This is a genomic window from Stenotrophomonas maltophilia group sp. msm4, from assembly GCF_032025605.1.
GTDB classification, from domain to species: Bacteria; Pseudomonadota; Gammaproteobacteria; order Xanthomonadales; family Xanthomonadaceae; genus Stenotrophomonas; species Stenotrophomonas sepilia.
Genome location: NZ_JAVSKK010000003.1, coordinates 250,001 through 307,671, shown reverse-complemented (window position 1 = coordinate 307,671; position 57,671 = coordinate 250,001). Strand labels below are relative to the sequence as shown.

The 57,671-nt window shown below is 67.2% G+C and carries 45 protein-coding genes, 2 rRNA genes and 1 riboswitch (2 of these 48 running past the window's edge); of the genes, 15 read left to right on the top strand and 32 right to left on the bottom strand.

Annotated elements, in window-relative coordinates; genetic code table 11:
* The 4 genes from cls to rpmB all read right to left on the bottom strand — a co-directional run.
* A protein-coding gene (cls, locus tag ROV93_RS15650; protein ID WP_014648869.1) for a cardiolipin synthase crosses the window boundary here: on the bottom strand, nucleotides 1-540 show its 5' end (the start). The gene continues 879 nt to the left of window position 1, outside the view; only the first 540 of its 1,419 coding nucleotides appear in the window; the start codon lies at nucleotides 538-540; its stop codon lies beyond the left edge, outside the window.
* A 128-nt stretch (nucleotides 541-668) separates the two neighbouring features.
* Nucleotides 669-917: a hypothetical protein gene (locus ROV93_RS15645; protein WP_072167795.1), complete on the bottom strand. Its 249-nt coding sequence runs from the start codon at nucleotides 915-917 to the stop codon at nucleotides 669-671.
* A 500-nt stretch (nucleotides 918-1,417) separates the two neighbouring features.
* Nucleotides 1,418-1,585 (bottom strand): 50S ribosomal protein L33, encoded by a 168-nt coding sequence (rpmG, locus tag ROV93_RS15640; RefSeq protein ID WP_169411268.1) that lies wholly within the window; start codon nucleotides 1,583-1,585, stop codon nucleotides 1,418-1,420.
* Nucleotides 1,586-1,595: 10 nt separating this feature from the next.
* On the bottom strand, nucleotides 1,596-1,832 hold the full coding sequence (rpmB, locus tag ROV93_RS15635) for a 50S ribosomal protein L28 (RefSeq protein ID WP_005411638.1): 237 nt from the start codon (nucleotides 1,830-1,832) through the stop codon (nucleotides 1,596-1,598).
* Nucleotides 1,833-2,113: 281 nt separating this feature from the next.
* On the opposite strand from rpmB, the gene ROV93_RS15630 reads away from it, so the two are divergent.
* The gene (locus tag ROV93_RS15630) at nucleotides 2,114-3,328 is read left to right on the top strand and encodes a glycosyltransferase (protein ID WP_072167794.1); all 1,215 of its coding nucleotides are present in this window, start codon (nucleotides 2,114-2,116) and stop codon (nucleotides 3,326-3,328) included.
* A gap of 13 nt (nucleotides 3,329-3,341) precedes the next feature.
* Here the strand turns inward: ROV93_RS15630 and dnaQ are convergent, their stop codons facing one another.
* Together dnaQ and ROV93_RS15620 are read right to left on the bottom strand one after the other, a co-directional pair.
* Entirely contained in the window at nucleotides 3,342-3,851 is a 510-nt protein-coding gene (gene dnaQ / locus ROV93_RS15625) for a DNA polymerase III subunit epsilon (protein ID WP_005420353.1), read from the bottom strand.
* A gap of 165 nt (nucleotides 3,852-4,016) precedes the next feature.
* Nucleotides 4,017-4,910, bottom strand: a complete 894-nt coding sequence (locus ROV93_RS15620; RefSeq protein WP_072167793.1) for a LysR family transcriptional regulator — start codon at nucleotides 4,908-4,910, stop codon at nucleotides 4,017-4,019.
* Nucleotides 4,911-5,018: 108 nt separating this feature from the next.
* On the opposite strand from ROV93_RS15620, the gene ROV93_RS15615 reads away from it, so the two are divergent.
* The 5 genes from ROV93_RS15615 (at nucleotide 5,019) to ROV93_RS15595 (ending at nucleotide 11,651) form a co-directional block, all read left to right on the top strand.
* Nucleotides 5,019-5,408: a RidA family protein gene (locus ROV93_RS15615; RefSeq protein WP_072167792.1), complete on the top strand. Its 390-nt coding sequence runs from the start codon at nucleotides 5,019-5,021 to the stop codon at nucleotides 5,406-5,408.
* A gap of 172 nt (nucleotides 5,409-5,580) precedes the next feature.
* The gene (locus ROV93_RS15610; protein ID WP_072167791.1) at nucleotides 5,581-5,919 is read left to right on the top strand and encodes a hypothetical protein; all 339 of its coding nucleotides are present in this window, start codon (nucleotides 5,581-5,583) and stop codon (nucleotides 5,917-5,919) included.
* Between the two features lie 56 nt (nucleotides 5,920-5,975).
* Nucleotides 5,976-7,229 carry a TolC family protein gene (locus tag ROV93_RS15605; RefSeq protein ID WP_072167790.1) on the top strand — a complete coding sequence of 418 codons (1,254 nt, stop codon included), beginning with the start codon at nucleotides 5,976-5,978 and terminating at the stop codon, nucleotides 7,227-7,229.
* The gene (locus tag ROV93_RS15600) at nucleotides 7,226-8,431 is read left to right on the top strand and encodes an efflux RND transporter periplasmic adaptor subunit (protein ID WP_180890624.1); all 1,206 of its coding nucleotides are present in this window, start codon (nucleotides 7,226-7,228) and stop codon (nucleotides 8,429-8,431) included. The genes ROV93_RS15605 and ROV93_RS15600 overlap by 4 nt, the downstream gene beginning before the upstream one ends.
* 10 nt (nucleotides 8,432-8,441) lie before the next feature.
* On the top strand, nucleotides 8,442-11,651 hold the full coding sequence (locus ROV93_RS15595) for a CusA/CzcA family heavy metal efflux RND transporter (protein WP_072167788.1): 3,210 nt from the start codon (nucleotides 8,442-8,444) through the stop codon (nucleotides 11,649-11,651).
* Between the two features lie 95 nt (nucleotides 11,652-11,746).
* Here ROV93_RS15595 and ROV93_RS15590 read toward each other — a convergent pair whose 3' ends face one another.
* The 8 genes from ROV93_RS15590 to ROV93_RS15555 form a co-directional block, all read right to left on the bottom strand.
* Nucleotides 11,747-13,519, bottom strand: a complete 1,773-nt coding sequence (locus ROV93_RS15590; RefSeq protein ID WP_072167787.1) for a DUF885 family protein — start codon at nucleotides 13,517-13,519, stop codon at nucleotides 11,747-11,749.
* 252 nt (nucleotides 13,520-13,771) lie between these two features.
* Nucleotides 13,772-14,119 carry a lipid-A-disaccharide synthase N-terminal domain-containing protein gene (locus ROV93_RS15585; RefSeq protein ID WP_049415940.1) on the bottom strand — a complete coding sequence of 116 codons (348 nt, stop codon included), beginning with the start codon at nucleotides 14,117-14,119 and terminating at the stop codon, nucleotides 13,772-13,774.
* Nucleotides 14,119-14,841 (bottom strand): glycosyltransferase family 2 protein, encoded by a 723-nt coding sequence (locus ROV93_RS15580; RefSeq protein ID WP_072167786.1) that lies wholly within the window; start codon nucleotides 14,839-14,841, stop codon nucleotides 14,119-14,121. Before ROV93_RS15580 ends, ROV93_RS15585 begins: the two co-directional genes overlap by 1 nt.
* A gap of 90 nt (nucleotides 14,842-14,931) precedes the next feature.
* Nucleotides 14,932-15,897, bottom strand: coding sequence for an NAD-dependent epimerase/dehydratase family protein (locus ROV93_RS15575; RefSeq protein ID WP_072167785.1), 966 nt, complete (start codon nucleotides 15,895-15,897; stop codon nucleotides 14,932-14,934).
* An 85-nt stretch (nucleotides 15,898-15,982) separates the two neighbouring features.
* Entirely contained in the window at nucleotides 15,983-16,906 is a 924-nt protein-coding gene (locus tag ROV93_RS15570) for a ParB/RepB/Spo0J family partition protein (RefSeq protein WP_049415931.1), read from the bottom strand.
* Entirely contained in the window at nucleotides 16,906-17,703 is a 798-nt protein-coding gene (locus ROV93_RS15565) for a ParA family protein (RefSeq protein ID WP_072167784.1), read from the bottom strand. The genes ROV93_RS15570 and ROV93_RS15565 overlap by 1 nt, the downstream gene beginning before the upstream one ends.
* 113 nt (nucleotides 17,704-17,816) lie before the next feature.
* Nucleotides 17,817-18,455 (bottom strand): 16S rRNA (guanine(527)-N(7))-methyltransferase RsmG, encoded by a 639-nt coding sequence (gene rsmG, locus ROV93_RS15560; RefSeq protein ID WP_012481632.1) that lies wholly within the window; start codon nucleotides 18,453-18,455, stop codon nucleotides 17,817-17,819.
* A 39-nt stretch (nucleotides 18,456-18,494) separates the two neighbouring features.
* Nucleotides 18,495-19,094 carry a 4'-phosphopantetheinyl transferase superfamily protein gene (locus ROV93_RS15555; protein WP_072167783.1) on the bottom strand — a complete coding sequence of 200 codons (600 nt, stop codon included), beginning with the start codon at nucleotides 19,092-19,094 and terminating at the stop codon, nucleotides 18,495-18,497.
* 84 nt (nucleotides 19,095-19,178) lie between these two features.
* Between ROV93_RS15555 and ROV93_RS15550 the strand changes: the two genes are divergently transcribed.
* Complete coding sequence (locus ROV93_RS15550) at nucleotides 19,179-19,430, top strand: GlsB/YeaQ/YmgE family stress response membrane protein (protein WP_005411656.1); 252 nt, start codon at nucleotides 19,179-19,181, stop codon at nucleotides 19,428-19,430.
* 72 nt (nucleotides 19,431-19,502) lie between these two features.
* Here ROV93_RS15550 and xth read toward each other — a convergent pair whose 3' ends face one another.
* From xth to ROV93_RS15530, 4 genes are all read right to left on the bottom strand, one after another.
* Nucleotides 19,503-20,270, bottom strand: a complete 768-nt coding sequence (gene xth / locus ROV93_RS15545) for an exodeoxyribonuclease III (RefSeq protein WP_072167782.1) — start codon at nucleotides 20,268-20,270, stop codon at nucleotides 19,503-19,505.
* A gap of 170 nt (nucleotides 20,271-20,440) precedes the next feature.
* Nucleotides 20,441-21,850, bottom strand: a complete 1,410-nt coding sequence (locus ROV93_RS15540) for a coniferyl aldehyde dehydrogenase (protein WP_180890625.1) — start codon at nucleotides 21,848-21,850, stop codon at nucleotides 20,441-20,443.
* Nucleotides 21,851-22,062: 212 nt separating this feature from the next.
* Nucleotides 22,063-23,724, bottom strand: a complete 1,662-nt coding sequence (locus ROV93_RS15535; protein WP_072168865.1) for an MFS transporter — start codon at nucleotides 23,722-23,724, stop codon at nucleotides 22,063-22,065.
* Nucleotides 23,725-23,851: 127 nt separating this feature from the next.
* The gene (locus ROV93_RS15530; RefSeq protein ID WP_312540347.1) at nucleotides 23,852-25,279 is read right to left on the bottom strand and encodes a DcaP family trimeric outer membrane transporter; all 1,428 of its coding nucleotides are present in this window, start codon (nucleotides 25,277-25,279) and stop codon (nucleotides 23,852-23,854) included.
* A 245-nt stretch (nucleotides 25,280-25,524) separates the two neighbouring features.
* On the opposite strand from ROV93_RS15530, the gene acs reads away from it, so the two are divergent.
* Nucleotides 25,525-27,468: an acetate--CoA ligase gene (gene acs / locus ROV93_RS15525; protein WP_072168864.1), complete on the top strand. Its 1,944-nt coding sequence runs from the start codon at nucleotides 25,525-25,527 to the stop codon at nucleotides 27,466-27,468.
* 80 nt (nucleotides 27,469-27,548) lie between these two features.
* Complete coding sequence (locus tag ROV93_RS15520; protein ID WP_005420420.1) at nucleotides 27,549-28,214, top strand: response regulator transcription factor; 666 nt, start codon at nucleotides 27,549-27,551, stop codon at nucleotides 28,212-28,214.
* A gap of 102 nt (nucleotides 28,215-28,316) precedes the next feature.
* Here the strand turns inward: ROV93_RS15520 and ROV93_RS15515 are convergent, their stop codons facing one another.
* From ROV93_RS15515 to glyQ, 8 genes are all read right to left on the bottom strand, one after another.
* Nucleotides 28,317-28,772, bottom strand: coding sequence for a transposase (locus ROV93_RS15515; protein ID WP_072168863.1), 456 nt, complete (start codon nucleotides 28,770-28,772; stop codon nucleotides 28,317-28,319).
* A gap of 147 nt (nucleotides 28,773-28,919) precedes the next feature.
* Nucleotides 28,920-29,495 carry a manganese efflux pump MntP family protein gene (locus ROV93_RS15510; RefSeq protein ID WP_049449888.1) on the bottom strand — a complete coding sequence of 192 codons (576 nt, stop codon included), beginning with the start codon at nucleotides 29,493-29,495 and terminating at the stop codon, nucleotides 28,920-28,922.
* Between the two features lie 89 nt (nucleotides 29,496-29,584).
* Nucleotides 29,585-29,674, bottom strand: a riboswitch (yybP-ykoY riboswitch).
* Between the two features lie 238 nt (nucleotides 29,675-29,912).
* On the bottom strand, nucleotides 29,913-33,371 hold the full coding sequence (locus ROV93_RS15505; protein WP_072168862.1) for a PAS domain-containing hybrid sensor histidine kinase/response regulator: 3,459 nt from the start codon (nucleotides 33,369-33,371) through the stop codon (nucleotides 29,913-29,915).
* A gap of 135 nt (nucleotides 33,372-33,506) precedes the next feature.
* The gene (locus tag ROV93_RS15500; RefSeq protein WP_072168861.1) at nucleotides 33,507-35,654 is read right to left on the bottom strand and encodes a S46 family peptidase; all 2,148 of its coding nucleotides are present in this window, start codon (nucleotides 35,652-35,654) and stop codon (nucleotides 33,507-33,509) included.
* 179 nt (nucleotides 35,655-35,833) lie between these two features.
* Nucleotides 35,834-39,691, bottom strand: a complete 3,858-nt coding sequence (locus ROV93_RS15495) for a translocation/assembly module TamB domain-containing protein (protein ID WP_312540345.1) — start codon at nucleotides 39,689-39,691, stop codon at nucleotides 35,834-35,836.
* Nucleotides 39,688-41,484: an autotransporter assembly complex family protein gene (locus ROV93_RS15490; protein ID WP_032954656.1), complete on the bottom strand. Its 1,797-nt coding sequence runs from the start codon at nucleotides 41,482-41,484 to the stop codon at nucleotides 39,688-39,690. The genes ROV93_RS15495 and ROV93_RS15490 overlap by 4 nt, the downstream gene beginning before the upstream one ends.
* A 245-nt stretch (nucleotides 41,485-41,729) precedes the next feature.
* The gene (gene glyS, locus ROV93_RS15485; RefSeq protein WP_072168859.1) at nucleotides 41,730-43,805 is read right to left on the bottom strand and encodes a glycine--tRNA ligase subunit beta; all 2,076 of its coding nucleotides are present in this window, start codon (nucleotides 43,803-43,805) and stop codon (nucleotides 41,730-41,732) included.
* 73 nt (nucleotides 43,806-43,878) lie between these two features.
* On the bottom strand, nucleotides 43,879-44,790 hold the full coding sequence (gene glyQ / locus ROV93_RS15480) for a glycine--tRNA ligase subunit alpha (RefSeq protein ID WP_072168858.1): 912 nt from the start codon (nucleotides 44,788-44,790) through the stop codon (nucleotides 43,879-43,881).
* 83 nt (nucleotides 44,791-44,873) lie between these two features.
* On the opposite strand from glyQ, the gene ROV93_RS15475 reads away from it, so the two are divergent.
* The 3 genes from ROV93_RS15475 to ROV93_RS15465 are packed head-to-tail and all read left to right on the top strand — an operon-like array spanning nucleotide 44,874 to nucleotide 48,388.
* Nucleotides 44,874-46,709 (top strand): GspE/PulE family protein, encoded by a 1,836-nt coding sequence (locus tag ROV93_RS15475; RefSeq protein WP_072168857.1) that lies wholly within the window; start codon nucleotides 44,874-44,876, stop codon nucleotides 46,707-46,709.
* The gene (locus tag ROV93_RS15470; protein ID WP_072168856.1) at nucleotides 46,681-47,427 is read left to right on the top strand and encodes a glutamine amidotransferase; all 747 of its coding nucleotides are present in this window, start codon (nucleotides 46,681-46,683) and stop codon (nucleotides 47,425-47,427) included. Before ROV93_RS15475 ends, ROV93_RS15470 begins: the two co-directional genes overlap by 29 nt.
* Nucleotides 47,428-47,476: 49 nt before the next feature.
* Nucleotides 47,477-48,388, top strand: coding sequence for a BPSS1780 family membrane protein (locus tag ROV93_RS15465; protein WP_072168855.1), 912 nt, complete (start codon nucleotides 47,477-47,479; stop codon nucleotides 48,386-48,388).
* A gap of 76 nt (nucleotides 48,389-48,464) precedes the next feature.
* On the opposite strand, the gene tatC is transcribed toward ROV93_RS15465, so the two are convergent.
* From tatC to ROV93_RS15445, 4 genes are all read right to left on the bottom strand, one after another.
* On the bottom strand, nucleotides 48,465-49,214 hold the full coding sequence (gene tatC / locus ROV93_RS15460; RefSeq protein ID WP_005420449.1) for a twin-arginine translocase subunit TatC: 750 nt from the start codon (nucleotides 49,212-49,214) through the stop codon (nucleotides 48,465-48,467).
* Nucleotides 49,211-49,672 (bottom strand): Sec-independent protein translocase protein TatB, encoded by a 462-nt coding sequence (gene tatB, locus ROV93_RS15455; RefSeq protein WP_072168854.1) that lies wholly within the window; start codon nucleotides 49,670-49,672, stop codon nucleotides 49,211-49,213. The genes tatC and tatB overlap by 4 nt, the downstream gene beginning before the upstream one ends.
* 15 nt (nucleotides 49,673-49,687) lie before the next feature.
* Nucleotides 49,688-49,915 (bottom strand): Sec-independent protein translocase subunit TatA, encoded by a 228-nt coding sequence (tatA, locus tag ROV93_RS15450; protein WP_005420453.1) that lies wholly within the window; start codon nucleotides 49,913-49,915, stop codon nucleotides 49,688-49,690.
* 75 nt (nucleotides 49,916-49,990) lie between these two features.
* Nucleotides 49,991-50,884, bottom strand: a complete 894-nt coding sequence (locus ROV93_RS15445; RefSeq protein ID WP_061480672.1) for a YSC84-related protein — start codon at nucleotides 50,882-50,884, stop codon at nucleotides 49,991-49,993.
* 165 nt (nucleotides 50,885-51,049) lie between these two features.
* Here ROV93_RS15445 and hemH point away from each other — a divergent pair, with 165 nt between their 5' ends.
* The 3 genes from hemH to ROV93_RS15430 all read left to right on the top strand — a co-directional run bounded on the left by hemH (nucleotide 51,050) and on the right by ROV93_RS15430 (nucleotide 55,259).
* On the top strand, nucleotides 51,050-52,012 hold the full coding sequence (hemH, locus tag ROV93_RS15440) for a ferrochelatase (RefSeq protein WP_065177801.1): 963 nt from the start codon (nucleotides 51,050-51,052) through the stop codon (nucleotides 52,010-52,012).
* Nucleotides 52,009-52,863, top strand: coding sequence for an alpha/beta hydrolase (locus ROV93_RS15435; RefSeq protein ID WP_065177800.1), 855 nt, complete (start codon nucleotides 52,009-52,011; stop codon nucleotides 52,861-52,863). The genes hemH and ROV93_RS15435 overlap by 4 nt, the downstream gene beginning before the upstream one ends.
* Before the next feature lie 290 nt (nucleotides 52,864-53,153).
* Nucleotides 53,154-55,259 carry a methyl-accepting chemotaxis protein gene (locus ROV93_RS15430; protein ID WP_072168853.1) on the top strand — a complete coding sequence of 702 codons (2,106 nt, stop codon included), beginning with the start codon at nucleotides 53,154-53,156 and terminating at the stop codon, nucleotides 55,257-55,259.
* 365 nt (nucleotides 55,260-55,624) lie between these two features.
* On the opposite strand, the gene rrf is transcribed toward ROV93_RS15430, so the two are convergent.
* Nucleotides 55,625-55,739: ribosomal RNA gene (gene rrf, locus ROV93_RS15425) — 5S ribosomal RNA — on the bottom strand.
* Nucleotides 55,740-55,864: 125 nt separating this feature from the next.
* Nucleotides 55,865-57,671 (bottom strand): 23S ribosomal RNA (locus ROV93_RS15420); it runs 1,071 nt beyond the window's last position.

Sequence of the window (57,671 nt, the reverse complement as noted above, 5' to 3'; positions counted from 1 at the left end):
GGCACCCACCGCATCCAGCAGCACGCGGCACTGCACGCCCCGTGCAGCCGCACGCTGCAGTGCCTCGACGATAGCCTCGCCGACCGCGTCGTCGAACATCAGGTAGTACAGCAGGTGCACCCGGTCTTCGGCCTGGTCGATGTCGGCGATCAGCGTGTGCAGCGATTCGTCGTAGTCGGTCAGCAGATCGACGGCGTTGCCGTGCACCGGCATGAAATCGCCCTGGCGCTGCACCAGCGGCACGATTTCGGCGCTGGCGGTGTCCGGCTGCGGTGTCCAGCGCAGGCGATGCTGCAGCGCCTGTTCCTCGCGGATGACCTGCGAGGCCTCGGCCTGGCGGCGGATGCGCTCTCGCGACAGCCACGGGTGGCCAAACAGCAGGTACAGCGGCAGGCCCAGCAGCGGCACGAAGCCGACCAGCAGCAGCCAGCTGCGTGCCGCCCCCGGCGTGGTGCGGGTGGGAATCCAGCACAGCGCGACCAGCCGGATCAGCCAGTCGATCAGCAGCAGGTAGGAACCCAGCAACCACTCGAACAGCATCGTGTCGCCCGTCGGGAGGTGATGGGCCATTCTGCCCAGCGGCCTTTGTAGAGTCGAGCCATGCTCGACTGCCTTTCGGCCCGACAGCGGAGCAGCCGAGCGTGGGCTCGGCTCTACAAGGGAGAGCCTCAATGCCGCACTGGCACCTCGCATAGCTGCCGCACCGATTCGGCGTGACGGCGGCCGTTGAGCGCCATGCAGGCGATCGCCTGCGCGGCCCGCTCCAGCTGTGCCTTTGGAAGCGGCGACGGCGCACCGTTGGCCAGTGCCAGATGGTGATCGCACAGCAGCAGCGCCATGCCCTCGATGCCTTGCAACATGCGCTGCAGGCGCAGCCAGCCCAGTTCCAGGTCCTGGCGGTGTGATGGGGTGTTCATGCAACCTCCTTCAACGGATCTGGCCACCGGTGAAGGCGGCGGACGATGCGTGGTTGCAATACCGGGGAACAAGCAACGGAAACCAAACCGGCGGGCACGCGGCCCCCACGCACCGCCCGCCATAAGGCAGAGCGGGTCGCCAGCCGCTGCACACGCAGAGACAGCGGCTGGCGAATTTACCGTTACTCGATTCCTCGGGATTGCAAGCCCGACCGCTGCAACCGCAGCGGCTCGCCATCATGGGCACGGCCACGCCCGTCGTTCCAATCGATTTGAACAGCGCGAGGCGCCGGAACCAGTAGGAAGAATCACTTATCGCAATCGGCCCTTCGCTCCAGGCATGGTGCCATTGGCGACAGCGTGCGCAGGGACTGCCCAGTGCCGACCAACGGTCGGCACCCACCACGGCAATGCAGGAAGTTCCCACCACCCGAATGCCAGACATGAAAAAACCCGCCACAAGGGCGGGTTTCTTCGCGGGGATCAGCAATCCGTGCGGATTACTTGATCTTGCCTTCCTTGTACAGGACGTGCTTGCGCACGACCGGATCGTACTTCAGGAATTCCATCTTCCCCGGGGTGTTCTTCTTGTTCTTGTCCGTGGTGTAGAAGTGGCCGGTACCGGCCGAGGAAATCATACGGACCTTATCGCGCTTGCCTGCCATGATGCTTTACTCCTCAGACCTTTTCGCCGCGCGCACGCAGCTCAGCCAGAACGGAATCAATGCCGTTCTTGTCGATGGTGCGCAGTGCATGCGCGGAAACACGAAGCTTGACCCAGCGGTTCTCGCTGGCCACCCAGAAACGGCGCTCGTGCAGATTCGGCAGGAAACGACGACGGGTCTTGTTGTTGGCGTGCGAGACGTTGTTACCCGTCTGCACTCGCTTGCCGGAAACCTGGCATACGCGGGACATTGCGCACCTCGATAGTAGTAGTTGTCAGCCCGTAGCCCGGGAGACGGCGGCCTCGATGGTTGCCCACCACACGTCAAGAGAATCAAAGGGTTACGCTGGCGTTGGGCGGCCGGGGACGTGCTCCCGGGGACGCCGCCCGGTAGAAAACCGGACACAGCGAGCCGCGCATTATGCACCGGTTCAAGCACTTGCGCAAGTTACCCACAGGCGGGGACTGAACCGGCAGGACCGGGGGCACTCCGCCAACCGGCATACTGGCCCGGACCACTGCGGAGCTTCCCATGCGGCTGCTGGCCCTGACCTACGGAACCGAAGGCGACACACGTCCCCTGGCCATGCTCTGCCATGGGCTGATCGGCGCGGGCCACGAGGTGACGCTACTGGCCGATGGCGGCACCTTGGGCAGCGCGCAGGCCCTGGATGTGCCCCACGCGGCCCTTGAGGGTGACATCCATGACGACGTGGTCGCCCTGGTCTCGCGTGGCAACGGCGTTGCCGCCGCCAGTACCGGCCTGGCACGGATGGCGCTGCAGCATGTCAGCAGCTGGATGCGCCAAGCCGATGCCGCCGCCGAAGGCTGCGATGCGATTCTGACCGGTGGCCTGGCGGCCTTCGTCGGCATGAGCGTGGGCGAACGCCGCAGGATTCCCGTCATCGGCAGCGGCATGATTCCGCTGACCCCGACGCGGGCCTTCCGCTCTCCGTTCCTGCCACCGGGACGCTCGCCGGGCTGGTTGAACCGCGCCAGCTATGGGCTGGTCAACGGCCTGATCTGGCGCCAGTTCCGCCGGCCGATCAACGCGGCACGCCAGCAGTTGGGGCAATCGCCGCGCCGCGCGCTGTGGTCCGGCCTGCCGATGCTCTATGGCATCTCACCGCAGCTGCTGCCGCTACCGGCGGACTGGCCGGCCGACCACATCGTCTGTGGCCAATGGCGGCTTCCTGATGCGCCCTGGACGCCCCCGGCCGATCTGCGGGTCTTCCTTGATGCCGGCCCGCCGCCGGTCTACCTGGGCTTCGGCAGCATGACCGGCTTTGATCGCGAACGCGTGCTGCCGGCCCTGCTGCAGGCGCTGGCGCCACGCCGGGTGCTGCTGTTTCCTGGCTGGGTGGGACTGCCTGCGATGCGCTTGCCCGATTCGGTCTTCGTACTGGGGCCGACCCCACACGAAGCGCTGTTCCCGCGTTGCGCACTCGCCATCCACCACGGTGGCAGCGGCACCACGCATTCGGCCTGCCGGGCCGGCATTCCCTCGCTGGTGATGCCGTTCGCTGCGGATCAGTTCTTCTGGGCCGATCGCCTGTGTCGGTTGGGCGTGGCACCGGCACCGTTGTCACCGAAGCGACTGGATGCAGCAACGCTGGCAGCAGCCATCACCTTCGCAGAAGCCGACGCAGTACGCGCACGCGCGGCGGCCCTGGGCGTGGCGATGAGCGATGAAGACGGGGTGGCCTGTGGCGTGGCGATGATCGAGCGCTGGTTACGGCCGATGTAACAGCGGGCAAGCCTCAGCGCAGGTGCGGAATCACCTGGGCCAGCAGATGGGCATCCTTGAGCGCACCGTGCAGGCCCCGGTTGCCGGGGATGCGCAGGCGCTGCAGCACATCGTCCAACTTGTTGCCCTGGCCGGGCCAGCGCCCGCGCGCCAGCTTCAGGCTGCAGGTGATGCGGCAGTGCTGGGCCAGCGTGCCGGGAATGCCGGCCAGGCGCAGCTCGTTGTCCAGGAAACCCACGTCGAAGGTGGCGTTGTGCGCGACCATCTCGCTGCCGCGCAGGAAGTCCAGCAGTTCAGCGGCCTTGCTGGAGAACAGCGGTTTGCCCACCAGCATTGCATCGCTGATGCCATGCACGCGCTGTGCGCCCCAGTCCACCTTGCGCTGCGGCTGCAGGTAGGTGTGGAACTGGCGGCCGCTGAGCTGGCCGTCGATCAGTTCGACGGCGCCGATTTCGATCACGCGGTGCCCCAGGCGGTGGGAGATGCCGGTGGTTTCGGTGTCCAGTGCGACGATGCGATTCATGCGTGGCGATGTTTCCTGTTGCGTGCCGCGATGATTTTCGCATGCCTGCAGCAGGAAGCCCTCCCTGTAGCCGAACCCGTGCTCGGCTCACGCGCGAAGCGCGGGCCTTGAGCGTTGGAGCGAGAAGCAGCCGAGCGTGGGCTCGGCTCTACAGGTGCGTGTGCATCACCCCAACGCTTCCACCACCCAATCGATGAACACCCGCAGCCGCTGGCTCATGTGCCGGTTCGGCGGGAACATCACATGCATCGGCATGGGTGGAAGCTGCCAGTCCTGCAGCAGCGGCAGCAATTCGCCGCGCGCCACGTGCGGCGCGGCCATGTAGCTGGGCAGCGCGACCACGCCCAGCCCCGCCAGCGCCGCCGCCAGATAGGCGTTGCCGTCGTCGAAACCGACCGTGTAGCGGCCCTGCACCTCGATGCGCTCATCGCCACGTTGCGCGCTGAACACGCGTGCGCGACCACTGCGCGGGCTGAGGAAGCCGACCATGTGGTGGTCCGGCCCTTCCAGCGCGCGCGGGTCGGTCGGCACGCCGAAACGCTTCACATAGCCGGGGCTGGCGTGGAAACCGATCGGCAGCGCCGCCAGCGGCCGCGCGACCAGTGCCGGGTCGGCCGGGGTGCCGCCGCGGATCACGCAGTCGACGTTGTCGGCGATGACGTCGACCTCGCGGTCACTGACGCCGATATCCAGCTGGATCTCCGGGTAGCGCGCCTGAAACTCCGGCAGCGCCGGTACCAGCCGCAGCCGCGCGTAAGGCCCCGGCACATCCACCCGCAGGCGGCCGCGCGGCTGGCTGGCTGCGTCACCCAGCCCGCCCTCCACCTCTTCCAGCTCGGCCAGCAGGCGGGCGATGCGCGGGTAGTAGGCCGCACCGTCGGCGGTGACGCTGACCCGGCGCGTGGTGCGGTTGAGCAGGCGCAGCCGCAGGTGTGCCTCCAGCTGCTGCACCAGCTGGGTGGCCGTGGTGCGGCTGATCTGCAGGGTCTGCGCCGCACGGGTGAAGCTGCCAGTCTCCACCACCCGGGCAAACGCCCGCATCGCGTCGAAACGGTCCATGGCTGGCCGTGATTGTTTGGAGTTGGCAATCAATCTAGGCCGATCATCGCGGTTTATCCAGACACCGCTGGCGGGGAGGATGGCGTCCTCTCCCACGGGATCTTCCCCATGTCACAGCGTGATGTCGTTTTCCCCGCCGGCCGCCAAGCGCTGTACGAGCGCAACCGCTACTCGCCGGCGATCCGATCCAACGGTTTCCTGTTCGTCTCCGGCCAGGTCGGCAGCCGCGAGGACGGCTCGCCCGAGCCGGACTTCGAAATGCAGGTGCGCCGCGCCTTCGAGAATCTCAATGTGGTGTTGGCTGCCGCAGGCTGCACGTTCGATGACGTGATCGACGTGACCGTGTTCCTGGTCGATCCGGAGAAGAACTTCGAGAAGGCCTGGGCGATCGTGCCCGAGTACTGGGGCCAGGCGCCGCACCCGACCCTGACCGGCATCGGTGTGACCTGGCTGTACGGGTTCCAGTTCGAGATCAAGGTGATCGCGAAGCTGCCGTGACCCGGGTAGTGGCGGCCCCGGGGCCGCCCCCCAACGCGGGGGGGTCAGAGCCCTTTCCGGAGGAAAGGGATCCGACCCCGCGCCCGGTCCACCTGAACGGGAGAATCCGACGGATTCCCGAAGCGGCCATTGATATTGTATCCGGCGAAAACCGCTTGCTAGCCTCCCTTCCATGCGCCGGATCACCCGCCAACTGCGTACGTACCTGATGCTGCTGCTGATGGCGGCATTCGTGGTCGTGCCGGTGGCCGACGTGCTGGCCTGCGCGGTCGAACCGCACGACACCACTGCGGTGCACGTGGAAAGCAACACCAACGATGCCGAGGGTGACAGTGACAGCAAGCACGCCGGTGCCTGCAGCCACAACCACTGCCACCACTCGAACCTGAGCCTGCCGGCCAGCAGCCTCGCCGCCTTCGGTGCGCCGCTGCCGGCGCGCTGGATGAATGCCGGCGACGCGGCGACCTATGCGGTCGCCCAGGATGAATTGACGCGTCCCCCCCGGGCGTGAGTTGAGCGCGTCCCGCGATTGCGGGCTCCCGTTTCACTCACAACCGGAATCCCCCTATGTCGATCCTGACACCTCGGTCGCTGCGTGCGGCCGGGCGGGTCGTCGCCGTGTTGCTGGGCCTGGCCCCGGCGGCATCGGTGATGGCGCAAGCCGCCCCTTCCTATGACACCCTGCTTGAACGCCTGGACCAGCTGCCCGGCACCCGCGTCGGTGCGGCGCTGGCCGAGGCCGCCGATGCGCGCGCCGACCAGGCCCGCGCACTACCCAACCCTTCACTCTCCTATTCCGCCGAGAACGCCTGGGGTACCGGCTCCTATGGCGGCATGGGCAGGGCCGATACTGTGCTCACCCTGTCCCAGCCACTGGAGATCTGGGGCCAGCGTGGCGCGCGCGTCCGTGCAGCCCGGGCCGAAGCACAGGCCGCCAACCTGCGTGGTGCCCAAAGCCGCAGCGATGTAGCCAGCCAGCTGGCGGTGGTCTACGCACAGGCGGAAAGTGCACTGCGCCGCTACACCCTGGCCGAAGAGGCACTGAGCCTCACCCGCGATGACGCCAACGCCGTCAACGCGATGGTCAAGCAGGGCCGCGAACCGCAACTGCGCGCGGTGCAGGCGCAAAGCGAAGTGGCCAACGCCAACGCCGCGCTGGATGAAGCGCAGGCGTTCCGCGATGCCGCGCTGGCCCGCCTGGCCGGCACCGCGCTGCTGGATGCGCCGGTGCAGTCGATCGACAACAGCCTGCTCGACCGCGCACCACCGCTGCCGCGCGGTGCCACCGATACCGCACTGGCAGTGCGCATTGCCGAAGCCGAAGCCGATGCGGCGAGCAAGCTGGTCGACGTGGAGCGCAAGCGCGCCCTGCCCGACCTCAGCATCACCGCCGCGCAGACCCGCTTCCGCGAAGGCGGCGAGCGTGCCTACAACCTCGGCGTCAGCATCAGCATCCCGCTGTTCGACCGCAACCGCGGTGGCATCCGCGCCGCCAGTGCCGACCAGCGCGCGGCCGAGGCGCGCCTGGACCAGCAGCGCCGCGACAGCGAGGCGGCACGCCTCTCGGCCGTGGCCGGTTTGAAGGCCGCCGGCAGCCGAACCCGCGCCGCCGATGAAAGCGTGGTCGCCGCCGAAGAGGCGTATCGCCTGGCCCGCATCGGCTTCGACGCCGGACGCATCTCGCAGCTGGAACTGCGCAGCACGCGCAGCGCTCTTATCGCCGCCCGCGCCGCCGCCGTGGATGCGCGCCTGTCGCGCGTCGGCGCGGAAATCGATCTTGCCCGCCTTGAAGGGCGCGCACCCTTTGTGGAGGCCCCATGACTCTCTCCCGTACTTTTCCGCTGATCGGCGGCATGCTGCTGACTGTGCTGCTGGCCGGCTGCGCCGGCAACGCGCAGACGCCTGCCAATGAAGACCCCGCTGCGGCCAAGGCCGGCACCGACGATGGCCATGGCCACGCCGCCAGCAGCAAGGAAGCCAAGGCAGAAATCGCGAAGGCGCCTGCTGACGCCGACGAAGGCGTGGTGCAGCTGACGCCCGAGCAGATCAAGGCGTCCGGTATCGAAGTGGTTGCCGTCGGTCGCGGCGGTGGCGGTTCCACCCGCCTCGCCGGTCGGGTGGAACCCTCGGTCGGTGCCCGTGCCTCGGTGGCCTCGACCGTGACCGGCCGCGTCGAGCGCGTGCTGGTCGCGCCGGGCACGGCGGTGAAACAGAACCAGGCGCTGGCCATCGTGGTCAGTGGCGAGGCAGCCGTGTTCCGCGCCAACGCGCTGGCCGCATCCGCCGAAGCCGAGGCCGCACGCCTTGCCTATGGCCGCGACAAGGCCCTGGTCGAGCAGGGCGTGGTCGCCCGCCAGGAGCTGGAAGCCTCGCGTGCGCGTTCGCTGGCGGCACAGGCCCAGGCCGCTGCCGCACAGGCACAGGCCGCCGCCAACGGCGCGCCCGACGCCAGTGGACGCGTGCGCATCACCAGCCCGGTGGCCGGCATCGTCGGCAACGTGCAGGTCACACCGGGCGGTGTGGTCGCCGCCGGCAGTGCGGTGGCCGACGTCGCCGACCCGTCGATGAACGAGCTGGTGTTCACCGCACCGCCAGCGCTGGCTGCACAGGTCATGCCCGGCATGACGCTGGAAGTGAGCGTGCCGGGTGGCAGCTTCACCGCTACCGTCACCGGTTCGGCCGCCGATGTACGGCAGCAGGGCGGCGTCGCAGTGATCCGCGCCACGCCGGTGGATGCGTCGCTGCCGCCAGCCGGTTCGCCGGTATCGGCCGTGGTGGTCACCGAAGGCCAGGACGGCTCGCTCAGCGTGCCCGCCGATGCGGTGCAGAACGTTGATGGCAGCAGCGCGGTGTTCGTCGCCGTCGAAGGTGGCTTCAAGGCGCAGCCGGTACTGGCCGGGCGCCGTGCCGGTGACCGCATCGAGATCCTCGGTGGCCTGAGCGGCAACGAGCGCATCGTCGGTGCCAACGCCTTCCTGCTCAAGGCCGAGCTGGCCAAGGGCGAAGCCGAGCACGGCCACTGAGGAGGCGATCATGTTCAAGCTGATCATTGAAACAGCGGTGCGCCACCGCTGGCTGGTGGTGTTCATGGCGGCGCTGATCGCCGCCGTGGGCCTGTTCCAGCTGGGCAAGCTGCCGATCGACGCCGTGCCGGACATCACCAACCGCCAGGTGCAGATCAACACGGTGGCCCCGGCGCTGACCCCGGAGCAGATCGAACGGCAGGTGACCTATCCGCTGGAAACCGCGCTGGCCGGCATTCCCGGCCTGACCACCACGCGTTCGCTGTCGCGCAATGGCTTCTCGCAGGTCACTGCGATCTTCACCGATGCCACCGACATCTACTTCGCCCGCCAGCAGGTGGCCGAACGCATGCGCGAGGCATCGGAAGACCTGCCCGATGGTGCATCACCGATGCTGTCGCCGGTCACCACCGGCCTTGGCGAGGTGCTGATGTGGACGGTGGACTTCACCGCGTTCGATCCGGCCAGGCTGGCCAAGCCCGGTGAAGCCGGCTGGCAGGCCGGCGAGGTCTACCGCACGCCGGAAGGCAACCTGCTGCGCACGCCGGAAGAGCGCGCGACCTACCTGCGCACCGTGCAGGACTGGATCATCGCGCCGCAGATGCGCTCCAGCCCCGGGCTGGCCGGTGTCGATACGGTCGGCGGCTACGTCAAGGAATATGGCGTGCATCCGGACAGCGCCAAACTGGCCGCGCATGGCCTCGGCCTGGCCGACCTGGTCACTGCCCTGCAGCGTTCCAACGTGCAGGCCGGCGCCGGCTTCGTGCAGCGTGCCGGCGAAGGCCTCGTGGTGCGTGCCGATGGCCTGGCGCTGACCACCGAGGATCTTGCACAGGCGCCGGTGGCCACCCGCAATGGCGTGGTGGTGCGCGTGGCCGATGTGGCCACCGTGGAACTGAGCCGCGCGCCGCGCCTGGGTGCAGCCAGCCGCAACGGCCACGAGGCCGTGCTGGGCACCGCGCTGATGATTGCCGGTGGCAACAGCCGCACCGTCGCGCAGGCCGCGGCCGCACGTCTGGAACAGGTGAACACCTCGCTGCCGGCCGACATCGTGGCCGCACCGGTGCTGGACCGCAGTGTGCTGGTCAATTCCACCATCAAGACCGTGGCCCGGAACCTCACCGAGGGCGCGCTGCTGGTGGTGGTGGTGCTGTTCCTGCTGCTGGGCAACCTGCGCGCGGCCACCATCACCGCGCTGGTGATTCCGCTGTCGTTCCTGTTCGCGGTGATCGGCATGAACCGCTTCGGCATCAGCGGCAACCTTATGAGCCTGGGTGCACTGGACTTCGGCATCCTGGTGGACGGTGCGGTGATCGTGGTCGAGTCGACGCTGCTGATGCTGGGCCAGCGCCGCGCCGAACTGGGCCGGACGCTGACCGCGATGGAACGGCTGCGCGTGGCCGCCGATTCCGCGCTGAAGATGGCGCGCCCGGCGGCGTTCGGCCAGCTGATCATCCTGCTGGTGTTCGCGCCGATCCTCACCCTGGAAGGTGTGGAGGGCAAGACGTTCCACCCGATGGCGGCGACCTTCATGCTGGCCCTGGTCGGTGCCTTCCTGTTCTCCTTCACCTTCGTGCCGGCGATGACGGCGCTGCTGGTGCGCGAGCCGAAGCTGAAGGACGCCGATGCACATGCGGACGACGGCGAGCACGAGACCAGGCTGATACGCGTGCTGCGCGCGCGCATCGAGCCGGTGATCCGCAAGGCCGTGGCGCATCCGCGCACGGTAGTGGCCAGTGCGGTGATGATGGTGGTGGTGGGCATCGGCTCGTTCTCGCTGCTGGGCCGCGAGTTCATGCCGACGCTGGACGAAGGCAACGTGGCGATGCAGGCGTTGCGCGTGCCGTCGACGTCGCTGGAGCAGTCACTGGCCATGCAACTGGCGTTGGAAAAGGTGATTGCCAAGCAGCCGGAAGTGGAGACCGTGTTCTCGCGTACCGGTACCGCCGAGGCGGCGATCGATCCGATGCCGACCAACATCTCCGACAGCGTGATCGTGCTGAAGCCACGCAAGGACTGGCCCGATCCGAAGTTGGCCAAGGACGCGCTGGTGGCCCGTTTCGAAAAGCTGGCCGGGCAGCAGCTGGGCAACAGTTTCGAGTTCAGCCAGCCGATCGAGCTGCGCTTCAACGAGCTGATTTCCGGCGTGCGTACCGACCTGGCCGTAATGATCTTCGGCGATGACTTCGGCCAGCTGCAGAAGGTGGCCGACCAGGTGGCGCTGAAGCTGCGTGCGGTGGAGGGAGCGGCCGACGTGCGGGTGGAGCAGATCTCCGGCCTGCCCACGCTGAACGTGGCGATCGATCATGTGGCGGCGGCGCAGTACGGGCTGACTGCAGCGGATGTGAGTGATGCACTGTCCACCGGCATCGGCGGTACCGCCGCCGGCAAGATCTTCGAAGGCGACCGCCGCTTCAACGTGGTGGTGCGCCTGGACGATGCCGCGCGCAACGATCCGGACCAGCTGGCCTCGCTGCCGATCGCCACGCCGTCGGGGCTGGTGATTCCGCTGTCGTCGGTTGCCCGCATCACGGTCAGCGAAGGGCCGAACCAGATCAGCCGCAACAACGGCAGCCGCCGCGTGGTGGTGCAGGCCAACGTGCGTGGCCGCGACCTGGGCGGCTTCGTCGGCGAAGCGCAGGCCGCGGTAGCCGACGTGGCACTGCCGCCGGGTGCCTATCTGACCTGGGGTGGCCAGTTCGAGAACCTGCAGCGCGCGGAAAAGCGGCTGGCAACGGTGGTGCCGGTAGTGTTCCTGCTGATCGGCAGCCTGCTGTTCATGGCCCTGCGCAGCGGCAAGGAAGCCATTCTGGTGTTCAGCTGCGTGCCGTTGGCGCTGGTCGGCGGCATCCTCGCGCTGCTGCTGCGAGGCATGCCGTTCTCGGTATCGGCGGCGGTCGGCTTCATCGCCGTCTCCGGCGTGGCCACGTTGAACGGCCTGGTGCTGATGCAGGCGATCCGCGAACGCCTGGACGCCGGCGACCTGCCGTTGCAGGCGGCGATCAACGGTGCCTCCAGCCGCATCCGAGCGGTACTGACCACGGCGCTGGTGGCGATCGTCGGCTTCATTCCGATGGCGATCGCCAGCGGTTCCGGTGCGGAGGTGCAGAAGCCGCTGGCGACGGTGGTGATCGGTGGCCTGATCACCGCCACCGTGCTGACCCTGCTGGTGCTGCCGACCTTCGCAGCACGGGTGGCCAGGCCGCGGGCTGTGGGCTGAGGTGGGAGGGGGTCGGAGCCCTTTCCACGGGAAAGGGATCCGACCCCGTGACCGGGTCGGATTGCCGGCCAGCGGCCGGCACTACCCGGTAACGGTCAGGCCTTCTTGCGCTCGGCGATGTAGGCCTGGATCTGCTGTTCCAGCACCGGCAGCGGCACCGAGCCCTGCTTGAGCAGGGTGTCGTGGAAGCCCTTGATGTCGAACTTGTCGCCCAGCTCCTTCTCCGCCTGCGCACGCAGGCGCACGATGGCGATCTCGCCCAGCTTGTAGCTCAGCGCCTGGCCCGGCCAGGAAATGTAGCGGTCCACTTCAGTGGTCACTTCATGCTCGCTCAGCGCGGTGTGGTCACGCAGGTAGGCCAGCGCCTGCTCGCGGGTCCAGCCCTTGCTGTGCACGCCGGTGTCGATCACCAGGCGCGCGGCGCGCCACATCTCGTAGGTCAGGCGGCCGAAATCCTCATACGGGGTTTCGTAGATGCCCATCTCCACGCCCAGCTTCTCGCAGTACAGCGCCCACCCTTCGCCATAGGCGGAGATGTAGGCGTTGCGGCGGAACTCGGGCAGGTTCTTCTGCTCGGCGGCGATCGCGCCCTGCAGCGAATGGCCCGGATCGGATTCATGCAGGGTCAGTGCCGGCAGGTTGTACAGCGGGCGCGACGGCAGGTTGTAGGTGTTGAGCCAGTAGGTGCCCATGCCACCGCGGCCGGCCGTCCAGAACGGTGCGATGTCCGGCGGCACCGGCACGATGGTGAAGCGCGCGCGCGGCAACGTCATGTACTTGCCCAGCTGGCCATCGGCGCGCTTGGAGATCCACGCGGCGCGCGACAGCAGCTCTTCCGGCGTCTTCGCATAGAACTGCGGATCGGTACGCAGGAAGGTCAGGAACTCGGCGAAGCTGCCCTTGAACTTCACCTGCTTGATGATGTCGTTCATCTCGCCCTGGATGCGTGCGACTTCCTCCAGGCCGATGCGGTGGATCTCGTCCGGCGACAGGTCCAGCGTGGTGTACTCGTGGATCTGCTGCCTGTAGTAGGCCTTGCCATCGGGCATCGCTTCGGCGGCCAGGGTGGTGCGCGCCTGCGGCACGTACTCGTTGACGAAGAAGGTGCGCAGCTGCTGGAACGCCGGCACCACCTTGCCGCTGATTGCTTCACGCGCCTGCGCCTGCAGCCTGGCCTGTTCGGCGGCCGGGATGCTGTTGGGCAGCTTCTTGAACGGCGCGTACAGCGGCGATTCGGTCGGGTCCTTCAGCTCGGCGACGGTGGCGATGGACACTTCGCGGCCATCCAGCACCGCGCGCGGCACGCTGAAGCCGCGCTTCAGGCCGGCGCGCATGTTCTCGGTCTGCTGGCCGAAGTAACGCGGCACGTCGTTCAGCCGTGCGATGTAGTTCTGGTAGTCCTGCACGGTCTTCATCTCGCGCCGGGCCATGAAGGACAGGTTGGACCAGAACGAGGAATCGGCGTTGAACGGCATTTCGTAGCCGCGCAGGCGCGTCTCTTCGGCCAGGTTGAACACCTGGTCGTGGTAGATCGCGTAGTTGACCTGGTTGTCCGGCGACAGGGTCTTCGGGTCGATCTTCTTCAGCGCGGCCAGGGTCTCGTCCCACACCTTCAGGCGTGCCTGCTGCGCGGCCGGGCCGACGTCGGGCATGCGGGTGGCGTTGGCGGGCGCGTCTTCGTCCTCGCTGGCTTCACCACCTCCCTGCTGGCGCCACTTCCATTCCTTCTCGTACAGCGCGCGGAAGGCGGCATCCGCGGGCGATTCGGTGGCCACGCTGGCGGGCGCGGCGGCGGCGGGCGGCGCGGCCAGGGCCACGGCGGGAGCGGACAGGGCGATCAGCAGGGCAACGGCAAGACGGGTTTTCACGAGCACAGGTTCCCGGGAAGGCAGGCCCCGATGATGGCACCGCCCACGGCTCATGGCATGGGACGAAGGTCCTGCCTGCAGCTTAGGCAGGACCGGGAACCGGCCGCAGGCCGGGGCCCCAGCGCCGAAGGCGCGTGGTAGAGCCGACTGCTAGTCGGCTGCTCTTCGGCCAGACGTGGCAAAGCCCGCGCTCCGCGCGAAAGTCGACTGACAGTCGACTCTACCCACGGCAGACCGCATCCCGGCGCAGCCTCAGTGGCTGGCCCTGTCGCGCTTCCAGCCGCGGTGCTTGATATCCAGGTGCAGGCTGTACAGGGCGGTAAACGCCGGGAACAGGTTCTGCAGCACGCCCACCGAGTCCTGCTTGGCCGAGAACAGGAAGTAGCTCAGCGTCATCAGGCTGCCGATCACGCTCATGTACCAGAACAGGCGCGGGATGACCGGCTTGCCGGCGCGCTTGGAGGCGATGAACTGGACCAGCCAGCGGCCGCCGAACATCAGTGCGCCGGTGTAGCCGATCAGCTTCCAGCCGGTCACATGCAGGCCGGTCCAGTACAGCCAGGTCAAGGGCTGATCCAGCCAGTGCAGCTCCAGATCCATCAGCGCTCCTCCACCGCGGTGCGCTTGCTTCGGGTGATCAGCCAGGCCACGCCACGCAGGTCGCGGATGCCGACCAGCGCACGGCCGAGGTTGTTGTACTTGGACACGCCGGCGGTGCGGTGGCGGTGGTTGACCGGCACGCTGATGGTCTTCCAGCCGGCACGCTGCATCAGCGCCGGCAGGTAGCGATGCATGTGGTCGAAGTACGGCAGGTCGAGGAACGCGCTGCGTTCGAACAGCTTGATGCCGCAACCGGTGTCGGGCGTGTCGTCGCGCAGCATGCGCGCACGGATGGCGTTGGCCCACTTGCTGGCCCAGCGCTTGCTGCCGCTGTCCTGGCGGTTGACGCGCCAGCCGGCGAACAGCTTCACCTGCGCCTCGGCGGCGTCGCGTGCGGCGAGCAGCTTGGGAATATCGGCCGGATCGTTCTGGCCATCGCCATCCAGGGTGGCGATCCACGGCGCCCGCGCATGCTTGACGCCGGTCCGCACGGCGGTGCTCTGCCCGCTCTGGTTCACATGGTGCAGCACCCGCAGTTCCGGCGTGGTCGCCTTCAGTCCCTGCAACACGGCCAGGGTGTCATCGCGCGAGTGATCGTCGATGTAGACGATCTCGAACGGCAGCCGGCCACGCAGCGCAGCGGTGATTTCGGCGACCAGCGGGGCAACATTGTCGCGCTCGTTGAACACCGGGACGACAACGGAAAGCTCGGGTTGGCTCATAAGGCACTCGGCCAAAGGGGGGGCAAAGACCGCGCATTCTCCGAAACCGAGGTTATCCGAAGATGAACCCGGCGGCGTGAGGATCCGTCCTCAGGCGCGATCACCAAAATACTCGCGGCACCACTGCACCACAGGCGGCAGGCCTTGTTCGATCGGGGTCACCGCATCGAAGCCGAAAGCGTCATGTGCGCGCCGGGTATCGGCCATCGTGCGCACCATGTCGCCGGGCTGCATGGGCTTGTAGACCTTCTGCGCGGGGCGGCCGGCGGCGTGCTCGATCACGCTGATGAAGCGCTCCAGCTCGACCGGCGTATGGTTGCCGAGGTTGAACACCCGGTGCGGCACCGGACCGTCGGCCGGATGCGCGAGGGCGCCGAGGATACCGGAGACGATGTCGGAGACATGTGTGAAATCGCGCTGCATGCGGCCTTCGTTGAACACGTCGATCGGCCGACCGGCCAGCACCGCGCGCGAGAACAGCAGCGGTGCCATGTCCGGCCGGCCCCACGGGCCATACACGGTGAAGAAGCGCAGCCCGGTGGCATGCAGGCCGTACAGCTGCGCGTAGGTGTAGGCCATCAGCTCGTTGGCGGCCTTGGTCGCCGCGTACAGCGAGCGCGGCTGGTCCACGCGCTGGTCTTCGGAGAACGGCGGCGTGGCCGAATCGCCGTAGACCGAACTGCTGGAGGCGTACACCAGGTGCTGCACGCCACGGTGGCGGCACAGCTCGAGCATGTTGACGAAGCCGACCAGGTTGCTGTCGACGTAGGCATGCGGGTTTTCCAGCGAATAGCGCACGCCGGCCTGCGCGGCCAGGTGGATCACCGCGGTCGGCTGCACCTCGTCGAACAGCGCGGCCAGGCCCTGCTGGTCGGTCAGGTCCAGGGTGCGCAGGTCAAGCGCCGGACACAGCGCGGCCACGCGGTCACGCTTGATCTGCGGGTCGTAGTAATCGTTGAAGTTGTCCAGGCCGACCACGGCCTGGCCGGCCTCCAGCAGCGCGCGGGCGGTGTAGGCACCGATGAAGCCGGCAGCGCCGGTGAGCAGGATGGTCATCGCGGGTCTCGATCAAAGCACCCCGCTGCCATCGGCGTGGCCGACGTCGCGGGGATGCGTCGGCCGGCGTGATGTGGCGCCGGGCTCAGCCCTGGCGCGTGCGCAGTTTTTCCAGCACGCCGTCCAGGGTGTCCAGGTCGGTGTAGTGGATGATCAGCTTGCCCTTGCCGCCACGGCCGTGGCTGATCGCCACCTTGGCGCCGAGCGCTTCGGACAGCTCGGTTTCCAGCGAGGCGATGTCGGCCTGCTGCACCTTCGGCGTGGCCACCGGACGGCTGCTCGGCACCTTGCCGGCGGCGAAGGCCTGCGCGCGCCGCTCGACCTCGCGCACCGACCAGCCTTCGTCGGCCGCTTCCTGGGCCAGCTTGCCGGCCAGTTCGGGGGCCAGGGTCAGCAGCGCACGGGCATGCCCCATTTCCAGGCGGCGGGTTTCCAGCAGCAGGCGGATCGCCACCGGCAGTTCCAGCAGGCGCAGCAGGTTGGACACCGCCGCGCGCGAGCGGCCGACGGCCTCGGCGGCCTCGGCATGGGTGAGGGTGAACTCGCTGATCAGGCGCTGCAGCGCTTCGGCTTCTTCCAGCGGGTTGAGGTCTTCGCGCTGGATGTTCTCGATCAGCGCCATCGCGATGACGGTGCGGTCTTCCAGCTCGCGCACCACCACCGGCACTTCGTCCAGCCCGGCCAGCTGCGATGCGCGCCAGCGGCGTTCACCGGCGACGATTTCGTAGTTGCCCGCCGGCAGCTGGCGCACCAGGATCGGCTGGATCACGCCCTGCGACTTGATCGAGTCGGCCAGCTCGGACAGCTTGCCCTCGTCCATCTCGCGGCGCGGCTGGTATTTGCCCGGCTGCAGCTGGCCGACCGGCAACTTGCGCAGCACTTCCCCCGGCAGCGGCTCGATCACCGCCGTGGTGGCCTGCACCTGGCTGACCGCGCCCTTCGGGCCCAGCAGCGCGTCCAGGCCACGGCCGAGGCCTCGCTTCTTGGCTGCCGGCTTGCTGCTGGTCATCAGACGGTCTCCACGGCCTTGGTGGCCTTGTTGCGTTCGTTGTTGCGGCGGATGATCTCGCCGGCCAGGCCCAGGTAGGCCACGCCACCGCGCGAGGCGCGGTCGTAGCCGACGATGCTCTGGCCATGGCTGGGTGCCTCGGCCAGGCGCACGTTGCGCGGCACGATGGTGCGGAACACGCGATCGCCGAAGTGCTCGGTGAGCTCGGCCGACACCGCGTTGGCCAGGTTGTTGCGCACATCGAACATGGTGCGCAGCACGCCTTCGATCTCCAGCGCCGGATTGAGGTCGGCACGCAGCGCTTCGATGGTTTCCACCAGCGCGCTCAGGCCTTCCAGGGCGTAGTACTCGCACTGCATCGGCACGATCACCGAATCGGCGGCGGCCAGCGCGTTGAGCGTCAGCAGCGACAGCGCCGGCGGGCAGTCGATCAGGATGTAGTCGTACTCGTCGCGGATCGGTGCCAGCGCGCGCTTCAGCCGCTGCTCGCGCTCGCTCTGCGCCATCAGCTGGATCTCGGCGGCGGTCAGGTCGATGTTGCCGGGCAACAGGTCGTAGCCTTCGGCGGTCTGCACGCGCACGTCGGCGGCGCTGTTCTCGCCCAGCAGCAGATCGTAGGTGGAGGCGGCCAGCTCACGCTTGTCCACGCCGCTGCCCATGGTCGCGTTGCCCTGCGAATCGAGGTCGACCAGCAGCACACGCTTGGGTGCGTTGGCCAGGGAAGCGGCCAGGTTGACGGCGGTCGTGGTCTTGCCGACGCCACCCTTCTGGTTGGCGATGGCGATGATGCGGGCCATGCGGGTGTGCCTCGTCGACGGATGGTTGGGACCGGTCATTATGCGTACAACCGGCCCCTTGCGGAAATCGTGGATCGCCAACCCGTTGTTCCACAAAGGGCTGGCGGCGGGAATCAGGGACCTGTAACGGTGACCAGGTGGCGTTCGCCGGCCAGGCCGGGCACGCTCAGCGGGGTCACCTCGCGCACCTGCCAGCCCGCCGGCAGTTCCGCGATCTCCTCATGCGGGTAGACGCCCTTCATGGCCAGCAGCACGCCACCGGGGCGCAGCAGATGGCCACCGACGCGGACGATGCCGGCCAGGGTATCCATTGCGCGCGCGGTCAGCTGGTCGTAACGGCCGGCCTCGTCCAGCGCCTCGGCGCGCGATTCGGCCACGCGGGCATTGCCCAGGCCGAGCTGGCGCACGGCCTCGCGCATGAAGCGCGCCTTCTTGCCATTGCTCTCGACCAGGGTCACCTGCAGGCCCGGGCAGGCGATGGCCAGCGGGATGCCGGGCAGCCCGGGCCCGGTGCCGAGGTCGGCCAGGCTGCCATCGGCCACGAACGGCTGCATCGCCAGCGAGTCGAGCAGGTGGCGGGTGACCATCTCCTGCGGGTCGCGGATGGCGGTGAGGTTGTAGGTGCCGTTCCAGCGGTGCAGCAGGGCCAGGTAGCGCAGCAGCGGCGGCGCCAGCGCGGCATCCAGGCCCATGCTGGCCAGGCCCTGTTCCAGCGTGGCAGCCACGCTGGCGGGAAGTGGGTGTTCGCTCATGCCGGCATTATCGCCGGTTTTGCGCGCTGATTCCCCGCCTCAGTGCGGATACCAGGCCAACGCCGCCCGGAACTGACCGGTGGCCTGCCATTCGTGCAGGTGCCAGCGCGCGGCCTCGCCCAGTTCCGGGTCGCACCAGCGCAGGTGCAGGGCGCCATCGGCCCCCGGCGCCAGCTGCAGGCGGTGCAGGCCGAACGAGATACCCTGGCCGTGCGCCTTCAGCATCGCTTCCTTGGCGCACCACACGCGGAAGAACCAGTGTTCGCGGTCGGCCTGGTCCAGGCTTTCCAGCCACGCCACCTCCTCCGGGTGGAAGAAGCGCTGCACGATCTCCAGCAGGCGGGCGCGCGGCCGCAGCAGTTCCAGGTCCACGCCCAGCCGCACGCCTTCGCCCAGCGCCACCAGCAGCACCTCGCCGCTGTGGCTCCAGCCAGTGCCGTAGTGGGCCAATGCGCCGCTCAGTTCCGGCCGGCCCTTGTCATCGCGGACCAGCGGCAGCGTCTCCGGATCGGCCCCGAGGGCCTGCGCCAGCACCTGCCGTGCCTGCGGTTCACCGCGCTGGCCCGGCACGTGCGGGCAGCGCCAGACCGTCACCGGGCCGAAGCGCCAGGGGCCGTCGAGGGTGGCTGGCAGGCTCATCCGCACGCGCCCATCACGCAATTGCACGACGGGTTCACAGCCGTGCGCGTCAACTGGTCACAGTTCCCCACCGGAGGTTCGATCATGGGCATCATCATCTGGCTGATCGTCGGCGGCATCGTAGGCTGGCTGGCCAGCATCATCATGAAGCGCGATGCCCAGCAGGGCATCATCCTCAACATCGTGGTCGGCATCGTCGGCGCGCTGATTTCCGGCTGGCTGTTCGGCGGCGGCATCAACGAAGCGATCACCATTCGAACCTTCCTGTTCTCGCTGATCGGTGCGGTGATCCTGCTGGCGATCGTCAACCTGTTCACCCGCAAGAGCATACGCTGACGCGGCGGTAACGCCGGCCGCTGGCCGGCGGGCCTTTCAGAACGGGCCCGGCAATCGCCGGGCCTCGTTCATTCAACCGATCTGTACCCACGCCGGCGCATGGTCGCTCGGGCGTTCCCAGGTGCGCGGCTCGCGGTCGATGCCCGAGGCCACCGCACCGCTCTTCAGCGCATCGGAGACCAGGGTCAGGTCGATGCGCAGGCCCAGGTTGCGACGGAAGCCGGCGGCGCGGTAATCCCACCAGCTGAAGGTGCCCGCCTCGTCGTTGTGCAGGCGGAAGCCATCGTGCAGGCCCAGCTGCAGCAGCTTGTTCAATGCGCCGCGCTCGGCGGTGGAGGTCAGGATGTGGTTGTCGTTCCACACCTCCGGGTCGTGCACGTCGCGTGCGTCCGGGGCAATGTTGAAGTCCCCCATCACGATCAGCTTCGGGTGCCGCTGCAGTTCCTGCGCGATCCACGCGTGCACCGCGTCCAGCCAGCGCAGCTTGTACTCGTACTTGTCGGTGCCGATGTCCTGGCCATTGACTACGTACAGGTTGATCACCCGCAGGTCGCCGAAGGTACCGGCAATGACGCGCTTCTGTTCGTCCTCGAAGCCGGGAATGCCGATCTGCACGTCCTGCGCCGGCTCACGCGACAGCAGCGCCACGCCGTTGTAGGTCTTCTGGCCGGCGAACACGCTGCGGTAGCCGGCAGCGATCAGCGCAGAGTCGGGGAACTTGTGGTCCTCCAGCTTGGTTTCCTGGATACCGACGATGTCCGGGCCGAAGTCCTTGAGCCACTGCTCCAGGTGCGGCAGGCGGACATTGAGCGAATTGACGTTCCACGAGGCGATCTTCATGCGGGCATTCTAACCGGGTGGCCGGGATGGGGGTCGGCCCGGATTCCCGTGTAGAGCCGAGCCCACGCTCGGCTGCATTGATCAGGCACCCAGCCAGGAGCAGCCGAGCGTGGGCTCGGCTCTACAGAAGAATCGGGCCCTGATTCAGTAGAGCCTCGCCCTGCCTGGGTTCACCGCAGCAGCAGCTTCAACAAACCCGCAATCTTCGAATACGGCGGCCGCAGCCGGTCGCTGGCCGCCCAGCGCGACTGCCACAGCACCGGCAGCCGCTTGCTCATCGCATCGAACCCGGCCCGGCCGTGGTACGCGCCCATACCGCTGGCCCCCACCCCGCCAAACGGCAGGCCATCGGCGGCGAAGTGCAGCATCGTGTCATTCACCGTCACCCCGCCCGCCACCACCTGGCCGAGGATGCGCTCCACCGTGGTCGTGTCATGGCTGAAGGGATACAGCGCCAGCGGCCGGTCGCGGGACAGCACGTCGGCCAGCGCGGCATCCAGATCCGGATAGGCCCGCACCGGCAGGATCGGCCCGAAGATTTCCTCGCGCATCAGGTCCAGATCGTCGGGCGGGTCCAGCACCACGGTCGGCACCAGCAGACGCTCGCGGTCGGCGCGCGCCTCATCCACCTGCGCCAACGGAATCACCGGCACGCCACGTTCGCGCGCCTGCACCAGATAGCCCTGCAGGCGCTGGTACTGGCCCTCGTTGATGATGCGCGTGTAGTCGTCGGCATTGCTGAAGTCGCCATAGCGCTCGTGCACCTGCTGCTGCAGCGCCTGTACGAACTCGCGCTGGCGGACCGTATCGATCAGCACATAATCCGGCGCGATGCAGGTCTGGCCCGCGTTGAACCACTTGCCGGTGGCCAGCCGCGCGGCGGCTTTGTCCAGCGGAAAATCGCGGCAGACGATGGCCGGCGACTTGCCGCCCAGCTCCAGCGTGACCGGCACCAGATGCTCAGCGGCGGCGGCCATCACCTTGCGGCCCACGGCCGTCGAGCCGGTGAACAGCAGATGGTCCAGCGGCAGCGAGGACACCGCCGCGGCCACGTCCGCCCCACCCTGCACCACCGCCACCCGATCGGGCGGGAACACACTGGCCAGCAGATCGGCCAGGAACGCGCTGGTGCGCGGCGTGTGTTCCGAAGGCTTCAGCAGTACGTGGTTGCCCGCAGCGATGGCGGTGACCAGCGGCACCAGCGCCAGCGTGACCGGGTAATTCCACGGTGAGATCACCCCGACCACACCCAGTGGCGTCGGCCGCAGCTGCGCGCGCGCCGGCCACAGCTTCCAGCCGGCCCGTACGCGCTGCGGCTTCGACCAGCGCCGCAGGTGGCGGCGCAGGTGGTCGATGGCCGACAGCACGCTCATGCCATCGGCCAGCTTCGATTCGGTGTGGGCGCGGTGGCCGAAGTCCTCGGCGATGGCCGTGGCCATTTCGTCCAGGCGTGGCTTCAGCGCTTCGCGGAGGCGGCGCAGGTCGGCTTCACGCTGGTCCAGCGAAGGGCGCTGCGACTGCCAGGCGCTGCGCAGGGAGTGCAGGATGGCGGGAAGGTCGGCTGGGGCGGTGATGGTCATGGGCCGACTATACGGGGTGCTGCGCAACGCCATGGTAGTGCCGGCCGCTGGCCGGCAATGGGTTCATGTCTGCGAAGATTCATGGGGTTGCCGGCCAGCGGCCGGCACTACCGGAATGCGAGCCGAGTGGGCACGGTCGACAAACAGAAAGGCCGCGGTCTGCACCGCGGCCCCTGAAACCCGGTGGGTGCCGCCGTTGGTCGGCACGCCGGTTACTTGGTGATATCCACGTTCTTGGTCTCGCGCAGGAACAGGCCACCGATCACCACCGACATCAGCGCGATGATGATGGGGTACCACAGGCCGTAGTACAGGTTGCCGGTACCGGCCACCAGCGCGAACGAGATCGCCGGCAGGAAGCCACCGAACCAGCCGTTGCCGATGTGGTACGGCAGCGACATCGAGGTGTAGCGGATGCGGGTCGGGAACAGTTCCACCAGGTAGGCGGCGATCGGGCCGTAGACCATGGTCACGTACAGCACCAGCAGCCACAGCATGAAGATGGTGCCGGCGATGTTGATGCGCGCACCATCGGCCTTGGCCGGGTAGCCGGCGGTGGTCAGCGCGGTCTTCAGCTCCGCGCCGAACGCATCGGCCTTGGCCTTGCCTTCTTCCTTGGTCAGGCCAGCGGCCTCATACGAGGTGACGCTGGCACTGCCCACGTTCACCATCGCCAGCGAACCGGCGGCGGCGGGCTGCACGTCGTACGGCACACCGGCCTTGGTCAGCGCGGCGGTGGCCACGTCGCAGGAGCTGGTGAACTTGCGCAGGCCCACCGGATCGAACTGGAACGAGCAGGTGGCCGGGTCGGCGACGACCAGTGCCGGGGAGCTGCTGCGCGCTTCTTCGATGGCCGGGTTGGCGAAGTGGGTCAGGCCCTTGAAGATCGGGATGTAGGTGATGGCCGCCAGCAGGCAGCCGGCCAGGATGATCTTCTTGCGGCCGATGCGGTCGGACAGCCAGCCGAAGAAGATGAAGAACGGCGTGCCCAGTGCCAGCGCTGCGGCGATCAGCAGGTAGGAGGTGGTGGCATCGACCTTCAGCATGCTGCTGAGGAAGAACAGCGCGTAGAACTGTCCGCCGTACCAGACCACGGCCTGGCCAGCCGCTGCACCGAGCAGGACCAGCAACATCAGCTTCAGGTTGCCACCCTTCAGGCTGTCGCGGAACGGGGTCTTGGAGCCCTTGCCTTCAGCCTTCATCTGCTGGAACAGCGGCGATTCGCTCAGCTGCAGGCGGATCCACACCGAAATGCCCAGCAGCAGGATCGACACCAGGAACGGAATGCGCCAGCCCCAGGCTTCGAACGCCTCGTTGCCCAGCGTCATGCGGCAGGCCAGGATGATCAGCAGCGACAGGAACAGGCCCAGCGTGGCGGTGCACTGGATGAAGCTGGTGTACAGGCCACGCTTGTCGTCCGGCGCGTGCTCGGCCACGTAGGTGGCGGCACCGCCGTACTCGCCGCCCATCGCCAGGCCCTGGGCCAGGCGCAGGATGATCAGGATCACCGGTGCGGCAAACCCGATCGAGGCGTAGTTGGGCAGCACGCCGACCAGGAAGGTCGAGATGCCCATGATCAGGATGGTGACCAGGAAGGTGTACTTGCGGCCGATGCGGTCGCCGAGGCTGCCGAAGAAGGCCGCGCCGAACGGACGCACGAAGAAGCCGGCGGCGAACGCCAGCAGGGCGAAGATCATGCCCGTGGTTTCATTGACGCCACTGAAGAACTGCTTGGCGATGATGGCCGCGAGCGAGCCGTACAGGAAGAAGTCATACCACTCGAACACCGTGCCGAGGCTCGAGGCGAAGATGACCTTCTTGTGGCCCTTGGTCAGGGTGCCCGCTTTATGTGCGGTGCTGGGTGTACTGGACATGGGACGCTTCCCCTCCGAAGCAATCGTTGTTGGTGGGTGCCGACCGTTGGTCGGCACTCAATTCGGTAGATGCCGACCTTGGCCGGCACCCCATCTCGGTAGGTGCCGGCCGCTGGCCGGCACGCTCCTAGAAGCTGTACTTCGTAGTGAACTGCAATCGGGTGATGTCACCCTTGTTGCCGTTTTCCACTTCGCGACGGCCATACATCAGCTCGGCGCCGATATCGACCTTGGGCAGCGGCGAATAGAAGATGTTGCCGCGGATGCTCTGCACGCTCTTGGTCACCAGCGGGCCGAGGATGCTGTCGTTGTCGTAGTCGCTGCGCGCGTAGATCAGGTTGGTGCGCAGCTTCGGCGAGAACGCATGCCGCCAGCCGACATAGCCGGCCAGCACGCCGGTCGGGTTGAGCTCATCACGGGCCACGTCGTAGGCGCTGTCGGCGGTGATGCCCAGGCCGATGTAGCGGGCGATGCCTTCGCCGCCGGTCAGCTGGTAGTGCAGCGTATCGCTGTCACCCATCACCCACTTGCCGCCCAGGGTCAGGCCGCCAGCCACCTTGTCGGCCTTCGCGCCGGTGGCCTGGCTGTCGACCTTCAGCTGACGGACGATGCCGCCGACACCGAAGGTGCCCCAGTCGCCCTTCCAGCCATAGCGCAGGGTCAGGTCGGGCAGGCTGCCACGGTCGGAGTTGGCGCTGGCGTTGGTCCAGGCGCCGGTGACCGGGTTGCGGGTGCCGGTGAGGGTGGTGGTTTCCGGGTTTTCCAGCGCGACGCTGAAGCCACCCTGGGTGTAGCGCACCTGCGCCTGGCGCACGAAGATCACGCCGTCGGTGGGGCCGACGAAGTCGACCGCTTCCGGCAGTGCGGCCGCGTCCATGAAGTTGGACCAGGTCTGGCCGGCCAGCCAGTTGTTCCAGTACATGTAGGCGTGGCGCAGGGTCACGCCGTAGGTATTGGTGGCGGTCTGGTTGCCCAGCGAGTTGCCGAAGAAGTCCATCTCGAAGAACGCACCGGCCTTGTTGCCCGATTCGCTGACGTTGTCGATGCCCAGGTTGAAGCGCGAGAACTTGGCATGGGCGTTGAAATCGGTGCCCGACCGCTTGCCGCTGCCGCCAGCGCCTTCCACCGGGGTCTGGCCCGGCAGGTACAGCGAGCGGCCGGTGGCGTCGTCGGCCAGCTGGCCATCGCTGGTCTGGGTGGCCAGGAAGTCGGCCTTGATGAAGCCGCCGATCTTGACCGTGGTGCCCGGTGCCGCGCCCGGGGTGAGGGTGGTGACCTGGATCGGCTGCTTGCCGGCCGGCACCTGTGCGACCGGCTTCTGCCCGGCCTGCACCGTGCGGACTTCGGTCACCGCCTGCTGGGTCTGGCTGATCTGGGTCTGTTGTTGTTGCTGCGAAGACAGCAGCAGCTGGACCTGGCGTTCCAGTTCGGCAACGCGTGCTTCCAGTGCCTTCTCTTTGGCGGTCTCTGCGAACGCCATGCCCGGTGCGACCAGGGCGACCAGCAGGCAGGCCGCCAAAGGTGTGCGCACGGCTTTCAACGTACGGTGGCTCATGTTGCCCTCTCTCCCAAGTGGCAAGGTGATGCCGCGCGTGGGGCACGGTCGAGCCGAGACTGCGGGGCGATTATGTATAGCGGCTATTCGCCATTGGTCGAACCCGGCCCTGCAGGGCGCTCACTTTCGACCATGGTCTAACCAGGGTGGTGACGCGGCCGGGGGTGGATGGGGCAAACTGAGGGGGATCGGTCGTTGCGATGCTGCGACCGCACATACAAAGTCAACGTGCAAGTGAGGGTGCCATGGCTGATATCTACCCCGTCGATCCGCAGTTCGCCGCCAAGGCACGCATCGACAAGAAGACCTATGAACAGCAGTACCAGGCGTCGGTAACCGACCCGGATGGATTCTGGGGCAAGGCCGCCGAGCGCCTGCAATGGATGCGCAAGCCGACGAAGATCAAGAACGTCAGCTACGACCTGTCCGACTTCCACATCAAGTGGTTCGAGGATGGTGAGCTCAATGCCAGCGTGAACTGCCTGGATCGCCAGCTCGAGACGCGCGGCGACAAGACCGCCCTGCTGTTCGAGCCGGACGGCCCGGATGCACCGGCCCAGCACGTGACCTATCGCGAGCTGTATGAGCGCACCTGCCGCCTCGGCAATGCGCTGCGCAACCTCGGGGTCAAAAAGGGCGACCGCGTCACCATCTACCTGCCGATGATCGTCGATGCTGCGGTGGCCATGCTGGCCTGCGCGCGCATCGGTGCGATCCACTCGGTGGTGTTCGGTGGCTTCGCGCCGAACTCGATCGCTGACCGCGTCAGCGACTGCCAGAGCAAGCTGATCATCACCGCCGACGAAGGCTTGCGGGGTGGCCGCAGGATTCCGCTGAAGGCCAACGTCGATGCCGCGCTGAAGCTGCCGGGCACGAACACGGTTGAAACCGTGCTGGTGGTGCGCCACACCGGCGGCGCGGTGGACATGCAGGCCCCGCGCGACCGCTGGTTCCACGATGTGGTGGACAGCCAGCCGTCCACCTGCGAACCGGAACGCATGAACGCGGAAGACCCGCTGTTCATCCTCTACACCTCCGGTTCCACCGGCAAGCCGAAGGGCGTGCTGCACACCACCGGCGGCTATCTGCTGTATGCGGCCTACACCCATGAAGCGGTGTTCGACCTGCGCGAGGACGACATCTACTGGTGCACCGCCGACGTCGGCTGGGTCACCGGCCACAGCTACATCGTGTACGGGCCACTGGCCAACGGTGCGACCTCGCTGATGTTCGAAGGCGTGCCGAACTATCCGGACACCTCGCGCTTCTGGAACGTCATCGACAAGCACAAGGTGACCATCTTCTACACCGCCCCGACCGCCATCCGTGCGCTGATGCGCGAGGGCGAGGAGCCGGTGAAGAAGACCTCGCGCGCGTCGCTGCGCCTGCTCGGCAGCGTCGGCGAGCCGATCAATCCGGAAGCCTGGCGCTGGTACTACGAAGTGGTCGGCGACAGCCGCTGCCCGATCGTCGATACCTGGTGGCAGACCGAAACCGGCGGCATCCTGATCTCGCCGCTGGCCGGTGCGATGGACCTCAAGCCGGGGTCGGCCACCCTGCCCTTCTTCGGCGTGCAGCCGGCGCTGGTCAATGCCGATGGCGAGATCCAGGACGGCCCGACCGAGGGCAACCTGATCATCCGTGACTCCTGGCCGGGCCAGATGCGCACGGTGTACGGCGACCACCAGCGTTTCATCGATACGTATTTCCGCACCTACCCCGGCAGCTACTTCACCGGCGACGGTTGCCGCCGCGACGAGGACGGCTATTACTGGATCACCGGCCGCGTCGACGATGTGATCAATGTGTCCGGCCACCGCATCGGCACCGCCGAAGTGGAAAGCGCGCTGGTCTCGCATCCGAAGGTGGCCGAAGCGGCGGTCGTGGGCTTCCCGCACGACGTCAAGGGCCAGGGCATCTACGCCTACGTCACCCTGGTGGCCGAAGAGGCGCCGAGCGATGAGCTGCACAAGGAACTGATCGCCTGGGTGCGCAAGGAGATCGGCCCGATCGCCACACCGGACCACCTGCAGTGGGCGCCGGGCCTGCCGAAGACCCGCTCGGGCAAGATCATGCGCCGCATCCTGCGCAAGATCGCCGAGAACGCACCGGACCAGCTCGGCGACACCTCGACCCTGGCCGATCCATCGGTGGTGGCGTCGCTGGTGGACGAGCGCAAGGTGCGATGACGTACGACCCGGGGTCGGATCCCTTTGCTCAAGGAAAGGGCTCTGACCCCATCTGCTTTCCCCCACGGTTCCCCCCGACCATGACCACCCTCCTGATTGCCGATGACCACCCGCTGTTCCGCGAAGCCCTGCGTGGAGCCGTGCAGCGGGTCATCCCCGGCGTGCAGCTGTTCGAGGCCGACAGCGTGGAAGCGCTGTACGCGCTGGCCGACCAGCACAACGACGCCGACCTGGTCCTGATGGATCTCAACATGCCCGGTGCGCAGGGCTTCAACGCACTGGTGCACATGCGCTCACTGCACCCCCAGCTGCCAGTGGTGGTGGTGTCCGCGCGCGAAGAGGCCACGGTGATGCGCCGCGCGCTCGACCACGGTGCGCTGGGCTTCATCCCGAAGTCTGCGGATTCGGACACCATCGGCCATGCGTTGGGCACCATCCTCGATGGCGAGACCTGGGCACCGCCGGAAGCGCACAACGTGCCGCCCACCGGCAGCGAAGAACGCGAAGTCGGCCAGCGCCTGCGCGAGCTGACCCCGCAGCAGTTCCGCGTCCTGCAGATGCTCGGCGCCGGCCGCTTGAACAAGCAGATCGCCTACGACCTCAACGTCTCCGAAGCGACGATCAAGGCCCACGTCACCGCCATCCTGCGCAAGCTCGGCGTGACCAACCGCACCCAGGCCGTGCTGATGGCCGGCAAGCTGGCGATCGACGACGACGCCATCGTGCTGCCGCCGGAAGAAGACTGAAGGTGACGGACTGCGGAGCCGAGCATGGGCTCGGCTCTACAGACGTCATGATGCCCCTGTAGAGCCGAGCCCACGCTCGGCTGCTCTTTGCCTCAATACCAATCACTCCTCAAGCAACCATCGACTCCACACATAGGGGTATTCCCCGATGCGCGTGGCCAGCCCAGCACGCACGGGATTGGCCGCGATGTACATCGCCTGCGTGCGCAGGCACTCATCGCCGCGCAGCGCATGATCGTAGTATCCCGGCTGCCAGATCGGCGCGTTCGCCTCAGTGCGCCTGCCGATGGAACGCCCGCTCCGTGATTTGAGGATCTGCATGCAGCCGACGAGCGTGCCGGTACGGAGTTCGAACAGCCAGTGCAGATGATCCGGCATCACCACCCAGGCGAGGGAGGAGGTCCGCCCAGTCCGCTCTACGGTGCGCAGGGCTTCGATCAGCAGATCGACGTTGGCCTTGTCACTGAACCAGGGACGACGCGCATGCGTCACCGTGGTAAGTGCATAGACATTGCCGGTATGCGACCAACGACCATAACGGAGTGCGGGACTGGCCATGCGAAGAGGCTATGGCACGCATGCCAGTCTCTCCATCAGTGCAACACCGCAATGCTTGTCAGCCAACACCCTGATGTAGAGCCGAGCCCATGCTCGGCTGCCATGCAAAGCAGCCGAGCGTGGGCTCGGCTCTACAGGTTTCCCTGCTCACCCCACGCCGTGCAGGTGTTCGTACAGGATCGTCGCGCCGATGATCACCAGGATCACGCCACCGATGATCTCGGCACGCTTGCCGACCATGCTGCCCAGCACGCGGCCGAGCATGATGCCGGCGGTGACCATGGTCAGCGTGCACAGGCCGATGACCGCGGCCATCACGCCGATATGCACGTCCATGAAGGCCAGGCCGATGCCCACCGCCATCGCATCGATGCTGGTGGCGAAACCGGTCAACGCCAGCTTCCAGAAGCCGTGGTGCTGCGAGGGGTCTTCGTCTTCGTCAGCACTGTCCGGGCGCAGGCCGTTGTAGATCATGTGGATGCCCAGCGCGCCGAGCAGGCCGAACGCGATCCAGTGGTCGAAGGCTTCGACATACTGCAGGGCGGCGCGGCCGAGCAGCCAGCCGATGATGGGCGTGATCGCCTCGATGACGCCGAAGATGATGCCGGCACGCAAGGCATCGCGGAACACCGGCTTGCGCATGGCCGCGCCCTTGCCGATCGCGGCGGCAAAGGCATCGGTGGACATGGCAAAGCCGATCAGGAGGATCGAAATGGGGGACATTGGCGACTGCTGAAGGTCGGGCTAGGACGGACGCACGGCCGGCGCTCGCGCCCAACCTGACGTTGCGCGCGCGGGCCGCTGGTCTCGCCAACCATCATGGTTGTCCACGCCACGGCGCACTGGCCGAGTATGTTGACGTGGACGATTCCTGCGAAGGAATCCGGCTACTCCCCAAGGGGACGCGAAGCTTAGCATCGCGATCCACGCGTGGCGCATTTCCATCGAAACGCGCAGGCAGGGCTGGTTTGTATAGCGATGGCTATATCAGCACGTCGCTGCGCGCGGGCTCGGCTCTACAGAGGGCCCCCGCAACTGGATTTTTGTAGAGCCGAGCCAATGCTCGGCTGCTGTTCGGCCGGCCCACGGAACACCATGTTCCGCGCAGCAGCCGAGTGCGGACTCGGCTCTACATTGCCATCAGGCATCGCTGTTGCCGGCGTCGCGCAGCGCGCCGAGGAAGGCGCGCAGCGAGGCCGGCTTGATCGGCTTGGTCAGCACGCGGTAGCCACGCTCGCGTGCCATCCGCTTCAGTTCGTCGCGGCCATCGGCGGTCAACAGCGCACCCGGCAGCGGATAGCCGGCCGCCTCGCGCAGCGCCACCAGCGCATCGAGGCCATCCATGCGATCGTGCAGGTGGTAGTCCACCAGCATCACCTGCGGACGCTCGGCAATCTTCTCCAGCGCCTGGTCGACGGTGGCGGCAGTGATCACCTGCACCTGCCAGCGGCCGAGCAGCGCGCGCATGCCGTCGAGGATTTCCTCGTCGTTGTCCACGCACAACACCCGCAGGCCCGCCAGCGAATCGCTGCGCACCGGTGCGGGCACGGCCTGCACCGGCGTGGCCAACTCGGTATACCCGGGTAGTGGCGCCACCCGCGGCAGGATGATCGAGAACATCGAGCCCTTGCCGACGCGGCTGCGTGCGTTCAACCGATGATCAAGCAGGCGCGAGATGCGCTGGCAGATCGACAGGCCCAGGCCCAACCCCTGCTCGCCCCAGTCGAACGGCTGCTGGTAGCGGTGGAACTCGTCGAAGATCTGCCGCATGTGGTGTTCGGGAATGCCCGGGCCGGTGTCCCACACCTGCAGTTCCACCTCGTCGCCGCGCTGGCGCACGGCCAGCACGATGCGCCCCTGGCGTGTGTAGCGCAGCGCATTGGCCAGGAAGTTCTGCAGTACGCGGCGCAGCAGGCGGCGGTCACTGCGCACCCAGGCCGGACGCGTGAACAGGTCCAGGCGCAGACCGCGACCCGCAGCGACCGGGGTGTACTGCGCCGCCAGCTCGCGCATCAACGCACTCACGTCGAATTCGCCGATCACCGGGTGCAGGCCACCGGCATCCAGCCGCGACACGTCCAGCAGGCCATCAAGCAGTTCTTCGGCCGCACGCAGCGATGCATCCACGCGCTCGGCAAGATGCTTCTGCTCGTCGCTCACGTGATCACTGTCGCGCAGTGCCGAAGCGAACAGGCGTGCTGCGTTCAGCGGCTGCAGCACGTCGTGGCTGATCGCCGCCAGGAAGCGCGTCTTCGACTGCTGCGCGACCTCGGCCTCATGCGAGCGCTCGGCCACGCGCTGTTCCAGCGTCTCGTTGGCTTCAAGCAGCGCCCTTTCAGCGTGCTTGTAGTCGGTGATGTCGTTGTAGCTGGTCACGTAGCCGCCGCCCGGCAGCGCCTGGCCGCGCATCTCGATCACCTTGCCGTCGCTGCGGGTGCGCTCGAACACGTGCGGCGAACCGGCGCGCATGTAACCGATGCGGCGGTTGATCTGCACTTCGATATCGCCCTCGCCCAGCTCGCCGCGCTCGGCGTTGTAGCGGATCAGGTCGGCCACCGGGCGGCCCACGTAGAGCATGCCGTCGGGGTAGCCGAACATGTCCTGGTAGCGGCGGTTCCATGCGGTCAGGCGCATGTCCGGATCGACCACGCTGACCCCGGCGCTGATGTTCTCCAGCGTGGTCGACAGGATCTCGCGGTTGAAGCGCAGTTCCTGCCCGGCTTCGTCCAGTACCGCCACCACTTCACCCAGGTCCATGCCCGAGCCACGCAGCAGGCTGGTCAGCAGCAGGCGTGCGGACGCCGCGCCGATCGACGCGGCCAGCAGGCGTTCGGTGAACTGCACCCACGGGCGGTCTGCAGGCGCGGAGGATTGCAGTTCACGGCCCAGTGACTGCGCCTGCTCGAAGAACGAACGCCGCGCATGACGTTCGCCGACCACGCGCGAGGCCAGCGCCAGCAGGTCGCCCACATGCACGTGGCCGGGCCAGCCGCCGGCCACCGACGGGCGCTCGGCATACGGGTCGAGGAACGGTGCCGCACGCAGGCGCTCGTCGACGCCGGGCCGCCAGCGCGCGGACACCAGCATCATCGTCGCCGCATTGACCAGCAGCGACCAGAACGTGCCGTGGGTCAGCGGATCCCAGCCGGACATGCCGAACAGCTGCTGCGGACGCAGCCACTCGATGCCGAACGGGCCGTGCTGCACCCAGGCGGCGTCGACCCAGCCGGCCATGGTCATCGCCGGCAGCAGCAGGGTGTACAGCCAGGTGGCGAAGCCCAGCAGCATGCCCACTTCGACGCCGCGCCGGCTGGCACCGCGCCAGTACAGGCCGCCGATCAGGCCGGGCGCGAACTGCGCCACCGCTGCGAACGCCATCAGGCCGTACGAGGCCAGCGTGCTGTCGTTGCTGCTGGTGCGGTAGTAGCTGTAGGCCATCAGCGCCAGCAGCAGGATCGCCAGGCGGCGGATCCACAGCACGCGCGAGGCGACGTCGGCGGCTTCCTGGTGGTCACCGCTCCGACGCAGCAGCACCGGCATCACCAGGTCGTTGCTGACCATGGTCGCCAGCGCGATGGACGAGACGATGACCATGCCGGTGGCCGCCGAGAAGCCGCCCACGTAGGCGATCAGCGCCAGCGCATTGCGGCCTTCGGCCAACGGCAGCGCCAGCACCATCGAATCGTCGGCGACGCTGCCGCCGGTGCCGAACAGGGTGACGCCGGCGGTGGCGATCGGCAGCACCATGCCCGAGATCAGCACCAGGTAACCGCCGAACATCCAGCGCGCGCGGCGCACGTCGCGCACGTCACCGCACTCGACCACGGCCACGTGGAACTGGCGCGGCAGGCAGATGATGGCGAGGAAACTGAGCAGAGTCTGCGAGATGAAGCCGACCGGCGGCAGGCCGGTGAACAGCGTATGCACCGACTCGACCACCGCGTCGGTGCGGTTGCTCAGCCACAGGTAGGCGAACACGCCCACCGCCAGCATCGCCAGCAGCTTGATCACCGATTCGAAGGCGATCGCCAGCATCATGCCGTGGTGGTGCTCGGTGGCATCGACCTGGCGGGTGCCGAACAGGGTGGCGAACAGCGCCATCAGCAGCGCCACGTACAGCGCCGGGTCGGTGAAGAAGCCGGTGGGGCCGGTGTTGCCGGTCAGTACCTGCAGGCTCATCGCCACCGCTTTGTACTGCAACGCCAGGTACGGAATGATGCCGATCAGCGCGATGATCGCCACCAGCGCCGCCAGCCGCCGCGAGCGACCGAAGCGCGAGGAGATGAAATCGGCGATGGAGACCACGTTCTGGCTGCGTGCGATCAGCGCCAGGCGCTCGATGATGCGCCAGCCGAACAACAGCAGCAGCAGCGGGCCGATGTAGATCGGCAGGTAGCCCACGCCATTGCGCACGGCGGTACCCACCGCGCCGTAGAACGTCCACGAGGAGCAGTACACGGCCAGCGCCAGGCTGTAGACCACCGGCCGCAGCCACGGCCGGTCGGGGTACATCGGCCGACGGTCGCCCCACCACGCCACGCCGAACAGCAGCGCGGCGTAGGCAACCGAGACCAGCAGCAGGATCCAGCTGGAGACCACGCGTGCGTTTCCGTGGGAAGAACCCGCAGTGTAGGCCAGGCGTGGCCGGGGGTGCGGGCGCGTTGGGGGCAACCACCCCCACCCGGGTGGGGGCCTACGCGGTGCGGGCCACGACCGTGGGTCGTGGCCGGCTTCTTACTGGGCCGGCACGCCCATTTCCTTCAGCAGTTCCGGCGCCGGGTAGACCTTGGCCAGCAGCCAGCGCAGGTAGCGCATGTCCACGTGCACGGCGCGCTTGTAGCGCGGGTCGAACCACCAGCTGGCGCTGACCGACTCCCAGTTGCTGTCGAAGTTCAGGCCGATCAGTTCGCCCTTGGCATTGAGCACCGGCGAGCCGGAGTTGCCGCCGGTGGTGTCCAGGTTGGTCAGGAAGTTGACCGTCTGGGTGTTCAGTGCCGGATCGGCGGTGCTGCCGAAGTCACCCTTGGCGATCGCGGCCAGCAGCGGCTTGGGTGCGTCGAACGGATAGGCGCTGGTGTTCTTCTCGACGATGCCGGCCACGGTGGTCACCGGCGAGTAGGTCACGCCATCGCGCGGGTGCAGTGCCTCGAGCTTGCCGTAGCTGATGCGCAGGGTGCGGTTGGCATCCGGGTACACGGCGCGGCCCTGCTTGGCACGCCAGGCGAACAGCGCCTGCATGTAGGCCGGGCGCAGGCGCAGCTGCTCGCCCTCGCGGGTCTTGCTTTCGTTCTCGATGCGCAGCTGCGCGGCCACCAGCGGGCCGGCCACAGCGATCAACGGATCGGCGGCCAGGGCCTTGCCTTCGCGCGCGGCCGCGAAGCGCGACAGGCGCTGCGCCTCGTCACCCAGCTGGGTGCCGGCGTACAGGGTGTCCAGTGCCTTGGCCAGCTGCTGCGGGGTACGGCCGAAGGCGGCGTCGAACTCGGCCACGCGCTGCGCGTCCGGCAGCTGCTGGTAACGGGTCAGCAGGGTGGTCAGCAGGGCCTTCTCGACCTCCGGTGCGTAGCGGCGCTGGACCTGCTTGAGCACGCCTTCGATCATCGCCTGGTCGCGCTGCTGGTAACCGCTCTCGCGCTGCGCGTCCGGTTTGGCCGATTCGATGCGCAGGCGCTCCAGCAGCAGCGCCGAGCGCAGCAACTGGCTCTGTGCGGCCATCTGGTCCAGCAGCAGGTCACGCTCGCCCACCGCCGCGCCCTGTGACAGGTTGGCCAGCAGCGCCTTGATGTCGCCCTGGTACCTGCGGTCGGTGGCGGCCAGCATCGCGGTCTCGTCGGCGGCACGCTGGGCCTTGGCATCGCTGCGCAGCAGGCCTTCCAGCTCACCGGCGGCGCGCTTGCGGTTGTTCTTCAGCGACTGCAGCTGCGAAGCGTAACGGGTACGTGCCTGCGCGTCCTTGGCGGTTGCCGCCTCGATGGTGTCGATCATCTGCTGGAACACCGAAACGCGGCGCGGCAGCACGGTGTCGATCTGGCCGGCGAATTCTGCCGCGGTACGGTGGCGGTAGGTGATGCCCGGATAACCGGCCAGCATCGCGTAGTCGCCCTCCTTCGGGCCCTCCACCGACATCTGCAGGTGTGCCGGCGCCTGGTAGGGCACGTTGTCCTTGCTGTAGGCGGCCGGCTTGCCGTCCTTGCCCACATAGGCGCGCAGCAGGGTGAAGTCGCCGGTGTGGCGCGGCCACATGAAATTGTCGATCTCATCGCCATAGTTGCCGATCGCACGCGGCGGCGCGTACACCAGGCGCACGTCGCTCAGTTCCAGCTGGGCGATGCGGTAGAAGTCGGTGCCGTAGTACATGTTGGCCACCGAGCAGCGCACGCTGCCATCCTTCTCGCACTCGGCCACGATCTGCTTGCTGGCCGCATCGACGGCATCGAAGTAGGCACGGCCGGTCTTGCCGCGGGCCTGCGCCAGCACCTGGTCGGTCACCTTGTCGAAGCCGACGGTGACCAGCACGCGGAAGTCCGGGTTGGCCGGGCGCTCATCGGCACGGTCCCTGGCGATGAAGCCACCGTTGATCAGGTCGTGCTCTGGGGAGCTGTTGTACTGGATCACGCCCATCGCCACGTGGTGATTGGTCAGCAGCAGGCCGTCGCTGGACACGAACGAGCCGGTGCCGCCGCCCGCGCGCACCACCGCGCTCAGCGGCGGCGCGGTGACGTTGGCCAGGTCGGCCGGATTGCCCTTGAAGCCAGCGGCCTGCAGCGGCTTGGCCAGGTCCGGCAGCTGGGTCGGCATCCACATGCCTTCATCGGCGTGGGCACCAGCGGCAAGGGTCAGGCCCAGGGCCAGGGCGGTGGGAAGGGCTTTGCGTGGCGACATGAGGCAATCCGGTACGACAGAACAGCCCGGGACCATAGCCGCTGGGGCCGGATGGGGCAACGGCCAATGGTTGGGGACCTGACGGGGAGAGCCGAGCCCATGCTCGGCTGCTCTTCCTTCAACCCGCGCTGCGCGCAGAAGCCGAGCATGGCTCGGCTCTACAGGGATGCCACGGCGGGTTACTTCTCCCGCCGCCAGTTGATCGAACCACGGTTTTCCACCGTGCTCGATTCCACTTCCACATCAAACCCGCGGCGCAGCAGGTACTTCAGCGTGATCACCGAACCGGCGCCCACCAGCGACACGCCGTAACCCACGTAAAGCTTGGGCGAGATGTACTTGCCGACGCCGATCACCGAACCACCCAGCGCGCGCGACTGACTCACGCCTGCATCATCCAGGCCCAGCTTGGCACCCAGCTGCGAGGCGAGCAGGCCACTGCCAGCCGAGAGCGCCGCCGAGGCCGCGTTGACCTGCTGCGCCTGGTCGCTGCTGGCGCCGGTCAGGCTGCGTCCCAGCACCAGATAGGCCAGTGCCTCGGACTGCGACATCGCCGGATCGGACCACACGTCGGCACGCGGTTGCTGGGCACGCCCGGTCACGTCGATGCCGGCGGTGACATCACCGATGCGGCGCTCGGCGCGGATGTTGATGCGTGGGTCGGACACCGCGTTGTAGTTCCAGTTGAGGTTGCCGCGGGTGATGGTCAGGTCCTGACCATACGCCTTGTAGCGGCCGCTCACTTCCAGGCCGCCATTGGCGGTCATTTCGCGGCCGGGCTTGGCCCAGACCTGCATCTTGCCGGTCAGCGCGCCCTTCAGGCCGAAGCCGGTCATCTTGACCTTGTCGCCCAGGCTGACGGTCAGGTCCATGTCCAGCGGCGAGGTGCGCGACTCTTCCGGATCGGCCGGGTCGAGCACCACCACGTCTTCGGACACCGAGGTGCCGCGGTCCAGGCGTTCCAGGTCGATGTCGGCCTCGGGCACGTGCACGGTGCCGCGCAGCTCCATCGCCGCCTTGGCCAGGGTGAAGTCGAGGTTTGGGTTGGCGACGATGCGCAGTTCGCTGGTGTTGGACAGCAGCACGTTCTCGCCATGGATCTTCAGCTGCAGCGGCTGCGCATCGCCGAACCACGACAGGCCACCGTCCACGTACAGCGTGCCCTGGCCCGAGTTGGCCTGCGCGGTGATCTTGGCCGAACCATCGGGCTGGGCCACGAAGCTGCCCTTGCCCTGGTCGAAGGTCAGGCCCAGCGCCGGGAATTCGCCCTTGAAGTTGCTCAGCTGTGCGTCACCGCCCAGCGACGGCTGGCCTCGCGTCCCGCGCAGGCTGACGTGGCCTTCGATCAGGCCGGTCGGTCGCACGATGTCCGGCGAGAACAGCTCCAGCCAGTACAGCCGCGACATGTTGAGGTAGAGCTCACCATTCAGCGGCGCACTGGCTTCCCAGCCGGTCTGCATCTTGGCGTCGACGAAGCCATTGCCCTGGAAGCCCATGCCCAGGTAGCCCTTGATGCTGGCCGGGGTCATGTCGAGCTTCAGCGAGAACTGGTCATAGCGCACCAGCTCGCCGCGGGTGGTATCGCCCACGGTGTTGCGGTTCTCGCCCAGGCGCACGCCGCCTTCCTTCGAGCGCACTTCCACATGGCCTTCCCAGGCGTTGCCGCGCGGGCGGATCTGCGCGTCCAGGCTGACATCGCCGCGAAGGTAGATGCGGCGGCCGGACTGCGACGGCAACCACGGCTGCACCAGCGCCAGTGGCAGCGCGTCGCTGCGCACCACCAGGCCTTCGCGCGGCCAGTTGGCCTGTGCGCACAGCGCGCCGCTGCTGGCCGCGGCCAGGCAGGCTTCGGACAGCGTGTAGGTGCTGCCGTTGATCGCGAACGCCGCCGGTGCACGCAGCGCCCAGGCATCGCCCTTCACCGGTGCGATGCGCAGCGACGCCAGCTCGCCACGCCACTGCGTGCCCTGCTGGCGCACGCTGCCCTGCAGCTCGACCGCACCCATCTCGTTGCGGGTCTGCGCGGCCAGGCGCAGGTTGGACACACTGCCCTGTGCGTCGATGTTCAGCCGCTCCAGCAACATGCCCGCGTTGACCTGCTGGCCCTGCACGGCCAGCGTGCCGCTGTCGCCGCGCCACGGCAGGCGGCCCTTGATGCTCACGCTCTCGGCGCCGTAGCCGTCCCAGTCGAGGTTGTTGCCGACCAGGTCGGCAGTGATGTCCGGCGCATCGCGCGGGCCCTTCACCTGTACCTGGCCACGCAGGCCACCGTCTGCGCCCGGCAGCAGGTCGCTCAACTGCAATGGCTCGAAACGCGCATCGATGTCGAGGCGGTCGCCGACCTTGCCCGACGCGGTCACCCGGCTGCTGCCCAACGCCAGTTTCAGGTCACCTTGGCCCTGCGCGCCCTGCAGCGCGAACTTGCCCTGTGCGTCGAGATTGCGCTGGCGCAGCATGCCCTTCAGCGAGGGCAGGTCCACCGTGGCTTCCAGCGTACCCGAGGTGCCCGGTGCGGCATTGGCCGGCGGCGGCAGCTGGCGGCCCTTGGAGGCCAGGTTGCCGGACAGGCGGCCGTTCCAGCCCGGCACGAAATAGCCGGGGTCGAAGTCCTTCAGCGTGGCCTTGGCGTCCCAGTCCAGCTGCGGCGCCCACGCCACCTGGCCTTCCACCTGCAGCTGCCCACCCGGCGTCTGCGCCTGCAGCTGGTGGATCGACGCGGCCTGGTCGTTGCCACGCACATCGAAGTGCAGCTGCGCCTTCTGCTTTTCGCGTTCGACCTCGGCGCGGCCGATCGCCGCCCAGGCCTTCAGGGTACCGGCCAGGCCGAAGCGTGCTTCCTTCAGAGTGACCGGCACCGGCGCGCTGCCGGCGGTGTTCGGATCAGGCGCCGGTACATAGGTCAGGTCACGCGCGACCACCGAGAAGTTGAGCTTCTGCTGGTCTTCCTGGCTGAAATCGGCGGTACCCTCCAGGCGGGCTTCGCCACCGAGACCCTTCAGCAGCAGCGGCGAAACCTTCAGCACCTGGTCCTGCAATGACACCACGGACGGTGCCAGTTCCAGTTCCTGCTCGCCCTGCTTCACCTTGCCACGCAGGGTGGCATTGCCGCCCTTGCCAGCAGCAGTGAAATCCAGCGACAACGGCGTGATCGCCGAGCTCGCCAATGCCGGCGACAGCAGCGCCAGATCCAGCTCGTCGCTGCGCACGCTGGCATTCCACGTCGGGTCGGTGCGGCCATCGAACACCAGCATCGCGTGCAGCGGCTTCGGTGCACGCCCGGCCACCGCCACTTCCATGTGCGACAGGTCACCGCGGGCGACCAGGCCAACGGTAGCGGCCGTGCGCCCACGCGGTGCCGGCAACACCGCCGTCACCGTCACGTCGGTGTCGTAGTCCTTGGCCGGGATGTAATGGCCTTGGGCAGTGAAGTTGCCCATGTCACTGTCGACCACCAGCTTGTGCGCCTGGAACTCGCCGTTGGCGATCTCGATGCCGCCGCGCACGCGGCTGATGTCGATCACCGGTTCGTTGGCCTGGCTGATGCGGAAGCCATCGATGGCGATGGCATCGGCCTGGATCGCCAGCGGCATCTCGATCTGCGGCAGGGAATCGGGCCAGGACGGCAGCTTGAACGGCTCATCGCTCTTGGCCAGGTTCAACGTCGCGTTGGTCAGCTCCAGCTTGTCCAGCAGCAGCTTGCGGCCCAGCAGCGGGCGCAGGTCTGGCTCCAGGTGCGCACGCTCGGCGTGGAAATGGATGTCGTCATAGCGGAAGTCGACGTTGTACAGGGTCAGCGGTCCGGCCACCGGACCCTCCACCTTGTCCCAGGTGAAGCTGGCACCCACCGGCAGCCGCGCCACCACCTGGGCCAGCAGTACGTCACGTCCGGCCACGGTCTGCAGCAGCCAGTACACCGCCAGCAGGGCCAGCAGCACCAGGCCGATCACGCCGGCGCCGGACCATGCCCAGAAGCGGCGACGGCGATAGAAACGCACGCGTGGCGGCGGGGTGTTCGGGGTCGGTGCGGGCGTGCTCACAGGTCCGCTCCGATGTTCAGGTACAGCTGGAACTGCGAATCCGGGTTGTTCAGGCCGTGCGCCACGTCGATGCGCACCGGGCCCACCGGCGATTTCCAGCGCACGCCGAAGCCGACGCCGGTATGCAGGTCGATGGTGTTGTCGAAGGCACTGCCGGTATCGACGAACACCGCCGCACCCCAGGGGCCACCGTTGAAGTAGTGCTCGTACTCGGCCGAGCCGATCACCAGGTTCTTGGCACCCAGCGCGTACTTGTCCGGCTTCGGCGTACGCGGGCCGACCTCACGGTAGGCGTAGCCGCGGATGCTGCGGTCACCACCGGCGAAATAGCGCAGGCTCGGCGGCATCGCCACCAGATCGCTGGTCCAGGTGGTGCCGCCCTCGCCGCGCAGGATCAGGCGATTGCTTTCACCCACCGGGATGTACCAGCGCAACACGGCATTGGCCTGCACGAAGCTGGTATCCGAGCCGGCGCCTTCCACGCCGGCACGCACCGTCGCCGCGCCGCTGATGCCCTTGCGCGGGAACATCTCGTCGTCGACGTTGACGTAGTCGGCAACCATCTGCGGGTACACCAGCGTCGAGGTGTTGTAGACGGCGTCGGTGAATTCGGTGCCGGAGGCATAGCGCCAGCGCTCGCGCAGCGCGTTGATCGAGGCGATCGCGGTCCAGTGCTCGTTGATCTCGCCGCTGCGGCTGGCGATCAGCTTGAAGTTGCGCAGGTCGATGTAGTCGGTCTGCTCGTCGTACGCGCTGGCGGCGAAGGTGTACCAGCCATCAAGCCAGTTGAAGGCCGGAATGCGGTAACTGGTGACCAGGCTCTTGCGCTTCTGCGCATAGTCCAGCTGCGTGTTCATCTTGTGGCCGCGGTTGTTCAGGAACCGCCGCTCGATGCCACCGCGCACACCCGGGCCGCTCTCGCTGCCGTAGCTCAGGCCTGCGGTGTAGATGGTGCGCTTGGCCCGGGTCAGCTTCACGTCCACCGGCACTTCGCCGTTTTCATCGGCCTGGTCCGGGCGCGGCTGGATGTCGATCACGCTGAAGTAGTCCAGCTTGGTCAGCGACTCGCGCAGCCGGTCCAGCTTGCCCTCGTGGTAGTAGCTGCCCTGGTCCCAGTACACCAGTGGATCGAACAGCTTGTCGACGAAGTAATCCTGCTCGAAGCGCACCGGGCCCATGTTGTAGCGGCGGCCGCTGTCCCAGGTCAGGTCGATGTCGGCGGCGTTGTCGGCGCGGGTGATCTGCACCTGGCGCTGGGTGTAGTCGGCATCGAAGTAGCCACGCTCGGCCAGGCGCCGGGTGATGGTGATCTTGCTGGCTTCGTACTGGGTGTGCTCGAAGCGCTGGCCCTTGCGCGGCTTGAAGGCGGCCAGGTCGTCCTGCAGGTACTGGTCGTACATCGCCGGGCCGGTGATGTCGATGTGCTCGCGGCGCACGGTCACCGGGGCGCCCTTGTCGACATGGATCAGCACGCGCACGTGCTCATCCTCGCGCGGCGCCTCGACCTTGATCACCGGGTTGTAGTACCCGAATGGTTCCAGCGCCTGGCGGGTCTGCCGCTCGGCCTGCGACAGCAGATACTCCAGGCGCGATTCGCCCTGCTCCTTGCCGATCGTGTCGTACAGCGACAGCGATTCCTGGATGTTCTCGATGATTGCGGCGTCGTCGCCCTTGTCCAATCCCTTGATGTCCACCTTGTCGATGGTGCCGCGCGCATGGACCACGGAAGTGGCGGCCAGCGACAGGACCATCAGCGGCAGGGCGTATTTCTTTGGCTGCATGCGGCACAGCATACCGACCGGAGGTGACGATGCGAAATGCATCACGTCATTGGGGATCGGTTGTTAAGTGGCGGTCAAAATACACCGCAAGGCGTCGATTGTCGCAATCGACCAATCAGAATGCCGGCATCGTCCACGATGTCGGCAATGACCCCGATAGACATCCGCCGGCGATGCTCCGGCAGTGCCGGCCGCTGGCCGGCACCCCACAGATCGGGGGCAATGCCGGCCAGCGGCCGGCACTACCGATACGGGCGTCAGCTCGACAGATGCTCGATCGCCGCCACCTTGCCCAGGCGCTCGCCCAGCATCGTCAGCAGCGCCAGGCGGTTGCCACGCAGTGCCGGATCTTCCGCGTTGACCATCACGCCATCGAAGAACGCGTCGACCTGCGGACGCAGGCGCGCCAGGCGTGCCAGCACCGCCACATAATCCTTCTGGTGCAGGCTGGCGCCGGTGTCATCGATGGCGGCGGTCACCGCTTCGGCCAGCGCGCGCTCGGCATCTTCCTGCAGCAGTGCCGCGTCGATCTGCGCCGGAATCTCGCCCTCGGCCTTGCGCAGGATGTTGCGGATGCGCTTGTTGGCCGCGGCCAGCGCCTCTGCCTCCGGCAACGCGGCGAAGGTGCCGATCGCATCCAGGCGGCGATCGAAGTCGTACAGCGAGGCCGGCTTCAACTCGGCCACCGCGTTGAAGTGCGTGGCCGGCACGCCCTTGTCGCCGTAGTAGCCCTTCAGGCGGTCGAGGATGAAGTCGTACAGCTCGCCGATATCGGCCTGCACGTTGCGCGCGGCCAGGCCGGCATTGGCGCTGGCCATCAGCGCGCGCAGGTCCAGTTCGAAGCCGCTTTCGATGATCGTGCGGGCCAGGCCCAGCGCATTGCGGCGCAGCGCGAACGGATCCTTGTTGCCGGTCGGCTTCAGGCCTGCAGCGAAACCACCGGCCAGCGTATCCACGCGTTCGGCGATGGCCAGCACCTTGCCCAGCGGCGACAGCGCGATGTCGTCACCACCGAAGCGTGGCTGGTAGGCCTCGTCGATGGCCAGCGCCACGTCGGCCGATTCGCCACCGGCCACGGCGTAGTGGCGGCCGGCGATGCCCTGCAATTCCGGGAATTCGTTGACCATGCGCGACTGCAGGTCGTTCTTGGCCAGCTCGGCAGCCCGCTTGGCCTGCGCCGGATCGGCACCGACCTGGGCTGCGATCACTTCGGCCAGTGCGGCCACGCGCGCCACCTTGTCGGCCACGCTGCCCAGCTTGGCCTGGTAGGTCACCGTCTTCAGGCCGTCGCCCATCGACACCAGGCCCTGCTTCAGGTCCTCGTCGAAGAAGAACTTGGCATCGGCGAAGCGCGGGCGGATCACCCGCTCGTAGCCCTTGGCCACTTCGGCCACGTCCTTCGATTCGATGTTGGCAATGCCGATGAACTTCTCGGTCAGCGTGCCGGCGGCATCCAGCACCGGGAAGAACTTCTGGTTGATCTCCATCGTCTCGATCAGCGCTTCCTGCGGCACCGCCAGGAACGCGCGTTCGAAGCTGCACAGCACCGCCGACGGCCATTCGACCAGGTTCACCACCTGCTCCAGGTTGTCTTCGGTGATGCGGGCGCTGCCACCGGCCTTGGCCGCAGCGGCCTCGACCTCGGTGACGATGCGCGCGCGGCGCTCGCTCGGGTCGACCAGCACGAACGCGGCGCGCAGCGCTTCAACGTAGTCCTGCGGCTGCGCCAGCGACACGGCCTGGTCGTGGTGGAAACGATGGCCACGGCTGGCGCGGCCGGCCTGCAGGCCGAACAGTTCGGCCTCCACCACGTTGGCGCCGTGCAGCAGCACCAGCCAATGCGCCGGGCGGGCGAAGCCCCAGGCGTGGTCGCCCCAGCGCATCGGCTTGGGAATCGGCATCGCCGCGATCGCCTCGCGCAGGATGTCCGGCAACAGGCTGGCGGTGCTCGCGCCCGGGGTCACCGCGCGGTGCACGAAGCGCTCACCCTTGTTGTCAGTGGTCTTCTCCAGCGCAGTCCAGTCGATCCCGGCCTTGGCGGCGAAGCCCTGCAGGGCCTTGGTCGGCTGGCCTTCGGCGTCCAGCGCGATGTTCAGGTACGGGCCCAGCACTTCGCTGTGCTGTTCCGGCTGTTCCAGGCCGACGCCCGGCAGCAGCACGGCCAGCCGGCGCGGGGTCGACAGCGGGCGGGCATCGCCCAGCTCCAGCGCGACGCCACGCTTGCGCAGGCCTTCGACAACACCGTCGAAGAACGCCTGGGCCAGGCCCGGCAGCGCCTTGACCGGCAGCTCCTCGGTGCCCAGTTCGATCAGCAGGGGGGACAATTGGCTCATCGGTTCGATCCTGTGGTGGGGGCGCAGCGCGCAACGCGTCCGGCGCCCCGGAGTAAGGGGGAGAGCGCGGCCTTCAGGCCTTCTTCGCGCCCGGGAAGCCCAGCTTCTCGCGCTGCTCGTAATACGCCTTGGCCACCGCCTGGGCCAGCGCGCGCACGCGCAGGATGTAGCGCTGGCGCTCGGTCACGCTGATCGCGCGGCGCGCATCGAGCAGGTTGAAGGTGTGGCTGGCCTTCATCACCTGCTCGTAGGCCGGCAGCGGCAGGCCCACTTCCACCAGCTTCTGCGCTTCACGCTCGCAGGCATCGAAGCGGTGGAACATTTCGTCCACGGCGGCGTATTCGAAGTTGTAGGTGCTCTGCTCCACCTCGTTCTGGTGGTAGACGTCGCCGTAGGTCACCGGCTGGCCGTCCGGGCCGTAGGTCCAGACCAGGTCATAGACGTTGTCGCAGTTCTGAAGGTACATGCACAGGCGCTCGAGACCGTAGGTGATCTCGCCCAGTACCGGGCGGCACTCCAGGCCACCGGCCTGCTGGAAGTAGGTGAACTGGGTCACTTCCATGCCGTTGAGCCAGACTTCCCAGCCCAGGCCCCACGCGCCCAGCGTCGGCGATTCCCAGTTGTCCTCGACGAAGCGCAGGTCGTGCACCAGCGGATCGATGCCCAGTGCCTTCAGCGAATCCAGGTACAGCTGCTGGATGTTGTCCGGCGCCGGCTTCATCGCCACCTGGTACTGGTAGTAGCGCTGCAGGCGGTTCGGGTTCTCGCCGTAGCGGCCGTCGGTCGGGCGCCGCGACGGCTGCACGTAGGCCGCGTTCCAGCTTTCCGGACCGATCGCCCGCAGGAAGGTGGCCGGGTGGAAGGTACCGGCGCCCACCTCCAGGTCGAGCGGCTGGATGAGCACGCAGCCCTGCTGGGCCCAGAACTGGTTCAGGGTCTGGATCAGGCCCTGGAAGGTGATCGGAACGGTCGGGGTCGCGGACATGCGTACGAGTCTTGGCCGGCAAGGGGGTGCGCTAGTATAACGGCCGACCTGCGGGGCATTCCGTACCCGGGAGGAGCAGGCAGATGGAACATCGGCTGCCGGTGGGCACGCCCGGCGAGCCAGGCGGCGTCCCGCTGCCGTGGGGCCGCCTGCATTTCGAGCAGGTCGGTGCGGCGCTGCTGGCCGACGGCCTGGTTGCCGAGCACGAGGGCGAGCGCATGCGGTTTTCCGCACAGGGCGCGCGCAATGCCAGTGAAGTGCACCCGCTGGTGCTGCTGTCCAACCTCAAGCTGGCCACCCGCGACGGCGGCGAACTGACCCTGGAACGCCTGACCGAATGGCTGGCCCAACGCACCGGCAGCCGCTACCTGCGCATCGATCCGACCCGGGTCGACGTCGCTGCGGTCACCGCGCTGGTCTCCCACGCCTATGCCCGTCGCCACCGCTTCCTGCCGCTGGCAGTGGATGCCGAACGGGTACTGGTGGCCACCAGCGAGCCGCTGGTGCAGGAATGGCGCCGCGACCTGCAGCACCTGACCCGCCGCCGCATCGAGCTGGCGGTGGTCAATCCGCTCGACCTGCACCGCTACACCATGGAGTTCTACGGGGTGACCCGTTCGGTGCGTGGCGCGCGCGGCGACGTCCGCGGCGAGGCCAACACCACCTTGCCCAGCTTCGAGCAGCTGGTCGAGCTGGGCCGCACCGGCGACGTCAATGCCGACGACCAGCACATCGTGCACATCGTCGACTGGCTGCTGCAGTACGCCTATGAGCAGCGCGCCTCGGACATCCACCTGGAACCGCGCCGCGAGATGGGACGCATGCGCTTCCGCATCGACGGCGTGCTGCACAAGGTGTTTGAGGTGCCGCCGGCGGTGATGACCGCGGTGGTCAGCCGCATCAAGGTACTCGGCCGAATGGACCTGGCCGAGCGCCGGCGCCCGCAGGACGGCCGCATCAAGACCCGCTCGCCGGGTGGCCGCGAGGTCGAGATGCGCCTGTCGACCATGCCCACCGCGTTCGGCGAGAAGTGCGTGATGCGCATCTTCGACCCCGATGCCGCCTTCAAGAGCATCGACCAGCTCGGTTTCAGCCCGCAGGAGGCCGCTGGCTGGAATGCCCTGGTCGAGCGCCCGCACGGCATCGTGCTGGTCACCGGCCCGACCGGCTCGGGCAAGACCACCACCCTGTATTCCACGCTGAAGCGGCTGGCCACGCCGGACGTGAACGTGTGCACGGTGGAGGACCCGATCGAGATGATCGCCCCCGAGTTCAACCAGATGCAGGTGCAGGCCAACATCGACCTGGACTTCGCCAGCGGCGTGCGCACCCTGCTGCGGCAGGACCCGGACATCATCATGATCGGCGAGATCCGCGATCTGGAGACCGCGCAGATGGCGGTGCAGGCGTCGCTGACCGGCCATCTGGTGCTGTCCACCCTGCACACCAACGATGCACCGTCGGCGGTCACCCGCCTGCTCGACCTGGGCGTGCCGCACTACCTGCTGGCCAGCACCCTCAACGGCATCCTCGCCCAGCGCCTGGTGCGTACCCTGTGCCCGCACTGCAAGCAGCCGCACACCCTTGCTGCTGCCGACTGGGCGGTGCTCGCTGATAGCCAGGCTGCATATCCAGATGCCGCCACGCCCTGTCGTCCGGTCGGTTGCCTGGAGTGCCGGCGCACCGGATTCCTCGGCCGCATCGGCCTGTATGAGTTGCTGCCATTGGGCTCGCGGCTGCGCGGGCAGATCCGCGCCGACATGGATCTGGCCGGTTTCACCCGTGCCGCGCGCGCTGAAGGGCTGCGAACCCTGCGCCAGGCCGGGCTTGAAAAGGTGGCGCAGGGGCTGACTACAATCGAGGAAGTCCTGTCAGTGCTGCCGCCCCCGGATGAACCCAGCCCCCTTCCTGATCCTTGAAACCGGCCGCCCGGTACCGTCGCTGCGCCGCTACGGGCGCTTTCCGCACTGGATCCGCGTCGCCGCCGGGCTGGAAGAGCACGAGACGGTGGTGGTCGATGTCGAACACGGTGGCGCCCTGCCCGATCCGCACGGTTTTGCCGGCGTACTGGTGACCGGCTCGGCCGCCTTCGTTACTGACCACGCCGACTGGAGCGAGCGCAGCGCGGCGTGGCTGCGCCAGACCGTCCACGCCGGCCTGCCGGTGTTCGGCATCTGCTACGGCCACCAGCTGCTGGCGCATGCGCTGGGCGGTGAGGTGGCCTACAACCCGGCCGGGCGCGAGTCCGGCACGATCGAGCTGGAGCTGCAGCCACAGGCGGCACAGGATCCGCTGTTCCAGGGCCTGCCGCAGCACTTTGCCGCCCACGCCACCCACCTGCAGACCGTGCTGCGCGCGCCCGACGGTGCCGAGGTGCTGGCACGCTCGCCGCTGGATGGCTGCCACGCGTTCCGCTGGGGGCGCCAGGCCTGGGGCGTGCAGTTCCACCCCGAATTCGCCACCCACCACATGCGCGGCTACGTGCGCGCCCGCGCCGACTGCATCGGCCGCCACGGCGGCTGTGCGCGCAGCATCGAGCGCGCAGTCAGCGCCGCACCGCTGGCCCGCCAGCTGCTGCGCCGCTTCGTCCGACAGGCGCGGCTGTCTTCAGCCCAGCCGGCGGCAAAACAGGGATAATCAGCGGCACGGGCAACCGCCCGTCCCCTCCTGTCCTTCCCGGATGTCCATGAAAGAGATTCGCAAGCTGCCGGCCTCGGCGGGCGCCCAGTGGTTGCTGGATACGTTCTCGCTGTATCGGCGTGCGCCGCTGCAGCTGGCCAGGATCGGCCTGGCCTGGCTGCTGGTGAGCTGGGTGGTCACCCTGTTGTCGACGCTGATTCCCGGCGCCGCCGGCATGGCCGTGCAGCTGATGACCCTGGCCATCTCGCCGATCATGTTCGGCGGCATGCTCTACGCCGTGGGTGAGATCGACGAAGGCCGCCCGGGCCTGTCCTCGCACCTGCTGCAGCCGATCCGCGACCACCGTGTCAGCCACCTGCTGGTGCCGCTGGCGATCCAGGTGCTGGCGGTGCTGCTGCTGGGCGCGTTGCTGTTCATGATGATCGGCCGCGAAGGCTTCACCGCCTTCAGCGAGGTCATGACCAAGATGGAAGAGATCAGCCGCAGTGGCCAGCAGATCAAGCCGGACGATGCCGCGGCGCTGGTCGCCAACCTGCCGGCCAAGCGCATCGCACTGTGGATGCTGCTGGTGTTCCTGAGCGCGGTGGCGCTCTCGCTGGCGATGTTCACCCAGCCGGCGCTGGTGGTGTTCGACAAGCAGAGCGGCATGCACGCGCTGCGCCTGAGCCTGCAGGGCTGCATCGAGAACATCGGCGCGATGATCGTGTTCGCCGTGCTCGGCCTGATCGCCGCGTTCTGCATCTACATCCTGTTCGTGATCGTGATCCAGATCGCGATGCTGATCGGAGGCCCGCTGGCCGCCGCCTTCATCGCCCAGCTGGTGCTGACCACGGTGCTGATGCCGCTGTATGTCGGCGCGGTCTACGCCGCGTGGAAGCAGATGTTCGTGCACCGTGGCAGCCGCGCAGCACCGCCGGTCCCGACCACCCCGGCCTCAAGCGACATCTTCCACGCCTGACGAAAAAGGGGACGGAGGGGATTAAGTCGTTTGTGCCACTGTGCCGATAACGACTTAATCCCCTCCGTCCCCTTTTTTAGGCGGCGGGTTTCTTCACCGCCGACGATGGCACCAGCCAGCGTGCGGCGTGGATGCCCAGCTCGTAGAGCAGGCACATCGGGATCGCCAGCATCAGCTGCGAAACCACGTCCGGCGGGGTCAGCACCGCCGCCAGCACGAAGATGCCGACGATCGCGTAACCACGTCCTTCCTTGAACTGCTGCGGCGTCACCCAGCCCAGCAGGACCAGGATCACCATCGCCACCGGCAGTTCGAAACTGCCACCGAAGGCGAAGAAGATCGCCAGCACGAAATCCAGGTAGGCATTCGCATCCGGGGTGATCGCGATCACGTCCGGGCTGAAGGTGGTCAGGAAATGGAACACCGCCGGCAGCACCAGGAAGTAGGCGAAGGCACAGCCGGTGTAGAACAGCAGTACCGAAGACACCAGCAGCGGCACCGCCAGGCGCTTCTCACGCGCGTAAAGCCCCGGGGCGACGAAGGCCCACAGCTGGTACAGCAGCCACGGCACCGCCACGAACAGGGCCACGAAGAAGGTCAGCTTCAATGGCGCGAAGAAGGCACCGGCCGGATTGGTCGCGATCATCGTCTGCCCGTTGGGCAGCTGCGAGACCAGCGGTTCGGCCAGCGCGTTGTACAGCTTCTGGGTAAATGGCAGCAGCGCCAGCAGCACCACGCCCAGGCCCAGCAATGCGCGCACCAGGCGGCCGCGCAGCTCCACCAGATGTTCGACCAGCGAGCTTTCGCCGAAATCCTGTTCACTCATGGCTGGCGCTCCGGGCTGCTCTGCGGCGGCGGCGCACCGGCTTCAGGGGGTGTCGCCGGCGTCGGCTCGGGAGCAACGCTCTCCTGTGCCGGCGCATCGGCATCGGGCGCAGCGCTCATATGCGGCGGCAGATCCGCAGGCGCCGGTGCGCGAACCTCCTGCGCCAGCGTATCGCCCTGCTGCTGCGCCTGTTGCGCTTCGCGACGGATCGCTTCACCGCTGGCGCGCAGCTGGTTCTCGGTGTCCTGCATGCCTTGGCGCACGTCCTGCATCTGCCGCTTGATGTCCTCGGCCTGCAGTTCGCGCTCCAGTTCCTGTTTCACCGAATCCCACTGATTGCGGGCACGGCGCACCCACAGGCCGGCGAAGCGGGCCGCCTTGGGCAGGCGCTCGGGACCGAGCACCACCAGGGCGACCACCGCGATCACCAGCAGTTCGCTGAAGCCGATATCGAACACCGCAACCGCTCCGGATCAGCGAGCGTTACGGTCGTGCTCGTCCTGCGCGGTGCGCGAGGCGTCCTGGCTACGCGACTCATCGCCCAGCTGCGCGTTCGGCTTGTCTTCGTCGCGCATGCCCTTCTTGAATTCCTTGACCGCCGAGCCGAGGTCCTTGGCGCCACTGGTCAGGCGCTTGGTGCCGAACACCAGCAGGACGATGGCCAGCACGACCAACCAATGCCAGATGCTGAAACTGCCCATAAAGACGCTCGTTACGTTAGTGATCAGGCTGTCGAGCATAGCGCACCGGGTGTCAGCCGGCGCGCGTGACGAAAGTCAGTTTCCGCCCAGCGTTTCCGTGCGGATTTCGCCGTCGTTGACCGGCTGGAAGCCCTGCTGCTGCGGCGGCGGGTTCTGCGGCACGTTCTGCAGCGGCGCGGTGGTGGCTTCGGTTGGGGCGGCCGGCGCGGCCTGAACAGGCGCCGGCGCAACCGCCGGGGTCGCCGCCGGACGCGGTGCACTGCCACCGTTGCCGTTGCGGTTGTTGCGGGCGGCGTAGGTGGCCTCTTCCAGACGATCACGGAAGGCGACCACGTCCATCGACGGCGCACCGGCGGCGCGACCTTCGAAGATCATGCGCGGCGTGGTGTTGCTGCCGTAGGCGTCAAGGTTGGCGGCATCGTCGATCTGCAGCACCGCACCATCCAGCGCGACGCCCGCGAACAGCCCACGGGCACGCGACCAGGACCAGATCTCGGCCTTCAGCTGGCCGTCGGTGGCGGCGGCGGCATTGCGGCCGACCGGACCGGCGGCAACGCCGGCATCGGCGCCGAGCGTGAACTTGCCGTTGACCAGATTGTCCAGGCTGCGGTCGTTGCGGAACACCAGCACCACATCCGAAGATTGCACGCCGGCCTGGAAGCCGATGCTGCCACCGGTGAGCTTCACGAACACCGGGTTGGACCATGCGCCATTGGGCATGCGCACCGACATCAGGCCGTGGCCACGGCGACCGCCAATGACTAGACCGGCCTTGATCGTGTCGGGAATGACGATGACCGCGCGGCCTTCGTCGAGCAATTTATCCGGAATGCCCTGTTCAGGAATTTCCTGGATTTCAGCCAGCACGCGCACGGCGTTGCGGGCGCGCTGGTCTTCCTGCGGTCCGGCCATGGCCTGGCTGGACAGCAGGCTGGCGGCGATCAGCAGGGCTTGGATCGGGCGACGCATGGCAGGCTCCAGAAGTCAGTCCATAGGAAGATATAGCAAGTGACTGAAATTAGTGGTGTTGCCATGAATCCCCAATGAGCGTTCCCTGCCCGCATTGATGCGCGCTATGCCTGCAATCCGAACCCTGCATCCCGGTGCGGCGCCGGATAGGCGACAATATCGCCCATGCTCGACGCACCCGATACCGCCGTGCTGGCGGTCAACCTAGGCACGCCCGAGACGCCGACGGCCCCCGCCGTACGCCGTTACCTGGCCGAATTCCTGTCCGACCCGCGCGTGGTCGCGATTCCGGCACTGCTCTGGCAGCCGCTGCTGCGCGGGCTGATCCTGCCGCTGCGAAGTGGCCGGTCGGCGGCCAAGTATGCCCAGGTCTGGCTGCCCGACGGCTCACCGCTGATGGTGCATACGCGCCAGCTGGCGCAGGCCATGCAGGCCCTGCTGCCGACCCTGACGGTGCGCCATGCGATGCGTTACGGCGAACCGGCGCTGGCCGGCGAGCTCGACCGTCTGGCCGCCGACGGCGCGCGCCGGATCGTGGTGCTGCCGCTGTACCCGCAGTACTCCACCACCACCACCGCCTCGGTCGAAGACCGGGTCGATGCGTGGCAGCGCCGCAACCCGGGCGTGACCGTGAGCCTGGTGCGGGATTACTCGGTCGATCCCGGCTGGGTCGAGGCCGTAGCCGGATCGATCCGCCGCTACTGGGAACAGCACGGTCGCGGTCAGAAACTGATGTTTTCCTTCCATGGTATCCCGCAGCGCCTGGCCGACGCGGGCGACCCGTATCCGCAGCGCTGCGAGGCCAGTGCGCAGGCCATCGCCAATGCACTGGGCCTGGGCAAGGACGACTGGCAGATGGGTTACCAGTCGCGCTTCGGCCGCGAGCGCTGGTTGCAGCCGTATGCCGAGCCCAGCCTGTGGGCGCTGGCCGAGTCCGGCGTGAAGCAGATCGACGTGGTCTGCCCCGGATTTGCCACCGACTGCCTGGAGACGCTGGAAGAGGTTGCGCTGGGCTTCACCGAAACACTGGCCGAGCGCGGTGCGACGATGCGCTACATCCCCTGCCTCAACGCCGAGCCGGAGCATGCACGCGCCCTGGCACGGCTGGCCGTGTCCTCGCTGGCATGAGCCTGCAACCGTTTGAACTCCAGGTCGGGGGCGCACGCGTCGCCGGCCTGCGCAACCACGGCGGCGGCCCACGCGTGCTGGCCCTGCATGGCTGGCTCGACAACGCCGCCAGCTTCGTGCCGCTGGCGCCGCACCTGTCGGCGTTGCAGCTGGTTGCCATCGATCTGCCCGGCCACGGTCACAGCGCACACCTGCCGGCGGGTGCCAGCTACACCACGGCCGCCGCGATCTGCCACGTACTCGATGTCGCCGACGCGCTGGGCTGGGACCGATTCAGCCTGCTCGGCCATTCAATGGGTGCCGGCATTGCCAGCCTTACCGCCTCGGTCAGCGACCGTGTTGATCGGCTGGTGGCGATCGAAGCACTCGGCGGCCTGCGCGGTCCCGAGGAAGAAACGGCGCATCGCCTGCGCGAGCATGTGAACGCCACGCGGGCGTTGGCACGCAAGCAGCTGCGCGTGTTTCCCGATCTGGCAGCGCCGATCCGCGCGCGGATGATGACCAACCAGCTCAGCGAACCCTGCGCACGGCTGCTGGTCGAGCGCGGCGTGGAACCGGTCGAAGGTGGCTACCGCTGGTGCAGCGACCCGCGCCTGATGCTGCCCACCGCGATCCGCCTCAGCGAAGGCCAGATCGACAACCTGCTGCAGGCCATCGCCTGCCCGACGCAGGTGATCTATGCCACGCCGGCGCAGTCCTACTATCCCGAGCCGATGCGCAGTGATCGCCTGCAGCACCTGCGTGATGGACGGCTGGCCGTGTTTCCCGGCAACCACCACCTGCATATGGAAGACCCGGCACGCATCGCCGGGGTGATCCTGCGCTTCCTCGGCAACGACAACGCCGGCTGAGTCGCAGCGTCCGCGCACTTCATTCTGCGCAGTTGCGGCCGATACATCGGTTGCGGGCCACTGCGTCCGCAGCACGTGGGCCCGGTCGGGCCTGCGGCGTGTGTCTGGTCCTGCAAGGAAGTCCGCATGCCCGCTCCATTGCTCCGTCACCCACAGGATGTGGTCACGGCGCCCCGTCTGCGCGACGTTGATTGCGTCGCATTCCCCGAATTCCCGGTCCATGCCCTGGCCACGCACTCGTGCGTGCGCCACCGTGTGGCCGTAGCCGTCTGCTGATCCAGGAGTCGCCGATGTCCGCTGCATCCACTCGTCCCCCCGATACCGCCCGCCTGCCGCATCTGCAGCAGCTCGCCCACCGCGCTGACCGCCGATTGCTGATCGGCAGTGCGGCACTGGCGGTGGCCGGCCTGGTGCTGGCCCTGCGCGGGCCTCATGCCCTGACCGCCTCGCTGGTTGCGGCCGCTGTGCTGCCTGCCATATGGCTGGCCGGTCCCAAGGCCGGCCATTGCGTCACCCGCAATGGCCTGGCGCTGTTGTTGTCGCTGCAGCTGGCAGGGCTGTGCGCGATCACGGGCCTGTCACCGGCGTTGCCGATTGCACTGCTGCTGGGCGTGCTGTTGAGCCATCGTGATCGCCTGCCGGTATGGCTGGCCGGTGGCATCGGCACGCTCGCGCTGCTGGCGCCGTTGCAGGACGGTGCCGCGCTGTGGCCAACGCTGCTGCAGGCCAGCATGTTCGCGGGCCTGACCTTGTTCCTCGGCCAGGTCGCACTGCGCCTTCGGCAGCAGACCGAGGCCCTTGGCCACGGCCCGCGTCGGCTTGCCGCGCTGGCACGCGACATTGCCACCGGTGCCGATCTTGGTGCACATGCCGACACCAGCGCCTATGCACCGGGTTCACTCGCCCACGCCCTGGCCGACACTGCACGCCACGTGCAGACCCAGCGTGGACTCGAGGCGGCGGCGCATGCCGAGAATGCGCAGATCCGCCAGGCGCTGGATGCCTCGCGCACTGCGATGATGATCGCCGACAACGATCACGTGATCCGCTATGTGAACCGCTCGGTGGTGGCTCTGCTGCGCAACCAGCAGGCGACACTGCGCCAGGCCTTCCCTGACTTCGATGCCGAACGCCTGGTCGGCAGCAGCATCCATCGCTTCCATGCCAACCCGGACCGCATCCGCGCCATCCTCAATGGCCTGCAGACCAGCCACAACGGCAAGGTACAGATCGGCCCGGTGCACTTCGCCCAGGTGGTCACCCCGGTGTTCGATGCACAGGGCATGCGCCTCGGCTTCGCCGTGGAATGGCATGACCGTACCCAGGAGCTGGCGCTTGAGAACGCCGTGGCCGGCATCGTCGCTGCTGCCGCTGCCGGCGATCTGGGCCAGCGCCTGCAGGCAACCGAAGGCGCCAGCTTCCTCGATGGCCTGACCGGTGGCATCAACCAGCTGCTCGATACGCTGGGCAGCACCGTCGATGAAGTACGGCAGATGCTTTCGGCGCTGGCCAACGGCGATCTTGATCGGCGCATGCGCGGTGAGTACCACGGTGCCTTCGCCGCGATCCAGCGCGATGCCAACGCCACCGCCGGCCAGCTGGCGCGCATGGTGGGGCGCATCCAGCAGTGCGCAGCCTCGATCAGTACCGCCGCCAGCGAGATCGCTGCAGGCAATGGTGCGCTGTCCGAGCGCAGCGAGCGCCAGGCGGCGCACCTGCAGGAAACCGCTGCCTCGATGGAGGAGCTGACCGCCACCGTGCGCCAGAATGCTGCGCATGCGCGCGAGGCCAGTGAGCTGGCTGCGTCCACGCAGAGCGCCGCCAGTGATGGCAACACCGCGATGCAGCGGGTTGTCGACACCATGCAGGCGATTGAAGGCGCCTCGAAGCGGATCGGCGACATCACCGGCGTGATCGACGGGATCGCCTTCCAGACCAATATCCTCGCGCTCAATGCGGCGGTGGAAGCCGCGCGTGCTGGTGAACAGGGCCGTGGCTTCGCCGTGGTGGCCAGCGAGGTGCGCGTGTTGGCGCAGCGCTCCGCCGCCGCCGCACAGGAAATCAAAAAGCTGATCGATGAGGCAGGCCGGCAGGTGGGCGAAGGTGCCCAGCTGGTGGCCGACGCCGGCAAGCGGATGCAGGGCATTGCCGGCGGCGTGGAGGATGTCAGCCACCTGATGCGCGAAATTTCCGCAGCGTCGCAGGAGCAGTCGACCGGCATCGAGCAGATCAACCAGACCGTGGTGCAGATGGACCAGGCCACGCAGCAGAACGCGGCGCTGGTGGAAGAAGCCACCGCGGCCGCACGCGAGCTGCAGTCGCAGGCGGGGACGCTTACCGAGGCGGTATCGGTGTTCCGCCAGCAGGAACCGCACGAGGTCCCGCGGGCCGCCTGATCCGGGCCTGCAATGCGATCCTGGTCAAGACGGCGCCCGCAGGGCGCCGTTTTTTTGCCTGCTTCTGCGTGATGGGTCAGGAAAAGTCCGCTTCCGGATCTGCCGTGAGGAGCGGCCAGCCCTGTTTGGCGCCGCATCCACACACGGCGTGGATCTACCGGTAGTGCCGGCCGCTGGCCGGCAATCGATTGGTAGCGGCCAACCTTGGTTGGCGCAATGCTTCCTCGTGGACGGCATCCACGCATGGCGTGGATCCACCGGGCGATGTAACGCCATCGGGTTGCCGGCCAGCGGTCGGCACTACCCACGTTTCCTGCGCACAAAGAAAAACCCCGCTGCGTCAGCAGCGGGGTTTTGGGTATAAACCCTGGCGATGACCTACTCTCGCATGGCTTGAGCCACACTACCATCGGCGCAGCTGCGTTTCACTTCCGAGTTCGGGATGGGATCGGGTGGTTCCACAGCGCTAATTTCACCAGGGAGGCTTTTGGAGTGTCGCACTCGTCCCTGCGGACAAGGCGCCAGCCTCGCATAGTTCTTGTGACATAGCGTGCACTTGGATGCTCTTACGACGCTGTCGTAAAGCCAAGGCAACTTGAGGTTATATGGTCAAGCCGCACGGATCATTAGTATCAGTTAGCTCAATACATTGCTGTACTTACACACCTGACCTATCAACCACGTAGTCTACATGGTTCCTTCAGGGGGCTTGTGCCCCGGGAGATCTCATCTTGAGGCGCGCTTCCCGCTTAGATGCTTTCAGCGGTTATCGCTTCCGAACATAGCTACCCGGCAATGCCACTGGCGTGACAACCGGAACACCAGAGGTTCGTCCACTCCGGTCCTCTCGTACTAGGAGCAGCCCCTCTCAAATCTCCAACGCCCATGGCAGATAGGGACCGAACTGTCTCACGACGTTCTGAACCCAGCTCGCGTACCACTTTAAATGGCGAACAGCCATACCCTTGGGACCGACTACAGCCCCAGGATGTGATGAGCCGACATCGAGGTGCCAAACACCGCCGTCGATATGAACTCTTGGGCGGTATCAGCCTGTTATCCCCGGAGTACCTTTTATCCGTTGAGCGATGGCCCTTCCATACAGAACCACCGGATCACTAAGTCCTAGTTTCCTACCTGCTTGATCCGTCGATCTTGCAGTCAAGCACGCTTATGCCTTTGCACACAGTGCGCGATGTCCGACCGCGCTGAGCGTACCTTCGAGCTCCTCCGTTACTCTTTAGGAGGAGACCGCCCCAGTCAAACTACCCACCATACACGGTCCCCGACCCAGATAATGGGCCCAGGTTAGAACGTCAAGCACGACAGGGTGGTATTTCAAGGATGGCTCCACCACAGCTAGCGCCATGGTTTCATAGCCTCCCACCTATCCTACACAGACGAACTCAACGTTCAGTGTAAAGCTATAGTAAAGGTTCACGGGGTCTTTCCGTCTTGCCACGGGAACGCTGCATCTTCACAGCGATTTCAATTTCACTGAGTCTCGGGTGGAGACAGCGCCGCTGTCGTTACGCCATTCGTGCAGGTCGGAACTTACCCGACAAGGAATTTCGCTACCTTAGGACCGTTATAGTTACGGCCGCCGTTTACTGGGGCTTCGATCAAGAGCTTCGCCTTGCGGCTGACCCCATCAATTAACCTTCCAGCACCGGGCAGGCGTCACACCCTATACGTCCACTTTCGTGTTTGCAGAGTGCTGTGTTTTTGATAAACAGTCGCAGCGGCCTGGTTACTGCGACCCTCTTCAGCTATAGCTCGCACGAGCCACCAAAAAGGGTGCACCTTCTCCCGAAGTTACGGTGCCATGTTGCCTAGTTCCTTCACCCGAGTTCTCTCAAGCGCCTGAGAATTCTCATCCTACCCACCTGTGTCGGTTTACGGTACGGTCTGCGTAAGCTGAAGCTTAGGAGCTTTTCCTGGAAGCGTGGTATCAGTGACTTTGCCATAAAGGCTCGTCTCGGTGCTCGGTCTTAGAGGATCCCGGATTTGCCAAAGATCCAAACCTACCGCCTTTCCCCAGGACAACCAACGCCTGGTACACCTAACCTTCTCCGTCCCTCCATCGCACTTACGCGAGGTGCAGGAATATTAACCTGCTTCCCATCGACTACGACTTTCGTCCTCGCCTTAGGGGCCGACTCACCCTGCGCCGATTAACGTTGCGCAAGGAAACCTTGGGCTTTCGGCGTGCGGGTTTTTCACCCGCATTATCGTTACTCATGTCAGCATTCGCACTTCCGATACCTCCAGCAGACTTCTCAATCCACCTTCAACGGCTTACGGAACGCTCCTCTACCGCGCATACGAAGTATGCACCCCAAGCTTCGGTTCTGTGCTTAGCCCCGTTAAATCTTCCCCGCAGACCGACTCGACCAGTGAGCTATTACGCTT

Coding starts and splice junctions, on each gene's coding strand:
- ROV93_RS15430 (WP_072168853.1), top strand. CDS start 53,154: ATGTCCGCTGCATCCACTCGTCCCCCCGATACCGCCCGCCTGCCGCAT.
- ROV93_RS15615 (WP_072167792.1), top strand. CDS start 5,019: ATGTCACAGCGTGATGTCGTTTTCCCCGCCGGCCGCCAAGCGCTGTAC.
- rpmB (WP_005411638.1), bottom strand. CDS start 1,832: ATGTCCCGCGTATGCCAGGTTTCCGGCAAGCGAGTGCAGACGGGTAAC.
- ROV93_RS15540 (WP_180890625.1), bottom strand. CDS start 21,850: ATGACCATCACCGCCCCAGCCGACCTTCCCGCCATCCTGCACTCCCTG.
- glyQ (WP_072168858.1), bottom strand. CDS start 44,790: ATGTCCGCGACCCCGACCGTTCCGATCACCTTCCAGGGCCTGATCCAG.
- ROV93_RS15595 (WP_072167788.1), top strand. CDS start 8,442: ATGTTCAAGCTGATCATTGAAACAGCGGTGCGCCACCGCTGGCTGGTG.
- ROV93_RS15645 (WP_072167795.1), bottom strand. CDS start 917: ATGAACACCCCATCACACCGCCAGGACCTGGAACTGGGCTGGCTGCGC.
- tatC (WP_005420449.1), bottom strand. CDS start 49,214: ATGAGTGAACAGGATTTCGGCGAAAGCTCGCTGGTCGAACATCTGGTG.
- ROV93_RS15565 (WP_072167784.1), bottom strand. CDS start 17,703: ATGGCCCGCATCATCGCCATCGCCAACCAGAAGGGTGGCGTCGGCAAG.
- ROV93_RS15470 (WP_072168856.1), top strand. CDS start 46,681: ATGAACCCAGCCCCCTTCCTGATCCTTGAAACCGGCCGCCCGGTACCG.
- ROV93_RS15445 (WP_061480672.1), bottom strand. CDS start 50,884: ATGCGTCGCCCGATCCAAGCCCTGCTGATCGCCGCCAGCCTGCTGTCC.
- ROV93_RS15575 (WP_072167785.1), bottom strand. CDS start 15,897: ATGACCATCCTGCTCACCGGCGCTGCCGGCTTCATCGGTGCCTACACC.
- ROV93_RS15515 (WP_072168863.1), bottom strand. CDS start 28,772: ATGGCCAGTCCCGCACTCCGTTATGGTCGTTGGTCGCATACCGGCAAT.
- ROV93_RS15535 (WP_072168865.1), bottom strand. CDS start 23,724: ATGTCCAGTACACCCAGCACCGCACATAAAGCGGGCACCCTGACCAAG.
- ROV93_RS15490 (WP_032954656.1), bottom strand. CDS start 41,484: ATGCTGTGCCGCATGCAGCCAAAGAAATACGCCCTGCCGCTGATGGTC.
- ROV93_RS15500 (WP_072168861.1), bottom strand. CDS start 35,654: ATGTCGCCACGCAAAGCCCTTCCCACCGCCCTGGCCCTGGGCCTGACC.
- dnaQ (WP_005420353.1), bottom strand. CDS start 3,851: ATGAATCGCATCGTCGCACTGGACACCGAAACCACCGGCATCTCCCAC.
- ROV93_RS15585 (WP_049415940.1), bottom strand. CDS start 14,119: ATGGATCTGGAGCTGCACTGGCTGGATCAGCCCTTGACCTGGCTGTAC.
- ROV93_RS15435 (WP_065177800.1), top strand. CDS start 52,009: ATGAGCCTGCAACCGTTTGAACTCCAGGTCGGGGGCGCACGCGTCGCC.
- xth (WP_072167782.1), bottom strand. CDS start 20,270: ATGAAGATCGCCTCGTGGAACGTCAATTCGCTCAATGTCCGCCTGCCG.
- ROV93_RS15610 (WP_072167791.1), top strand. CDS start 5,581: ATGCGCCGGATCACCCGCCAACTGCGTACGTACCTGATGCTGCTGCTG.
- ROV93_RS15600 (WP_180890624.1), top strand. CDS start 7,226: ATGACTCTCTCCCGTACTTTTCCGCTGATCGGCGGCATGCTGCTGACT.
- ROV93_RS15580 (WP_072167786.1), bottom strand. CDS start 14,841: ATGAGCCAACCCGAGCTTTCCGTTGTCGTCCCGGTGTTCAACGAGCGC.
- tatA (WP_005420453.1), bottom strand. CDS start 49,915: ATGGGCAGTTTCAGCATCTGGCATTGGTTGGTCGTGCTGGCCATCGTC.
- hemH (WP_065177801.1), top strand. CDS start 51,050: ATGCTCGACGCACCCGATACCGCCGTGCTGGCGGTCAACCTAGGCACG.
- acs (WP_072168864.1), top strand. CDS start 25,525: ATGGCTGATATCTACCCCGTCGATCCGCAGTTCGCCGCCAAGGCACGC.
- ROV93_RS15530 (WP_312540347.1), bottom strand. CDS start 25,279: ATGAGCCACCGTACGTTGAAAGCCGTGCGCACACCTTTGGCGGCCTGC.
- ROV93_RS15510 (WP_049449888.1), bottom strand. CDS start 29,495: ATGTCCCCCATTTCGATCCTCCTGATCGGCTTTGCCATGTCCACCGAT.
- ROV93_RS15475 (WP_072168857.1), top strand. CDS start 44,874: ATGGAACATCGGCTGCCGGTGGGCACGCCCGGCGAGCCAGGCGGCGTC.
- ROV93_RS15620 (WP_072167793.1), bottom strand. CDS start 4,910: ATGGACCGTTTCGACGCGATGCGGGCGTTTGCCCGGGTGGTGGAGACT.
- ROV93_RS15605 (WP_072167790.1), top strand. CDS start 5,976: ATGTCGATCCTGACACCTCGGTCGCTGCGTGCGGCCGGGCGGGTCGTC.
- rsmG (WP_012481632.1), bottom strand. CDS start 18,455: ATGAGCGAACACCCACTTCCCGCCAGCGTGGCTGCCACGCTGGAACAG.
- ROV93_RS15630 (WP_072167794.1), top strand. CDS start 2,114: ATGCGGCTGCTGGCCCTGACCTACGGAACCGAAGGCGACACACGTCCC.
- ROV93_RS15555 (WP_072167783.1), bottom strand. CDS start 19,094: ATGAGCCTGCCAGCCACCCTCGACGGCCCCTGGCGCTTCGGCCCGGTG.
- glyS (WP_072168859.1), bottom strand. CDS start 43,805: ATGAGCCAATTGTCCCCCCTGCTGATCGAACTGGGCACCGAGGAGCTG.
- ROV93_RS15520 (WP_005420420.1), top strand. CDS start 27,549: ATGACCACCCTCCTGATTGCCGATGACCACCCGCTGTTCCGCGAAGCC.
- ROV93_RS15570 (WP_049415931.1), bottom strand. CDS start 16,906: ATGACCAGCAGCAAGCCGGCAGCCAAGAAGCGAGGCCTCGGCCGTGGC.
- ROV93_RS15465 (WP_072168855.1), top strand. CDS start 47,477: ATGAAAGAGATTCGCAAGCTGCCGGCCTCGGCGGGCGCCCAGTGGTTG.
- ROV93_RS15550 (WP_005411656.1), top strand. CDS start 19,179: ATGGGCATCATCATCTGGCTGATCGTCGGCGGCATCGTAGGCTGGCTG.